Source organism: Nonomuraea sp. NPDC049486 (assembly GCF_040676925.1).
Classification (GTDB): domain Bacteria; phylum Actinomycetota; class Actinomycetes; order Streptosporangiales; family Streptosporangiaceae; genus Nonomuraea; species Nonomuraea ferruginea.
Map to the genome: position 1 here is coordinate 1 of NZ_JBFAPV010000028.1, position 54,764 is coordinate 54,764.

General features: G+C 70.9%; 59 protein-coding genes (1 of these 59 running past the window's edge). 34 read left to right on the forward strand and 25 right to left on the reverse strand.

Annotated elements, in window-relative coordinates; genetic code table 11:
* Positions 1-331: 331 nt before the first annotated feature.
* Entirely contained in the window at positions 332-613 is a 282-nt protein-coding gene (locus AB0K05_RS42495; protein WP_271275761.1) for a hypothetical protein, read from the reverse strand.
* 323 nt (positions 614-936) lie between these two features.
* On the opposite strand from AB0K05_RS42495, the gene AB0K05_RS42500 reads away from it, so the two are divergent.
* A complete protein-coding gene (locus tag AB0K05_RS42500) occupies positions 937-1,545 on the forward strand; it encodes a TetR/AcrR family transcriptional regulator (protein ID WP_271275760.1) in 609 nt (202 codons plus the stop codon).
* A gap of 11 nt (positions 1,546-1,556) precedes the next feature.
* A complete protein-coding gene (locus tag AB0K05_RS42505; RefSeq protein ID WP_271275759.1) occupies positions 1,557-2,273 on the forward strand; it encodes a phytanoyl-CoA dioxygenase family protein in 717 nt (238 codons plus the stop codon).
* A gap of 222 nt (positions 2,274-2,495) precedes the next feature.
* Here the strand turns inward: AB0K05_RS42505 and AB0K05_RS42510 are convergent, their stop codons facing one another.
* Together AB0K05_RS42510 and AB0K05_RS42515 are read right to left on the reverse strand one after the other, a co-directional pair.
* Entirely contained in the window at positions 2,496-2,642 is a 147-nt protein-coding gene (locus AB0K05_RS42510; protein ID WP_271275758.1) for a hypothetical protein, read from the reverse strand.
* 4 nt (positions 2,643-2,646) lie between these two features.
* A complete protein-coding gene (locus AB0K05_RS42515) occupies positions 2,647-3,033 on the reverse strand; it encodes a helix-turn-helix domain-containing protein (protein ID WP_148029042.1) in 387 nt (128 codons plus the stop codon).
* 102 nt (positions 3,034-3,135) lie between these two features.
* Between AB0K05_RS42515 and AB0K05_RS42520 the strand changes: the two genes are divergently transcribed.
* Complete coding sequence (locus AB0K05_RS42520; RefSeq protein WP_364237240.1) at positions 3,136-3,756, forward strand: NAD(P)H-binding protein; 621 nt, start codon at positions 3,136-3,138, stop codon at positions 3,754-3,756.
* A gap of 109 nt (positions 3,757-3,865) precedes the next feature.
* Here the strand turns inward: AB0K05_RS42520 and AB0K05_RS42525 are convergent, their stop codons facing one another.
* Positions 3,866-4,273, reverse strand: coding sequence for a MerR family transcriptional regulator (locus tag AB0K05_RS42525; protein ID WP_219552471.1), 408 nt, complete (start codon positions 4,271-4,273; stop codon positions 3,866-3,868).
* A gap of 49 nt (positions 4,274-4,322) precedes the next feature.
* Between AB0K05_RS42525 and AB0K05_RS42530 the strand changes: the two genes are divergently transcribed.
* A complete protein-coding gene (locus AB0K05_RS42530) occupies positions 4,323-5,207 on the forward strand; it encodes an NAD(P)-binding domain-containing protein (RefSeq protein ID WP_364237243.1) in 885 nt (294 codons plus the stop codon).
* A gap of 39 nt (positions 5,208-5,246) precedes the next feature.
* Here AB0K05_RS42530 and AB0K05_RS42535 read toward each other — a convergent pair whose 3' ends face one another.
* A complete protein-coding gene (locus AB0K05_RS42535; RefSeq protein WP_271275755.1) occupies positions 5,247-5,912 on the reverse strand; it encodes a response regulator transcription factor in 666 nt (221 codons plus the stop codon).
* Positions 5,909-7,084, reverse strand: coding sequence for a sensor histidine kinase (locus AB0K05_RS42540; protein ID WP_271275754.1), 1,176 nt, complete (start codon positions 7,082-7,084; stop codon positions 5,909-5,911). Before AB0K05_RS42540 ends, AB0K05_RS42535 begins: the two co-directional genes overlap by 4 nt.
* A gap of 187 nt (positions 7,085-7,271) precedes the next feature.
* Between AB0K05_RS42540 and AB0K05_RS42545 the strand changes: the two genes are divergently transcribed.
* On the forward strand, positions 7,272-8,828 hold the full coding sequence (locus AB0K05_RS42545) for an alpha/beta hydrolase (RefSeq protein WP_364237247.1): 1,557 nt from the start codon (positions 7,272-7,274) through the stop codon (positions 8,826-8,828).
* An 85-nt stretch (positions 8,829-8,913) separates the two neighbouring features.
* Here AB0K05_RS42545 and AB0K05_RS42550 read toward each other — a convergent pair whose 3' ends face one another.
* Both AB0K05_RS42550 and AB0K05_RS42555 read right to left on the reverse strand, forming a co-directional pair.
* Complete coding sequence (locus AB0K05_RS42550) at positions 8,914-9,072, reverse strand: hypothetical protein (protein ID WP_364237250.1); 159 nt, start codon at positions 9,070-9,072, stop codon at positions 8,914-8,916.
* A gap of 17 nt (positions 9,073-9,089) precedes the next feature.
* Entirely contained in the window at positions 9,090-9,662 is a 573-nt protein-coding gene (locus AB0K05_RS42555; protein ID WP_364237253.1) for a dihydrofolate reductase family protein, read from the reverse strand.
* A gap of 72 nt (positions 9,663-9,734) precedes the next feature.
* Between AB0K05_RS42555 and AB0K05_RS42560 the strand changes: the two genes are divergently transcribed.
* The 3 genes from AB0K05_RS42560 (at position 9,735) to AB0K05_RS42570 (ending at position 12,009) form a co-directional block, all read left to right on the forward strand.
* The gene (locus AB0K05_RS42560; protein ID WP_148029050.1) at positions 9,735-10,307 is read left to right on the forward strand and encodes a TetR family transcriptional regulator; all 573 of its coding nucleotides are present in this window, start codon (positions 9,735-9,737) and stop codon (positions 10,305-10,307) included.
* Positions 10,308-10,387: 80 nt separating this feature from the next.
* Positions 10,388-10,873, forward strand: a complete 486-nt coding sequence (locus AB0K05_RS42565; RefSeq protein WP_271275750.1) for a SigE family RNA polymerase sigma factor — start codon at positions 10,388-10,390, stop codon at positions 10,871-10,873.
* Positions 10,870-12,009 (forward strand): hypothetical protein, encoded by a 1,140-nt coding sequence (locus AB0K05_RS42570; RefSeq protein ID WP_364237256.1) that lies wholly within the window; start codon positions 10,870-10,872, stop codon positions 12,007-12,009. Before AB0K05_RS42565 ends, AB0K05_RS42570 begins: the two co-directional genes overlap by 4 nt.
* Positions 12,010-12,202: 193 nt before the next feature.
* Here AB0K05_RS42570 and AB0K05_RS42575 read toward each other — a convergent pair whose 3' ends face one another.
* Positions 12,203-12,853, reverse strand: coding sequence for a hypothetical protein (locus AB0K05_RS42575; RefSeq protein WP_364237259.1), 651 nt, complete (start codon positions 12,851-12,853; stop codon positions 12,203-12,205).
* A 124-nt stretch (positions 12,854-12,977) separates the two neighbouring features.
* On the opposite strand from AB0K05_RS42575, the gene AB0K05_RS42580 reads away from it, so the two are divergent.
* Together AB0K05_RS42580 and AB0K05_RS42585 are read left to right on the forward strand one after the other, a co-directional pair.
* Entirely contained in the window at positions 12,978-13,565 is a 588-nt protein-coding gene (locus AB0K05_RS42580) for an RNA polymerase sigma factor (protein WP_364237261.1), read from the forward strand.
* A gap of 14 nt (positions 13,566-13,579) precedes the next feature.
* The gene (locus tag AB0K05_RS42585) at positions 13,580-14,470 is read left to right on the forward strand and encodes a CU044_5270 family protein (RefSeq protein ID WP_364237264.1); all 891 of its coding nucleotides are present in this window, start codon (positions 13,580-13,582) and stop codon (positions 14,468-14,470) included.
* Positions 14,471-14,477: 7 nt separating this feature from the next.
* Here AB0K05_RS42585 and AB0K05_RS42590 read toward each other — a convergent pair whose 3' ends face one another.
* Both AB0K05_RS42590 and AB0K05_RS42595 read right to left on the reverse strand, forming a co-directional pair.
* Positions 14,478-15,902 (reverse strand): hypothetical protein, encoded by a 1,425-nt coding sequence (locus AB0K05_RS42590; protein WP_364237266.1) that lies wholly within the window; start codon positions 15,900-15,902, stop codon positions 14,478-14,480.
* A 77-nt stretch (positions 15,903-15,979) separates the two neighbouring features.
* Positions 15,980-16,585, reverse strand: a complete 606-nt coding sequence (locus AB0K05_RS42595; RefSeq protein WP_271275743.1) for a CGNR zinc finger domain-containing protein — start codon at positions 16,583-16,585, stop codon at positions 15,980-15,982.
* 90 nt (positions 16,586-16,675) lie between these two features.
* Between AB0K05_RS42595 and AB0K05_RS42600 the strand changes: the two genes are divergently transcribed.
* Together AB0K05_RS42600 and AB0K05_RS42605 are read left to right on the forward strand one after the other, a co-directional pair.
* Complete coding sequence (locus AB0K05_RS42600; RefSeq protein WP_271275742.1) at positions 16,676-17,425, forward strand: phosphodiesterase; 750 nt, start codon at positions 16,676-16,678, stop codon at positions 17,423-17,425.
* Positions 17,422-18,039, forward strand: coding sequence for a LysE family translocator (locus AB0K05_RS42605; RefSeq protein ID WP_271275741.1), 618 nt, complete (start codon positions 17,422-17,424; stop codon positions 18,037-18,039). Before AB0K05_RS42600 ends, AB0K05_RS42605 begins: the two co-directional genes overlap by 4 nt.
* Positions 18,040-18,064: 25 nt before the next feature.
* Here the strand turns inward: AB0K05_RS42605 and AB0K05_RS42610 are convergent, their stop codons facing one another.
* The 4 genes from AB0K05_RS42610 to AB0K05_RS42625 all read right to left on the reverse strand — a co-directional run bounded on the left by AB0K05_RS42610 (position 18,065) and on the right by AB0K05_RS42625 (position 20,437).
* Positions 18,065-18,307: a helix-turn-helix transcriptional regulator gene (locus AB0K05_RS42610; RefSeq protein ID WP_271275740.1), complete on the reverse strand. Its 243-nt coding sequence runs from the start codon at positions 18,305-18,307 to the stop codon at positions 18,065-18,067.
* A complete protein-coding gene (locus tag AB0K05_RS42615) occupies positions 18,307-19,008 on the reverse strand; it encodes a DUF2975 domain-containing protein (RefSeq protein WP_271275739.1) in 702 nt (233 codons plus the stop codon). Before AB0K05_RS42615 ends, AB0K05_RS42610 begins: the two co-directional genes overlap by 1 nt.
* 141 nt (positions 19,009-19,149) lie before the next feature.
* On the reverse strand, positions 19,150-19,587 hold the full coding sequence (locus AB0K05_RS42620; RefSeq protein ID WP_271275738.1) for a hypothetical protein: 438 nt from the start codon (positions 19,585-19,587) through the stop codon (positions 19,150-19,152).
* Positions 19,588-19,762: 175 nt separating this feature from the next.
* The gene (locus tag AB0K05_RS42625; protein WP_271275737.1) at positions 19,763-20,437 is read right to left on the reverse strand and encodes a hypothetical protein; all 675 of its coding nucleotides are present in this window, start codon (positions 20,435-20,437) and stop codon (positions 19,763-19,765) included.
* An 83-nt stretch (positions 20,438-20,520) separates the two neighbouring features.
* Here AB0K05_RS42625 and AB0K05_RS42630 point away from each other — a divergent pair, with 83 nt between their 5' ends.
* From AB0K05_RS42630 to AB0K05_RS42640, 3 genes are all read left to right on the forward strand, one after another.
* Positions 20,521-21,519, forward strand: a complete 999-nt coding sequence (locus AB0K05_RS42630) for a MerR family transcriptional regulator (protein WP_364237271.1) — start codon at positions 20,521-20,523, stop codon at positions 21,517-21,519.
* Positions 21,520-21,906: 387 nt separating this feature from the next.
* The gene (locus tag AB0K05_RS42635; RefSeq protein ID WP_364237273.1) at positions 21,907-23,037 is read left to right on the forward strand and encodes an NAD(P)/FAD-dependent oxidoreductase; all 1,131 of its coding nucleotides are present in this window, start codon (positions 21,907-21,909) and stop codon (positions 23,035-23,037) included.
* Between the two features lie 23 nt (positions 23,038-23,060).
* Positions 23,061-23,795, forward strand: a complete 735-nt coding sequence (locus AB0K05_RS42640; RefSeq protein ID WP_364237275.1) for a phosphotransferase — start codon at positions 23,061-23,063, stop codon at positions 23,793-23,795.
* A gap of 112 nt (positions 23,796-23,907) precedes the next feature.
* Here AB0K05_RS42640 and AB0K05_RS42645 read toward each other — a convergent pair whose 3' ends face one another.
* The gene (locus AB0K05_RS42645; protein WP_364237277.1) at positions 23,908-24,564 is read right to left on the reverse strand and encodes a helix-turn-helix domain-containing protein; all 657 of its coding nucleotides are present in this window, start codon (positions 24,562-24,564) and stop codon (positions 23,908-23,910) included.
* 83 nt (positions 24,565-24,647) lie between these two features.
* Here AB0K05_RS42645 and AB0K05_RS42650 point away from each other — a divergent pair, with 83 nt between their 5' ends.
* The 4 genes from AB0K05_RS42650 to AB0K05_RS42665 all read left to right on the forward strand — a co-directional run bounded on the left by AB0K05_RS42650 (position 24,648) and on the right by AB0K05_RS42665 (position 28,127).
* Positions 24,648-25,157, forward strand: a complete 510-nt coding sequence (locus AB0K05_RS42650; protein ID WP_148029065.1) for a DinB family protein — start codon at positions 24,648-24,650, stop codon at positions 25,155-25,157.
* 43 nt (positions 25,158-25,200) lie between these two features.
* Positions 25,201-26,190, forward strand: a complete 990-nt coding sequence (locus tag AB0K05_RS42655) for an NAD-dependent epimerase/dehydratase family protein (RefSeq protein WP_364237279.1) — start codon at positions 25,201-25,203, stop codon at positions 26,188-26,190.
* A gap of 101 nt (positions 26,191-26,291) precedes the next feature.
* Positions 26,292-27,671, forward strand: coding sequence for a glycoside hydrolase family 6 protein (locus AB0K05_RS42660; RefSeq protein WP_364237281.1), 1,380 nt, complete (start codon positions 26,292-26,294; stop codon positions 27,669-27,671).
* 63 nt (positions 27,672-27,734) lie between these two features.
* Positions 27,735-28,127, forward strand: coding sequence for a hypothetical protein (locus AB0K05_RS42665; RefSeq protein WP_364237283.1), 393 nt, complete (start codon positions 27,735-27,737; stop codon positions 28,125-28,127).
* Here AB0K05_RS42665 and AB0K05_RS42670 read toward each other — a convergent pair.
* Positions 28,054-28,971, reverse strand: a complete 918-nt coding sequence (locus tag AB0K05_RS42670) for a hypothetical protein (protein ID WP_271275728.1) — start codon at positions 28,969-28,971, stop codon at positions 28,054-28,056. The genes AB0K05_RS42665 and AB0K05_RS42670 overlap by 74 nt on opposite strands.
* 98 nt (positions 28,972-29,069) lie before the next feature.
* Here AB0K05_RS42670 and AB0K05_RS42675 point away from each other — a divergent pair, with 98 nt between their 5' ends.
* From AB0K05_RS42675 to AB0K05_RS42695, 5 genes are all read left to right on the forward strand, one after another.
* Positions 29,070-30,176, forward strand: a complete 1,107-nt coding sequence (locus AB0K05_RS42675; RefSeq protein WP_271275727.1) for an SMI1/KNR4 family protein — start codon at positions 29,070-29,072, stop codon at positions 30,174-30,176.
* Positions 30,177-30,257: 81 nt separating this feature from the next.
* Positions 30,258-31,706 carry an argininosuccinate synthase gene (gene argG / locus AB0K05_RS42680; RefSeq protein ID WP_271275726.1) on the forward strand — a complete coding sequence of 483 codons (1,449 nt, stop codon included), beginning with the start codon at positions 30,258-30,260 and terminating at the stop codon, positions 31,704-31,706.
* 66 nt (positions 31,707-31,772) lie between these two features.
* On the forward strand, positions 31,773-32,720 hold the full coding sequence (locus tag AB0K05_RS42685; RefSeq protein ID WP_271275725.1) for a helix-turn-helix domain-containing protein: 948 nt from the start codon (positions 31,773-31,775) through the stop codon (positions 32,718-32,720).
* A gap of 53 nt (positions 32,721-32,773) precedes the next feature.
* Positions 32,774-33,349 (forward strand): dienelactone hydrolase family protein, encoded by a 576-nt coding sequence (locus AB0K05_RS42690; protein WP_364237286.1) that lies wholly within the window; start codon positions 32,774-32,776, stop codon positions 33,347-33,349.
* Between the two features lie 267 nt (positions 33,350-33,616).
* Positions 33,617-34,453: a hypothetical protein gene (locus AB0K05_RS42695; protein ID WP_271275722.1), complete on the forward strand. Its 837-nt coding sequence runs from the start codon at positions 33,617-33,619 to the stop codon at positions 34,451-34,453.
* A 6-nt stretch (positions 34,454-34,459) separates the two neighbouring features.
* On the opposite strand, the gene AB0K05_RS42700 is transcribed toward AB0K05_RS42695, so the two are convergent.
* A complete protein-coding gene (locus AB0K05_RS42700) occupies positions 34,460-34,909 on the reverse strand; it encodes an NUDIX domain-containing protein (protein WP_364237289.1) in 450 nt (149 codons plus the stop codon).
* Between the two features lie 79 nt (positions 34,910-34,988).
* Here AB0K05_RS42700 and AB0K05_RS42705 point away from each other — a divergent pair, with 79 nt between their 5' ends.
* Together AB0K05_RS42705 and AB0K05_RS42710 are read left to right on the forward strand one after the other, a co-directional pair.
* Positions 34,989-35,468 (forward strand): hypothetical protein, encoded by a 480-nt coding sequence (locus AB0K05_RS42705; protein ID WP_148029074.1) that lies wholly within the window; start codon positions 34,989-34,991, stop codon positions 35,466-35,468.
* Between the two features lie 48 nt (positions 35,469-35,516).
* A complete protein-coding gene (locus AB0K05_RS42710) occupies positions 35,517-36,530 on the forward strand; it encodes a hypothetical protein (RefSeq protein ID WP_271275720.1) in 1,014 nt (337 codons plus the stop codon).
* Between the two features lie 157 nt (positions 36,531-36,687).
* Here AB0K05_RS42710 and AB0K05_RS42715 read toward each other — a convergent pair whose 3' ends face one another.
* Positions 36,688-37,290 (reverse strand): methyltransferase domain-containing protein, encoded by a 603-nt coding sequence (locus tag AB0K05_RS42715; protein ID WP_364237292.1) that lies wholly within the window; start codon positions 37,288-37,290, stop codon positions 36,688-36,690.
* Positions 37,291-37,336: 46 nt separating this feature from the next.
* On the opposite strand from AB0K05_RS42715, the gene AB0K05_RS42720 reads away from it, so the two are divergent.
* Entirely contained in the window at positions 37,337-37,786 is a 450-nt protein-coding gene (locus AB0K05_RS42720; protein ID WP_364237295.1) for a MerR family transcriptional regulator, read from the forward strand.
* A gap of 28 nt (positions 37,787-37,814) precedes the next feature.
* Here the strand turns inward: AB0K05_RS42720 and AB0K05_RS42725 are convergent, their stop codons facing one another.
* The 3 genes from AB0K05_RS42725 to AB0K05_RS42735 form a co-directional block, all read right to left on the reverse strand.
* Complete coding sequence (locus AB0K05_RS42725) at positions 37,815-38,621, reverse strand: NAD(P)H-binding protein (RefSeq protein WP_364237298.1); 807 nt, start codon at positions 38,619-38,621, stop codon at positions 37,815-37,817.
* Positions 38,622-38,867: 246 nt separating this feature from the next.
* Entirely contained in the window at positions 38,868-40,049 is a 1,182-nt protein-coding gene (locus AB0K05_RS42730; protein WP_187280929.1) for a hypothetical protein, read from the reverse strand.
* Positions 40,050-40,162: 113 nt separating this feature from the next.
* Complete coding sequence (locus AB0K05_RS42735; RefSeq protein WP_148029079.1) at positions 40,163-41,797, reverse strand: phospholipid carrier-dependent glycosyltransferase; 1,635 nt, start codon at positions 41,795-41,797, stop codon at positions 40,163-40,165.
* 85 nt (positions 41,798-41,882) lie between these two features.
* Between AB0K05_RS42735 and rsmI the strand changes: the two genes are divergently transcribed.
* Together rsmI and AB0K05_RS42745 are read left to right on the forward strand one after the other, a co-directional pair.
* Entirely contained in the window at positions 41,883-42,731 is an 849-nt protein-coding gene (gene rsmI / locus AB0K05_RS42740) for a 16S rRNA (cytidine(1402)-2'-O)-methyltransferase (RefSeq protein WP_148029080.1), read from the forward strand.
* Between the two features lie 52 nt (positions 42,732-42,783).
* The gene (locus AB0K05_RS42745; RefSeq protein WP_364237302.1) at positions 42,784-44,328 is read left to right on the forward strand and encodes a phospholipid carrier-dependent glycosyltransferase; all 1,545 of its coding nucleotides are present in this window, start codon (positions 42,784-42,786) and stop codon (positions 44,326-44,328) included.
* Here the strand turns inward: AB0K05_RS42745 and AB0K05_RS42750 are convergent.
* Positions 44,222-45,718 (reverse strand): hypothetical protein, encoded by a 1,497-nt coding sequence (locus AB0K05_RS42750; protein WP_364237304.1) that lies wholly within the window; start codon positions 45,716-45,718, stop codon positions 44,222-44,224. The two genes, AB0K05_RS42745 and AB0K05_RS42750, sit on opposite strands and share 107 nt — an antisense overlap.
* Positions 45,719-45,905: 187 nt before the next feature.
* Between AB0K05_RS42750 and AB0K05_RS42755 the strand changes: the two genes are divergently transcribed.
* The 4 genes from AB0K05_RS42755 to AB0K05_RS42770 all read left to right on the forward strand — a co-directional run bounded on the left by AB0K05_RS42755 (position 45,906) and on the right by AB0K05_RS42770 (position 50,817).
* Complete coding sequence (locus AB0K05_RS42755) at positions 45,906-47,141, forward strand: glycosyltransferase family 2 protein (protein WP_219549437.1); 1,236 nt, start codon at positions 45,906-45,908, stop codon at positions 47,139-47,141.
* A 44-nt stretch (positions 47,142-47,185) separates the two neighbouring features.
* Positions 47,186-48,967 (forward strand): methionine--tRNA ligase, encoded by a 1,782-nt coding sequence (gene metG, locus AB0K05_RS42760; protein WP_219549439.1) that lies wholly within the window; start codon positions 47,186-47,188, stop codon positions 48,965-48,967.
* Positions 48,968-48,971: 4 nt separating this feature from the next.
* Positions 48,972-49,826, forward strand: a complete 855-nt coding sequence (locus tag AB0K05_RS42765) for a TatD family hydrolase (RefSeq protein WP_364237308.1) — start codon at positions 48,972-48,974, stop codon at positions 49,824-49,826.
* An 82-nt stretch (positions 49,827-49,908) separates the two neighbouring features.
* Complete coding sequence (locus AB0K05_RS42770) at positions 49,909-50,817, forward strand: ubiquitin-like domain-containing protein (RefSeq protein ID WP_364237310.1); 909 nt, start codon at positions 49,909-49,911, stop codon at positions 50,815-50,817.
* On the opposite strand, the gene AB0K05_RS42775 is transcribed toward AB0K05_RS42770, so the two are convergent.
* On the reverse strand, positions 50,814-52,004 hold the full coding sequence (locus tag AB0K05_RS42775) for a hypothetical protein (RefSeq protein WP_364237312.1): 1,191 nt from the start codon (positions 52,002-52,004) through the stop codon (positions 50,814-50,816). The two genes, AB0K05_RS42770 and AB0K05_RS42775, sit on opposite strands and share 4 nt — an antisense overlap.
* A complete protein-coding gene (locus AB0K05_RS42780; protein ID WP_364237315.1) occupies positions 52,001-53,974 on the reverse strand; it encodes a serine/threonine-protein kinase in 1,974 nt (657 codons plus the stop codon). The genes AB0K05_RS42775 and AB0K05_RS42780 overlap by 4 nt, the downstream gene beginning before the upstream one ends.
* A gap of 91 nt (positions 53,975-54,065) precedes the next feature.
* Between AB0K05_RS42780 and rsmA the strand changes: the two genes are divergently transcribed.
* On the forward strand, positions 54,066-54,764 hold the 5' portion of the coding sequence (gene rsmA, locus AB0K05_RS42785; protein ID WP_271278191.1) for a 16S rRNA (adenine(1518)-N(6)/adenine(1519)-N(6))-dimethyltransferase RsmA. The gene runs 141 nt beyond the window's last position; 699 of the gene's 840 nt are visible here — the first part of the coding sequence; it begins with the start codon at positions 54,066-54,068; the stop codon falls past the right edge of the window.

The following is a 54,764-nucleotide window of genomic DNA, read 5'->3' on the forward strand; positions in this document are numbered from 1 at the left end:
GCGAGAACTGCCTGCGACGCCTCGTCACGTACCTACCTCTTCCAGACTTCTGTCAGTTTATGTAGCCAACTGTCCGGAATCTTCGGGGCACCTCAATCGATGGATCTTCACGCATGAGGACGATGCGGTACGGCTAGGCATTCTCAAGTTCCAGGACAGGACGAGGCCGGAACGACGACGGAGGGCGAGAGGCGTTCGTCCTCCTGAGCGAGACAAGCCCTCTGGTACGAGCTGAACGTGTTGGAATCCTGGCTCAAAGATCACTGACCTGGGTCGAAGATCCGATCCATTGCCTCGGCGCCCTCCAGCCGCTTGCGGTAGACGGTCTCTGTCACGCTGGTGTTGCGATGGCCGACCGGCGTGAGATGGCCTCGATCGGCATTCCCGAGTCGGAGAGCAGTGAGATGTGCCGCATCTCCCTGGGTACCCCGTTCAAGGGGTTGAGGCCAGCCTTCTTGAGGACGAGGACGGTACGGAACGAGCGGCGGACATTGTGAGAGTCCAGCTCGGTGCCGACCTTGGACGCGAACACGAGGTCGTTGTCCTGCCAGCTCTCATCTACTGCCTTCTTGGTTACCTCCCGGCGTTCGCGGTCGACCTTGAGCGCATCCACGCAGCGTCTCGGCACGGCCAGAGTGCGACGGAGGAGGCGAGCTGGCGCGGTTCATGCCTCGCGGCGTTCAAGTGCTGTGCCTTCTCAACTGGGCGCAGATGGGTTTCTGGACGCTGTCGCTCGTCCAGCTGTTTCTGGGGGTCACCGCCCTGAGTAACCAGTTGCCGCCGCTCAGCATTGTGTCTTCAACCATGGCGGTCTCTTTCAGTTTGGCTGCCGTACTGGCCTCGTCGGGCGGGGAACGGCCGTCTCGCCCGCCGCCGACGACAGGCGAGACGAAATGTCGCTTGCGGATTGAGTTGAGCTCAACCAAAATTGTAGCCATGGAACGCGTCTCCGACCGTGCCGGCGCCAGCCGCCGGCGCCTCCTGCAAGCCGCCGCGGAAGAGTTGATCGCCAGCGGTGACGTCGAGGTGGCCGCCGTGGCAAGACGCGCCGGGATGAGCACCGGACTCCCGTACCACTACTTCGGCACCCGCAGCGGCCTCATGAGCGCCCTGCTGGAGGACTTCTACGAGCGGCTCATAGCCGACACCGTGCTCGGACACTACGAGGGGGCGACCTGGCTCGAACGGTGGCGGGCGCAGGTCGCCACCTGGGTCGAGCACATGTACGCGGACCCACTCGCGCCCGTCGTCCTCGGCCGCATGGTCGGCGACGCCCGCGTGGCCGCACTGGAAGCCCAGTGCTTCAAACGGGTCATCGACCTGGGCGCCAAGCACTTCGCGGCGAGCCAGGCCGAAGGACACGTGGCCGGCGATCGCGACCCGGAGCTCCTGGCCGCCGCGGTGGTCGGCGGCATGCGCGCCATCCTCGCCATCGTCCTGAACCAGAGCCCGCGCCCCGATCAGCAGGCCGTGATGCGCGAGGTCTGGCTGTTCACCGTCTCCGCACTGGGTGTCACCGGCGATCGTGACGGCGGTGCGCCATGAATCCGGGCGCCATGTCGCGCCTGCACCGCGACGGCTACCTCGTGCTCCCCGGCCTCCTCGCGGCCGGCCGCCGCCGGCGCATCCGAGCGGAGCTCGCCCCCCTCTTGGTGCCGGCCGGTCGCGACCCCTTCAGGTCGCGTCACACTCGGCAGATCTTCGGCGTCCTGCACAACACCCGCGCCGTCGACGCCCTCCTCGACCACCAGTACGTCGTGGCGCTGCTCGATCGGCTCCTGCTGCCGAACTTCCTGCTCTCGAAACTGGACGTGATCGAAAGGGCCCCTGGCGCCGCCGCCCGCCCGCCCCGCGCGGACGACGACCACTATCCCGTTCCCCGTCCCCGGCCCGCCCTCTCGGTCGTCGCTACGTGGACCCTCGACGAAGGGGCCACTCTCACCCTGTGGCCGGGCAGCCACCGCTGGCCCTCGGCCCGCCGTCCGGACGAGCCCGGAGTCGCCCTCACGCCCCCGCCGGGTTCTTGCGTGATCATCCTCGGCACCCTCTGGCACGGCGCCGCCGAAGTCCCCCCGGCCGGCGGCCCCAATCTGACGATCACTGCGCACTACTGTGAGCCGTGGCTGCGCACAAGGGAGGCGTTCACCCTGTCACCCGGCCGGGAGGTGGCCAGGCAACTGAGCCGGCGGGTCCGCCACATGCTCGGCTACAGCGTGCATCCGCCGGACACGGGGCTGGTTGACGGCATGCACCCGCAGCGCCTGCTCACCTGACCCGCCGCGGCCTTCCGGTGCCCGCACGGAAACCCGATCCGTGGGGAGAGCGGCGCGTCGCTGCGCACAGCAGGATGACCCTGCTCTATGCGGGGCGAACGCGAGATTGTGGTCCCGTCGAAGTCGATCCAGTGCCGGATCATGCTCCTGCACCAGAGTCCGGGGGCAGAAGACAGCGCGCCCCGGTACATGTCAAGGTCCTGACGCCAGCGCTCGCATGCTTCAGGGGTCTGCGAAAGGTCGTACGGCTCGTTGTTGTCCGCTCGGCGCGATCAGGGCTTCCGCTTCGGTGAGGTGTTGTTCCAGGTGAGCCTCGGTCAGGTGGGTGATGGGGATGCCGTCGTAGCTGAAGCTGACGACCATGGCCATCGCGTCAGCCGGCGCGGTCGAGACGAGAGCTGTTGTCGTACGACTCGCGGGCGTCGAGCAGTTCGTCCCAGTGTTCCTGCGTCCAGGCGCAGGCGATCGCCATCGGCCCGAGCATGCTACGGCCGAGCGGGGTCAGCCCGTACTCGACATGCGGGGCGGCGCCGGTGTAGACGGTGCGTTCGACCAGACCGTCCCGTTCGAGGGAGCGCAGCGACTGGGTGAGGACCTTGGGGGTGACGCGGCTCAGCGGCACACGCAGCTCGGAGAACCGGCGCGGCCCGTGCTCGAGGCAACGGATGACGAGCGCCGCCCACTTGTCGCCGAACCGGATCGGATTGAGCGAGGACGGGCACAGCTCGTCGAACATGTCGGCGGGCAGGGGTTCCCTCATGGCCTCACGATAACCGGTATCCCCGTGGTAACCGCAGCCCTCGGTAGCGTCCGGGAAGCGGCCGGGCGAACGGGACCCGGCCCCGGTGAAAGGCGGTTCACGATGAACATTGTGGTCTTCGGCGCGGGCGGCAGAGCCGGTAGGCAGGCCGTCGCCGAGGCGCGCCGGCGGGGGCACCGGGTCACCGCCGTGGTGCGTGACCCCGCGAGCCACGGCGATCTGACCGACGTACGCGTGGTGGCGGGTGACGTCACGGACGGGACGGGCGTCGCACATGCGGCCGCGGGCCATGACGCGGCCATCAGCGCCGCCGCTGACCTGTCCGCGCCGCCTCACGAGTTCTTCACCGCGTCGGCCCGCGCCCTGACCACCGGTCTGGCGGAGGCGAACGTGCGCCGGCTGGCGGTGGTCGGCCTGGCATCGATCATGCCCGGGGCTTCGGGTGCTCCGCTGATGGACGAGCCCGGTTATCCCAACGAATACCGCGCCTTCTACCTCGGCCACGCGGCGGGTCTCGCCGTGCTTCAGGAGTGCGACCTCGACTGGGCGTACGTCGCTCCGGCAGGCGACTTCGACCATGCCGGAACGCGCACCGGCCGGTACCGGATCGCCGACCATGCGGACCCGGCCAGCAGGATCACGTACGCGGACTTCGCGGTGGCGCTGCTCGACGAGATCGAGGCCCCGCATCCCCGCCGTGCCGCCGTCAGCATCGAGGCGTGATGCCCTAGGTACATCCAGGTGGCTTCCGACCGCGGCGCGGACCGCCATCCGGCGCGAACGGGTCAAGACGGGGACCCAGGGTTTCCTGGCAGGAAACCCAGCAGATCGCTCAGGCGGGTACGGGCTCCTGGTCGGCATCGTGAAAGGGCGGATAGCTCTCGCCGGCCATGCGCTCGGCCGCATCGATGTAGTCGGCAAGAGCGTCGCGGGATTGAGCGAGCCGGTCCATCTGATCGTCAAGTCGCCGCAGCCGTGACCTCATCGCGGCCAGCAGCTCGGGACATCCGAGCAGTTCGGGGGCCTCTCCGACCGCACAGGGCAGCAGGTACGCGATGTCCTCAGAGGACAATCCGGCACCGAGCAGGTGCCGGATCTGCTTCACCCGCAGCACGGCGTCCTCGTCGTACTCGCGGTAACCGTTCGCGCCCCGGTCTGCCGCCAGCAGCCCCTGGGCTTCGTAGTAGCGCAGCTGATGGGCGTTCACACCCGTCCGGCGACTCAATTCCCCGATCAGCACCGAAACCTCACTTGACCTTCATACCGGTATCAACGTTGACGATGCTGCCATGGACAGCACAACCAATGCACCCGTGACAGTCATCGGACTCGGGCTGATGGGCCGGGCGCTCGCCGGCGCCTTCCTGAAAGCTGGGCATCCCACAACCGTGTGGAACCGTACAACCTCCAAGTCCGACCAGTTGGTAGCCGAGGGTGCGCGGCGGGCGCCGACGGTCGGTGACGCGCTCAGGGCAAGCTCCCTGACGATCATCTGCGTCACCGATTACCAGGCCATGCACGAGCTGCTCGGCGCGAGCGACGTCGAGCTGGACGGCACGATGGTGATCAACCTGACCTCGGGTGACTCGGCCCAGGCCCGGGCGGCCGCTCGATGGGCCGAGCAGCGCGGCGCCCGTTACCTGGACGGCGCCATCATGGCCATCCCGTCGGCGATCGGGACCGCCGAAGCGGTGATTCTGCACAGCGGGCCGCAGCCGGACTTCGATGCGTACAAGTCGACGCTCGACGCTCTCGGCACCGTCACCTACCTTGGTGCGGACCATGGGCTGGCGTCCCTGTACGACGTGGCCGGCCTCGCCATGATGTGGAGCGTCCTGAACGCCTGGCTCCAGGGCACGGCCATGCTCAGAACGGCCGGTGTCGACGCCGCGACGTACGCGCCGTTCGCGCGGCAGATCGCTGCCGGTGTGGCCGAATGGCTGCCCGGGTATGCCGAGCAGATCGACAGCGGCTCCTTCCCGGCCGAGGTGTCGGCCCTGGAGACCGACGTGCGGGCGATGGCACACCTGATCGAGGAGAGCGAGGCGGTGGGTGTCAACGCCGAGCTGCCGAAGTTGATCAAGGCTATGGCCGACCGCTCGATCGCCGCAGGACACGGCGGCGAACAGTATCCCGTGCTGATCGAAGAATTCAGCAAGCCCCGCGACTCGTGAACACCCCATCAGGTCGGAAGGTCCGGTTCCGGAATCTTTTCAGCGGTGGGCGAAGCCTGTGCGGTAGGCGAAGACCACGGCTTGGACGCGGTCGCGTAGGTCCAGTTTGGACAGGATTCGGGAAACGTAGGTTCGGACGGTCTCGACGCTGATCACCAGTTCCGCGGCTATCTCGGCGTTGGACAGGCCGCGCGCGATCAGGCGTAGTACCTCGCGTTCGCGGGGGGCCAGCGCGGCCAGCGGATCCTCGGCCGGGGTCGGGTTCGCCGGGTGGACGCGCTCGGCGAAGCGGCCTATGAGGGTGCGGGTCACGGCGGGGGACAGCAAGGACTCGCCGCGGGCGACGGTGCGGACGCCGTTCACCAGCTCCAGCAGGGGGGCGTCCTTGAGGAGGAAGCCGCTGGCTCCGGCGCGCAGGGCTTCGTAGACGTACTCGTCCACGTTGAACGTGGTCACCACCAGCACCTTCGGCGGCGCGACGACACCGGGGCCGGCGATGCGCCTCGTCACCTCGATGCCGTCCATCAGCGGCATGTGGATGTCCATGACCACCACGTCCGGTTTCAGGCTCGTGACCACCTCGAGCGCGGCTGGGCCGTCGGCGGCCACGCCGACCACTTCCATGTCCGGCTGTGCGTCGAACGCCGTCATGTAGCCGGTGCGGACGATCTCCTGGTCCTCGCAGATCGCGACGCGAATGGTCATTCGGCACCGCCTACGGGGATCGACGCGTGCAGCCGGAAGCCGCCGTCCGGTTGCTCGCCCGCGGTCAGCTCGCCGCCCAGCGCGCCCACCCGGTCGCGCAGTCCGGCCAGGCCGCGGCCGCCGGAGAGGTCGCTTCCGGCGCCTACGGAAACCGCGGCGGCGGCGTTCGTCACTTCGACCTCCACCCGGTCGTCCCGGTAGTCGACGCGCACCGTGGTCGGGCGGCCTTCGGCGTACTTGACGGCGTTCGTCAGGCCCTCCTGCACCACCCGGTACATGGCCAGCCCCACGCCGGCCGGGAGTGCGAGCCGGTCGCCGTCCCCCACCAGGTCGACCGGTTGGCCGCCGTTTCGGGTCTGTGCCACCAGATTTCGTACGGTTCCCGCGACGGGCACGGCCGACTCTCCGGTGGCCTCCAGCACCTCCAGCAGGTACCGCAGTTCGGCCAGGGCTCGGCGGCCGGCGTGGCCGATCGTGGACAGTGCGGTGACCACGCGGTCCGGCGACGTGGCCAGGAACTGCGTGGCGTCGGCCTGCACGACGATGCCGGTGACGTGGTGGGTCACCACGTCGTGCAGTTCCCGGGCGATGCGGGCCCGCTCGGCGGCGGCCGCGGCCAGGGCGGCGCGCCTCCGTTGTTCGGCCTCGTCGAGCCGTCGCCCGCGTACGAAGACGCCGAGCACCCAGCAGGCGACGAGAACCAGGTAGAACACCAGGAACTCGCTCAGCGCGTTCGGTGAGCCGAGCAGGTGTACGGCCACGCACAGCACGACGTACGCGGCGGACGCCACGACGGCGATGAGGCGCCGGAACCGCTCCTGGTGCGCGCCCACCGAGTACAGCGCGAGGTAGATGGTCACGGTGCCGAACTCGTGCGGGTAGCCGGCCGCCTCATGGACCGCGAACGACGCACCGATGATCGCCAGGCACGCGGCGGGCCACCGGGTACGCACCGCGAGGGGCAATGTCTGTGCCAGGACGAGGACGATCGCGAGCGCGTCAGCCGGGCGTCTTGGCAGGTCACCAAGCTGGGCGCTCATGACCGACAGCGCCGGGACGAACGCCAGCCCGGTGAACGCGACGGCCGGCCACAGGTCCCTCACCGCGGCGTCGTGGACGCGCCACCGGTCCCGCGACCTCCGCGACAGGTCGCCGACCCTGGTCCCCCCCATGGTGCTGAGCCTAGCGATCTCTGGCCTCCGGTTTTACCGCGTTTGTCCCTCATATGAGCTACACGGAATGTCCGCAGCGCGGTGATTCGGGACAGGGCACTCAACTCCTACCTTTCTTGTCGGCGGCCGGAACCACGGTCAACCGCGGACCAGTTCGCGGCACAACGGCACTTCGGAGGACATCACCATGGGAAGCACCAACCGCGGACGAATCGTCGTCGCCGGCATCCTGGCCGCGCTCGCGGCGACGGGGGCGACGGTCGGCGGACAGCCAAAGAGCGCCGCGGCCGAGGTGGGCGCCGGCCACGTCCAGACCTCGATCAAATGGGGCGGCTGTCCGGAACTCGCGCCGGGCGTCAAACGGGACCCCAGGCAGACCTGCGGCACGGTCAAGGTGCCCCTGGACTACCGCCATCCCCAGGGAGAGACCATCACCGTCGCGGTCTCCAGGGTCGCCACCGCCAAGCCCGGCAAGAAGCGCGGCGCCTTGCTGTTCAACCCGGGCGGCCCGGGACTCGGGGGCCTGGACATGCCCGGCAAGATGGCACCCACGCTGCCGAAGTCGGTGCTGAACTCCTACGACCTGATCGGGTTCGACCCACGCGGCGTCGGCCACAGCACCCCGATGAGTTGCGGCCTGACCGACTCCGGCTTCCTCAACGTGTTCGCCTACCCCGGCGCCGGCGGCTCGATCGAGGGCAACGTCACCAGCGCGCGCGCCGCCGCCGAGCAGTGCGCCGCGGTCGGTGACAAGCTCCGGTTCTTCACCACCGCGAACACCGCCCGCGACATGGACCGGATCCGCCAGGCACTCGGCGCGCGGAAGATCTCCTATTGGGGCCAGTCCTTCGGCACCTACCTCGGCGCGGTCTATACCTCGCTGTTCCCCCACAACACCGACCGGATGGTGCTGGAGAGCAACGTCGACCCGAGCAAGGCGTGGGCGAAGATGCTGGACACGTGGAACCAGGGCATGAACGACCGGTTCCCGGACGCCGCCCGCGTCGCCGCCGCGAACGACACCGAGCTCGGGCTGGGCGGGACCGTCGACGAGGTCACCCATACCTTCCTCACACTGGCCGACCACCTCGACCGGAAACCGGCCGCGGTGCCGGGCACGCCGGCGGCCGTCAACGGCGCGCTGCTGCGCGTCATCACCTACCAGATGTTGCTGCACAACGAAACGCTCGCCCCGCTCACCCAGTTCTGGAAGGCGGCGGCCGACCTGTCGGCCGGCAAGGCCCCGACAGACGCGGGCGTCGCCGTGCTCAAGCAGGTCTTCGCCGACGCCGCGGCCGAGCCGGGCGTGCCTGCGGACAACCAGGTCACCATGGCTCTGGCCCTGATGTGCGGGGACACCACCTGGTCGCGCGACGTGGACTCCTACGCCGGCGCCACCTCGGCCGCCCGCGCGAAGTACCCGCTGAGCGCCGGCATGCCCAACAACATCCGGTCGTGCGCGTTCTGGTCCACCAAGCCGGTCGAGCCGCTGGTCAAGGTCACCTCGCACGGTCCGCGTAACGTCCTGATCCTGCAGAACCGCCGCGACAACGCCACGCCGTGGGCCGCGGGGCGGGGAATGCGCGAGGTGCTGGGGGATCGCGCCGGCTTCGTCGGTGTCGACAACGGCGGTCACTACGTCTACGGCACCGGCTCGACCTGCGCCGACAAGGCCACCGTCGCGTTCCTGACGAAGGGAACCCTGCCGGGCAAGGACCTCGCCTGCGACGGTCCTCGGTCCTGACCGTCAAACCGCAGCCCCGCCCTTCAGCCTCCGGTCACGACCCGGGGGCTGAGCCGTGCCTCAATCTGCGTCCGAGCCGGCCCGCTCAGTAGCCGCTGCGGCGGGGGGCGGCCGTCGGGCGGCGGGAGAGGTTGGTCCGGCCCGTGGGCTTGACATCGCGCGTCGGCTGGTCGTGCCGGTGTGGCGATCGGGTCTGGTGCTCGGTCTTGACCTGGGTGATCGTGGCGGGGAGTTTGATATGCATGCTTCCTCCTTGAGGTGCTATGCCCTGGTGAGCCAGGTGACTTGGGCGCCGTTGTCGAAGGACTCGCGCCGGGTGGGGGTGAACAGGGTGGGGCTGAACTGTCCGGAGAACATGGGGATGCCCGCGCCGGCCACCACGGGGTAGCTCTTGAGGATGATCTCGTCGATCTCCGGGAGCAGGGAGGCGGCGAGTTTGCCGCCGCCGCAGAGGTAGATGTCCATGCCGGTGTCCTCGGCCTTCAACCGCCGGACCAGCTCGACCGGGTCGCCGGTCTCCACCCGCACCGTGGGGTCGTCGATCGTCAGCGTGCTGGAGACGACGTACTGGCGCAGGTGGGCGTACGGGCTGGTGGTGGGGACTTCCAGGGCCGGCTCGTAGGTGCCGCGGCCCATCACCAGGGTGTCGAAGACCTTGTTGGGCGTGCCTTCCAGGCCGACGAGCTTGCGGACATGGGTCGGGAGCGTCTCGGGGTAACGGTCGTTGATCCAGGCGTCCATCTGGTCCGACACGGGGTAGAAGTCGAACTCGGCGTTGGGGCCGGCGATGTAGCCGTCGAGCGAGACGGCGATGTAGTAGACAAGCTTTCGCATATTGAATCACTCTCGATGTAGTACTCTGTTTGGAGTGGTCAGAACGTAGTACTACAAACGGAGTGGTGTCAAGTGCGGAGGAATCCCGAGCGGCGGCTGGCGCTGATCGACGCGGCCATCGAGGTGCTGGCCAAGGAGGGCGCGCGAGGGCTGACCTTCCGGGCCGTGGATGCGGAGGCGGCGGTGCCCCCGGGCACGGCGTCCAACTACTTCGCCAACCGCGACGACCTGTTCACCCAGGTCGGCGGACGCATCTATGAGCGGCTGCTGCCCGACGAGGCCACGATGGCCCGCGGCATGGAGGGCGTCCAGGACGAGACCCGCTACACCGAGCTCATGCACGAACTCGTGGAGCGGGTCTCGGCCTTCAACTCCGGCTACCTGGCCCTGCTCGAGCTCCGGCTGGAGTCCACCCGGCGTCCTGAGCTGCGCGCCGTGCTGACCAAACGCATCCGCCAGGACATCGACGACAACATCGGCTACCACGCGGCCTCGGGGCTGCCCGGCGACTCGACCGGGGTGGTGCTCCTCTACCTCACGCTGAACTGGCTCATCGTGGAGCGGCTGACCCTGCCCGACATCTTCACCGAGCAGGAGATGCGGGAGCTGGTGGACGCCGCCGTGCGCAGGTCGATGAAGGCCTGACCTGTTCTCTGCGGCGATTCAACAGTCCGACCCGGCGGAGTGCTCTATCCCAAGACGAAACCGTGGAAAGGCGGAGCTCGTTGGATGAGCGCTTCGAGGAATTCGTGGCGCAGAGGGCGGACGCCCTGCTGCGCTACGGCTACCTGCTCAGCGGCAACCCGCATGACGCGGCCGACCTCACCCAGGAGGCGTTGATCCGGCTCCACCGCGCCTGGCCGAGCGTGCGCCAGAAACAGGCGCCGGAGGCGTACACCCGGATGATCATGACTCGGTTGCACATCAGAACGTGGCGCCTACGCAGGCGCGAGCGGCTCGACTGGGCACTTCCCGACACGGCACGGACCGATCGGCTGCCCTCGGACGACGGCCTTTGGCCGGCACTGGCCGGCCTGCCGAAGAAGCAGCGTGCCGTGCTGGTGTTGCGCTACTACGAGGACCTGTCGGACGTGGAGATCGCCGCCGTGCTGGGCGTCTCCCGCGGGACCGTGCGCAGCCACGCGTCGCTCGGCCTGGCCAAGCTCCGCACCACCCTGCCCCACCCCACGACGAACGGGAACTCCGCATGACCGACGAGTTGGAGTCGTATCTGCGCACGAAGCTCGGACGTGCCGCCGAGCGTGCCCCGAAGGCGCCGCCGCGTTTCCCGGCCGAGGTGGTCTCGCGTTCGCACAGGCGCAGGACGGCAAGGAACGCGCTGGTGGCAGGGATCTGTGTCGCGGCGATCGCCCTCCCGGCCGGCCTGATGGCCACGTACGGAACGGAGCGCGGCGACGTCGCCACCATCGTCCCCATCACCCCGACTGTGCCTCCCAAGGACTACACCGGCGACGAGTACCGGATCGGCGAGGTCCTGACGATCGACAATCCCTCCCAGAAGCGCCCCATCTCCCTCTGGTACGCGAGGACCGACAACGGGACGGTCCTGTGCGAGCGGGTGCACAACAGGACCGGTTCCCTCTCGGCCGGGTGCGGCCGGCCTCTCGGCGCCGAGGAGGCGACCGAGCAGGGCTCCACAGAGACTTTCCCCGCCCCGGCCACGGGGCTGGTGATGTACTTCGGCACCGCGGGGGACAGGGTCGCCCGCGTTACCGCTCTCACCGACGCGAGCGAGGTCCACGGGACTGTCCTACAGCCAGAGGACACCCCCCAGGGCATCTGGACGGTGACCGTCCCCTCGGACAGGACGGTGACGGCGTTCGAGTTCGCGGGCCGCGAGGGCGAGACGATCACGCGGATCGAGCGGCAGCAGCGGTTGGTCATTCCGGAAGCCGACGCCAAGCCGCTGGGCCCGACCGTGGAGATGCCGGGCAAGCTGGTCGCGGGCCTGTACGAGACACCCGGCAAGACCCTGATCTGGAAGCTGAACGGTCAGGCCGTCGGCCCCATGCACGTGATAGAGAGAGGCGGACCCGGCAAACCCTTGATCGACATGGACGGCAAGCCGACGAAGGTGGAACTGGGCGACCACGAGGAGCACTGGTTCGGCATCACGAGCACCGAGACCGTCCGCGTCGGACTGGTCTTCAAGGACGGCACGACCGTCAAGGTACGAACCAGGCCGAATCCGTGGAAGATCGATGGCTTCCGCCTGTTCGCGGGGACGCAGCGGCACAGCGAGGACATGTACCGCGACGGCTTCCGGATCATCGGCTACGACAAGGACGGCGCCGAACTCTGGCACGAGGACCACGGCGCATCGTGATCCGAAAAGGACAGTGGCGGCGTCCAGTCGTACCCGGATGGTCGGGTCGGCCATCAGAATCGGCCACCATACCGAGCAGACCCGTGGCGAGCGAGCCGACGATCAGAATCCAGCCGAGGCAGCACGGATCAGCGCGGACCATGGTCGTAGGCCGCTGTCAGGGGACCTGTGCGCGGTCCACCGAGGGGCGGGGTCAGCGGGAGCCGGTCTTCTTGCCGCACACGCCGGGAAGGCCGCATACCTTCTTCGCCATCTTTCCGGCCTGACCGGTGATCTCCTTGTTCGCTCCCCGGCCCCTGGCGTTGGCGGTGTAGAGGAACAGGGCGGCGCCTCGACGGCCGACGACAGCCAGGTCGTCTGACGGAGACAGGCGCCGGCCCTTCGCGTCGTAGTCGTAACCGGCCACCGACAGGGCCTCGTCTCCCACGCGCAACGGCCTGCCCACGTAGCCGAACCGGTCGCGCTTCACCACGGCCGGCTTCGAGCACCTGGCCAGGTCGGCGCGGAGCTTGCGGAAGGCGGCCTGGGCGGCTCTGGCATTCCTGTACAGCACGAGCTGTTCGCCGGCGCTCGATGGTGCGCTGGTGAGGTGGGTGATGGTGCGCATCGCCACCCGGCCGTCGCGGGATTTCCGCTTCGAGCGGCAGGGATTGAATGCGAGCTGCCGGGACAGGCTGTCGCTGATCTTCCACCACTCCTCGTCCTCGACGACCGATCCCTCGGCGGCCGTGCGCTCGGTCAGCAGGAAGTTCTTGGGGATCTTGGTAGCGGTGGCGTGGACAGCGCTCGTTCCCGCCAGGGTCGAGCCGATCACCAACGCCACGGCCATCGTCTTTTTGATCACGAATCATGAGATGTGCGGCCTTCACGGCAAGTTCGCATGATCACCGTACGCGGGAGATTCAGGGGAACCGGTACCCGCGCCCACGGCAATCACTGATGTCAGCTGAGATCCGAAAGGCATGGACATGCGACATCAGAGCGGGCACCCGGCAGGCGTGACGGTGACCGACGACGCCACGGTGATCGCCCGGTCCCGGGACGACCCGGAGCACTTCGCCGTCCTCTTCGAACGGCACGCGCCGGTCCTCAAGCGTTACGTCATCCTGCGACTGGGCGAGGACGTGGCCGACGACATCGTGGCGGAGACCTTCATCGCGGCGTTCCGGCAGCGTGCCACGTACGACCTGACCCGCGAGAACGCGCGGCCGTGGCTGTACGGCATCGCGACCAACTACATCGGACGGCACCGCCGCCGAGAGATCACCCTGTACAAGGCGCTGAGCCGCAAGGGGGTGGACCCGGTGGACGAGCCGTTCACCGACCAGGTCCACGAACGGGTGGCGGCCCACCGGCTGCGAGACAAGCTCTTGCGGGCCCTCGCCGGCCTGCCGGCCGGGCACCGGGACGCGCTGCTCCTGGTGACCTGGGGCGAGCTCAGCTACGAGCATGCCGCCCAATCGCTCGGCGTGCCGGTGGGGACGGTGCGTTCGCGCGTCAACCGGGCTCGCCAGAAGCTGCGCCGCAAGCTCGGCGACATCGATCCGACACTGTGACGAGGAGTTCGGCCATGGACGAGATGACCTTGCTGAACCGGCGGCGCGACGAGGTCCCGCCGCCGACCGACCTGAGCGCGGCACGGAACAGGTTGCTCACCGAGATCCGCCGTACTCCTGATGTCCGGCCCAGGCGGGCCGTCCGCCGGGGTGCACTGGTGAGCGCCGCCTGCCTGGCGGCGTCCCTGGCGGTGGGCGCCACCCAACTCGGGGGCGCCACCGAAGAGGGCGAGCCGCCGATCAGCGCCGCCGCGGTGCTGGAGAACGCCGCGCTGGTGGCCGAGAGGACGAAGGCGACCACGGTCCGGCCGGACCAGTGGTTCTACATGAAGGAGTCGCAGCCGGTCGACTCCCTCCCCGTGTACGAGCACTGGAGCCGGATGGACGGCGCCATGACGGCTCTGCGGGGGAGCGACGGCGAGCTGAAGGTGAGCGAGTCGGAGAAGGGGCCGGCGAACTCCGCGCAGACCCTCCGCGAGATAGAAGCGCTGCCCGGCGACCCGGACGCGATGCTGCGGCACTTCTACCGGCTCAAGCGCGAACGCGCGGCCCTGTCGATCTGCGAGCCCGAATGCCCGCCCGGCAGCGAACAGGACCGCCGCGCCTACGGGGCGATCCAGTGGTACCTGAAGTACGGGCCGATCATTCCGCCGGACACCGCCGCGACGATGTTCAGGGCGATGGCCAAGATCCCCGGCGTCACGGTCGAGGAGGACGTCGCCACCGCCGAAGGCCGCCCGGGTCTGGCGGTCGTCCTGGATTACGGCGAAGCGGGCAAGGGGTACACGATTCTCGATCCCCGGACCTACCGCTACCTCGGCGTCAAGAGCGTGCGCGGCGGTCACAGCATGGCCATGTCCGTCCTGGACTCCGGCATCGTCGACAAGCCGGGCGAGACGCCCTGATCGCCGCTCATTGGACGGCGCCGGCTTGGCTGAGAAGGTTCTGGTACCAGGTGGCGTACGGGTGATTGGTGGCCGGGAAGTTGGCCAGGGGATCGGTCGCCTGGGAGGCCGAGTCCAGGTTCCAGCCGCGGACGAGCCGTCCGGCCTGCCGGGCCGCGGTGATGAACGACGACTGACCGGCGGGGGCGGCGTAGTACAGCGCGCCCTGCTGGAGCTCGGCGCTGTCGCCCTGCTGGAACTCGTCGAAGGCGATCTGCTGGTAGCGGATGCGGTCACCGGTGCGCTGGGCCGTGTCGACGCGCAGGGTCTGGGCCGGGGTCGGGCCGTCGGCGCCGGTCCAGACGCGCACGCTGGACGCGCCGGCGGCCGAGGTGGTCTTGTCGTAGCGGGGGTCGGCGGTCTTGGCGTTGCCCGTCCAGGTGACCGTGCGCGCGGCCGGGTCGAGGGCGCCTGCCCAGGTCCAGTTCTGGCTGTTGCTCTGGCTGCGGTGGATCTCGCGCAGCCGGGTGCCCGTGGCGTCGAACCGGATCGTGGGCAGGACGCCGTTGTCGTACTGGCGGCTCGGTGACCAGGTGATCTCGCCGTCGGCGGCGAGCCGTCCGACGCGGTACCACAGGGTGGTCGCGTTCTGGGAGCGGTGGACCTCGACCAGGTCGCCGTCGTCGTTGAGGGCCACGGCGGGGGTCATGCCGGAGTCGTAGCGGCCGTGCCGCAGCCAGGTCACCGTGCCGTCCGACCCGTACGTGCCGCTCCAGTACCAGAGGTCGCCCGAGCCCGAGTCGTGCACCTCGACGACCTGGCCGCGCCCGTTCATCGCGACGGCGGGACTGGTGCCGGAGTCGCGTTTGTAGAGGGCGCGGGTCCTGGCGTTGCCGGAGAGCAGCGCGAGGACGCGGCCGCGCAGCGCGCCCACGGTCGGCGGGGTGGCCGGGTAGTCGGACGCGCGCAGCAGTTTGGCGCCGAAGACGGAGACGAGCTCCTGGTTGAGCGCGGCGAGGTTGCCCGCGGCGTACGAGGTGTTGTCGGTCAGGTCGTCCTTGATGTCGAGCGCGACGGTGATGGGCGCGGCGGTGGGGTGGTTCGTGGACCAGGTGTCGATCACGGTGAGCCAGTCGCGCAGGAGGTTCGAGGCCGGGTTGCCGGCGCGGTCCACGAGGTCGCCGGGGGCGTCGTGGCCGATCGCGTAGTCGCGGGCGGTGGCGTAGCCGTTGTCGTGGATGTCGAGCTCGATGAAGCGGACGCCCTGGTCGAGCTGGCGGGTGATCGAGCCCCTGGCGCCGTCCAGGTCGCCGGAGTAGCTGTTGTGGGTGGCGCGGAAGATCGCCGAGGGTAAGGGCGGGTCCGCCGCCGCGCCGGCGGGACCGGCGGTCAGCAGGGCGGACATGAGCACAGTGGCGAGCACAGCGGCGAGCGCTGCGAGGGGCTGGGGCATCGGCTGTCCTCAGGTCGGGGGGTGCCTCCAGAAAACACGATCATGGTCTTCCGGCCAACCCCCTCGCCCCGGCACGCTCAGGCCTCGGGGAGAGCGGCGTTGTGGCGCTGGTAGTGGCGGGCCGCGCGGGCTCGGTTGCCGCATGACGGCTTGCACCACTCCTGCCGCCCATGGCTCTGGACGAAGTAGCGCACGCAGCGAGGCGCGTCGCAGGCCCGCAGGCGCTCGCGCTGCGGACCGCTCAGGAAGTCGATGGCGGCCCGTGCCAGGGCCGCGATCAGCCGGACGTCGGCGTCGGGCTCGGCCGACAGCACCCCTGTGCTGGGCTCGGCGTCCGAGGGCCAGTGCAGTTGAGGGACGATCGCCTCGCGGGCGGCCGCCGCGTTGAGGAGAGCCAGCGCCTGCTCGGCGGGCATCAGCCGGTGGGCGTCGGCCCGGCTCGGCGGCGCCGGGCTGACCGCTCGCGCGAACAGCGCCCGCACGGCCCGGCGCAGCTCGACCATCTCGCTTCTCAGCTTCTCGTCCCCGGTGAGCTGCGCGACGTCGACGTGGCCGGCCAGCAGCTCCGCCTGCCGGCCGATCCAGCGGGTCATGCTCTGCGGCGTGGCCAGGTCGTCGGTGACACCACCGTTACCGTCATGGCGGATCGTGCTCGCCAGTTCCAAGGCCGGCCAGCGTTCCACTCCAACCCCTTCCGGTTGCCCGCTCCTCTTCCGTACCCTACGGTCTCTAACGTTAAATTCCATTTAACCATTAGACGAAAGGGTCACACGATGACGCTGTTGCTGGCTCAGATCAGCGACCTGCACCTCGACGGCACCGACCGGGCGACGCGGCGCGCCACCCGCGTCATGGACCACCTGCGGGCGCTCCCTCGCCCGGTCGACGCCGTGCTGGTCACCGGTGACATCGCCGATCACGGTGAGGAGGCCGAGTACGAGCAGGCCGCCCGGATCCTGGCCGCCCCCTTCCCGGTGCTCACCTGTCCCGGCAACCACGACGCCCGCCCGGCCTACCGCAAGGCGCTGCTGCGGCAGCCGCCCGGCCCCGGCCCCGTCAACCAGGTGCACCACATCGCCGGCACCGCCATCCTGATGTGCGACTCCACCATCCCTGGCCACGACGAGGGCCGGCTCGACCCCGAGACCCTGGCCTGGATGCACGCCACCCTCGACGGGCTCGCCCCGGGCACGCCCGCGCTGATCGCCTTCCACCAGCCGCCCGTCGAGCTCCACCACCCGTTGCCCGACTCCTCCCGGCTGGAGAAGCCCGGCGACCTGGCCGCGCTGCTCGACGCCCACCCGCGGGTCGCCGCCGTGCTCACCGGGCACGCTCACACCGCGGCCGCGTCCACCTTCGCGGGCCGCCCGCTGATCGTCGCGCCGGCCGTCACCTGGACCCTGCGCCTGCCGTGGGAGGGTGACCGGCCCGCCGACCGCGAGCAACCGCCCGGCCTCGCCTTCCACGTCCTGGACGACGACGGCCGCCTGACCACCCATTTCCGCGTCGTGCTCCAGGCATGATCCACCCGTACGCGATCGCCGCGTTCCTCCTGGCGATCCTGCCTGTCATCGCCACCCCGGGAGCCAGCCTGACCCTGCTGATCCAGCGCGTCACCGCCGGCGGGCGCCGTCAGGCTCTCCCCGTCATCCTCGGTACGGTCACCGGCCTGTACGGGCACGCCACCCTGGCCGCCGCCGGGCTGTCGGCGCTGGTCATGCACTCCAGCCAGGCCTTCACCGCCGTCAAGCTCCTCGGCGCGGTCTATCTCGTGTGCCTGGGCCTGTGGACGTGGCGTTCGACATCCCTGCCCTCGCCTCCCGCGCTGACGGACCAGCCGGAACGGTCCGGCTCCGGCTATACGCAAGCCCTGCTCGCGAACGTGCTCAACCCCAAGGCGGCCTCGATCTATCTGACCCTGGTCCCGCAGTTCGTCCTGCCCGGCCGTCATCTCGGCGGGCAGATCCTCACGCTGGCCACCGCGCACGCCCTGCTGATGGCGGTGTGGTTGCTGACCTGGACGGTGCTCCTCCACCGAGGGGCGCATCTCGTGCGCGGGGCCGGATTCAGGCGTGCGGTGGGCAGGATGTCGGCGGTCGTCCTCGTCGTCCTCGGCCTCCGGGCCGCCGCGGCGTAGGCGCCAGGGCGGCCGCCTCGCGCGGTCACTCCGTGGTGGAGCGGGGGGTGAAGGACAGGAGGTCGCCGGGCTGGCAGTCGAGGACCTCGCAGAGCTTGCTCAGGGTGGAGAAGCGGATCGCCTTGGCGCGGTTGTTCTTGAGGATGGAGAGGTTCACGTTGGTGATGCCCACCCTGTCGGCCAGCTCGACCACCGTCATGCCGCGCTCCTCGAGCAACCTGTCCAGGTGCACCTCGATGGTGTGCTCGGAGTTCTCGGCGGGCGACATCAGACTGTTCCTTCGAGTTCCTCGCGCATGTGCGCGCCGACGCGTACGACCTTCGACATCACCACGAGCCCGAGCCCGGCGAGCAGGAACGCCCACGGGACGTTCCAGCCGAACAGGGCCATCTCCCACACGTCCCTGATGGAGCCGGCCACCATCGACACGGCCAGGCCGGTCTCGACGAGAGTCGTGTAGAGCGACGCCGCGACTGTGCCGGCCATGAGGAACACGCCGAGGAACCACAGCCTGCGGACGACCACCTTATCGAAACCGTTCTCCCGCCGTACGCCTCTGATCAGCCGGTCGAGAAGGACGATGGAGACGAGCAGGACGAGCTCGGTGGCGAACCGCGACGTCTGGTACAGCAGCTGCGTGCCGAGGCTGGAGTCGTCCTTGCAGATCCGGGGCAGCTCGTAGAAGAACTCGACTCCCTTCTCCACGGGGTAGGGGTCGGCGTCGAGGGCGCCGCTCGCCCGCACGGCCTTCCGGCGTTGGGGGTCCTCGGCGACGTTGCCCTCCACGTCGCCGATGTGCGGTGATGACACGCACACCAGGCTCCGGGTGCCGCGGGAGCCCCACGCGTTCTCTCCGCCGGTCAAGGCCGCGAGCCCGACCTCGTAGGCCATCGTCGCGGCGAACAGCACCAAGAAGACGCGGACGACGATCGCCGTCCACTTCAGAGGGTTGGATCTGTTGAGGGGCACGGTACGGCTCCACATCGTTGCTCGATATTATCGAGATTCGATAGTATTGAAAAACGATACGGAGTCAAGTCTGTCGCCGGAGGCGGAACCGGCGGGCGTACTCCTTGACGGCCAGGGCGGCGGCGGTCCACTGGACCACGGTCACGATGACGGGAAGCGCGCGGGCGGCCAGTGCCCGCACTCGTGCAGGGCCGTCGAGACCAGGGCGAAGGGCGCGAGGAGGAGCGCGCTCAGGCCGATGTCGCCGAGCGGGAACGCGTCCCGTGCCGGCTGGGGGAACAGCGAGGGCGAGAGGACGAAGACGCCGGCGGAGAACAGGGCGCAGGCGGCGTAGACGGTCCAGGCCACCGGGCCGAAGAACGGGCGGGCCGGCCTCTGGCTCACGCCGCCCATCCAGCGGCGGAACTGGATGGGCGCGGTGCGTACGGCTTCGCGCTCCTCGCCGGTGCGGTCGTCGACGAAGCCGAGCTCGGTGAGGACCTCGACGAACGCCGGCACGTCGACCGGCTCACCGGCGAACGCCTCGGCCTCGGCGGCGGCCTCGCCCGTCGTCGCGCCGCGCCGCAGCGCGGAGATCACCACCCCGCACCGCGGGCACGGTCACGAACGTGCCGGTCTCGGGGTCGCCGACCACGACCTCGTCGCCCTCGGGCACCAGGGTCAGCGCGGATGAGCCCAGGGCAGCGGCGGGCCCTGGAGCTCCTGGTCGAGTACGGACGACGGGAGCCGGAGAAATGGGGCCGGTGACCGTCTTTCAGACCTTCTGTGGAAGGTAGGGGCTGAAGTGGTCGGCGACGAGCTCGGCGATCGCGGCGGCGTCGCGGGAGCCGTCGACCTCGATCACACGGATGCCGATCCGCTGGGCGGTGCGGACGGCGTCCTCCGCGACGAGGCGATCACGGGTGAGGCGGTTGGCCTGCGCCCGGGCCGGGTCGCTGACGCGGTGCCCGAGCGAGGCGGCCCGGGGGAGCTCCTGGACCTGGCGCAGGCGGAACTCCGGGGTGGGCACGATGACGACCATCCGGCGCGGTGAGTCGATGACGGGCGCGACGAGTTCGGGGCGGAGCCCCCAGCCTTCGGCGATGATCGGGTGACCCGAGACGAGCGCGCGGAGATCGTCCAGGGCCCACTCGAACCGGTCGGGGAAGCCGGCCAGCGTCTCGGCGGCCATCTTCTCCGGAGTGGTGTGGACCCACATCCGGTCCGGGTCGGGACCGGTGACCGGCTCGCCGCGGCCGACGCGGCGGGCGATCCGGCGGTCGTTGTGGCCGCGGGCGTCGTGGTAGTCGTAGTGGTAGACGGTGACGCCGTACTGGACGGCCAGGAGCCGTGCGACGGTCGACTTGCCGGCCCATTGGCCGCCGCCGATCCACAGTGCGCGGCGCAGCGTGCCGAAGGGGTCCCAGGTCTGGGCGTCGTGGCTGGTCACCAAGTTTCCTCCTGTGGTGGGGGCGCGACGGTGCGGGAGCGGGGCTTGAGTCTCAGGCCGCTTGAGACTCCATAGTGACGGGCATGGACGACAACGAGACGTACCCCATCGGGGACGTGGCGCGCCGGACCGGTCTGAGCGTCAGCGCCATCCGCTACTACTCCGACGCCGGGGTCATCGCGCCCACCCACGTGACCGAGGCGGGTTACCGACTGTACGATGTCCGGGCCATCGCCCGGCTGGAGCTCATCCGTACCCTTCGGGACCTGGACGCGGGGCTGGACGACATCCGCCGGCTGCTCGGCGGCGAGACGTCGCTGCACGGTCTCCTCGCGACGCACCTGGAGCTCGTCGAGCGTCAGGAACGTGACCTCCGGGCCAGGCGGGCCGTGCTCAGGACCCTGGTCAAGCAAGGCGGCACGGCCGCCAAGGTCGCCCTGATGCACAAGCTCGTCTCGATGCCCGACGAGGAACGCGAGCGGCTGGTCGACGACTTCTGGAACGAGGTCGGCGAGAACCTGGACGTGCCTCCCGGCTTCGTCGAGCGGTTGCGCACGATGCGGCCGCGCCTGCCGGAGGACCCCACGGCCGCCCAGCTCGAAGCCTGGATCGAGCTGGCCGACCTGGTGCGGGGCGAGGAGTTCCGCGGGGCGGTCCGCTCCTGGCTCCAGGACACCTACGGCACGTTCCCGGGACGGCGGCTGGCCGACGCGCCGGTGTGGGACTTCATCCACCAGGAGGGGATGGAGATCGGCAAGGAGGTCTTGGAGGCGTATCGTTCGGGGCTGCCGGCCGACTCCCCGCGGTCGCGGGAACTGGTCGTCGGCATGGCGGACGCGACCGCCGGGGCCCTCGCCGGCGGGCGCTCCACGGCCGAGTCACGTGAGCGGCTGGCCACGGCCTTCCTCATGGTCGAGCAGATCCAGCGCTCGGATGCGGAAGAGAACGCCCGGTACGACGCCACCCACGGCAGATACCTGTCCCTGGTGGCCGTGATCAACGGGACCCCGCCCGACACCGGCGACGACGGCCCCGCGCTCTTCGCCTGGATCGCGGCGGCCCTCCGTGCCTCGGCCCGGTGAACCTGGCGCAAGCTGATCTGGAGCTGTCACCCTCTTCGCCGTTCCCTGCGATGTGCCGCACTCGGCCGAGTTCGCCACCACGTACGTCCTCCCGGAAGGGCCGTATCCGGGGGCGGAGATGACGCGGCTCATGGAAGACGGATGCCTTCCGAGAATGCGCATCGAAGACTCGAAAAGGGATGAAATGGGCCTATGGGGGCTTTGGCCCGCTCAGGAGGACTGGCCCCGCACCAGGACCGTGTACTGCCTGGCCGCCCCCTTGGACGGGCAGAAGATCACGGGACGCGTGGTCAAGTGACCCGTCCATGTGGCGGCGTTGTGGAGGTATCGGGCGGATAGCGTGCAAACGGCCGGATGGGCGGGGTGTCGCGCCTAACGTCGCAGGATATGCAGACAGTGGACGTACTCGTCGTGGGCGCGGGCCTGGCCGGCCTGCACACGGCTCGCCTGCTCGCGCGGCGGGGCCTGGACGTGATGGTGGCCGACCGCCGCAGGTCGCTGTCGGCCGGGATCCGCACGACGGGGATCTTCGTACGGCGCACCCTCGACGACTTCGACCTGCCGGACCGGCTGCTCGGGCCCGGCATCAGGGACGTGCTGCTGTATCCGCCGTCGCGGCGGTCGCCGGTCCGGCTCACCAGTGACCGGGACGAGTACCGGGTGGCCGACATGGCGGCCGTCTACGAGCACGCGCGGCGCGCGGCGGAGTCGGCGGGGGCCCGGGTGCTGCTGGGCGTACGGTATGACGGCATGTCGGCGGGGCTGGTGCGGTTCGTCGGCGCGGAGCCGCTGACGGCCCGGTTCGTCGTCGGCGCCGACGGGGCCCGGTCGCGGGTGGCCCGTGATCTGGGGCTCGACGTGAACCGCCGCCTGCTCGTCGGCGCCGAGATCGTCTATCCGATCGCGCCGGGCGCGACCGCCCCGGCCTTCCACTGCGTGCTGGATCCGCGGGTCGCCCCCGGATATCTGGGCTGGGTGATCGACGACGGATGGCATGCGCATGTCGGGGTCGCGGGGTATCCGGGCGCGATGCGTACCGGGATCCGGCACCTGCTGGACGCCTTCGCCGAGGACGCGCCCGGCCGCTCGGCGCCGACCGGGCCGGTCGAGCGCCGGGGCGGGCCGATCCCGGTGGGCGGCGTGCTGCGGCGGCTGGCGTGCCCGGCGGGGCTGCTCGTCGGGGACGCCGCGGGCGCGGTGTCGCCGCTGACGGCCGGTGGGCTGGACCCCTGTTTGCGCATGTCCGAGCTGGCCGCGGCGGTCGCCGCCGACTACCTGCGTACGGGGGACGCCCGCGTGCTGAGCCGGTACGACGGAGGCGCGTTGCGTGCCCGGTTCCGGGGCCGGTTGCTGCTGCGCCGGGTGTTCGCCGGCATCCGGTCCCCGGCCGCGGCCGAGGCGGCGGTGACCGCGCTGCGCGGCCGTGCCGGGCGTACGCTGGCGGCGCGGATCTTGTTCGGCGACGGCTCGTTCCCCGATGTCGGTCCACGCCTCGCGGGCCCGGTCCGAAGCGCCTGAAGTCATATACGTCAGGGGGACATGTGCGGGAAGAGCGGTTGCCGGGAGGGTTCGTCAACGAGGTCGTCCGGGTCGGTGACACCGTGCGCCGGGCCCTGACGCCCCGGAGCGACTTCGTGCATGAGCTGCTTGAGCTGTTCGAGCGGCGGGGGTGGGCGGGGGCGCCCCGGTTCCTGGGGACGGACGGGCAGGGCCGGGAGATGCTGGGCTACCTGCCCGGACTCGTCGCCTGGCAGCCGGATCAGCGCCTGCGGGTGGCCTCGGAGGCCGGCCTGGTCTCCGTCGTGGAGCTCGTACGGGAGTTCCACGACCTGACGGCGGGAACCCCGCTCGCCGAGGGCGGGGAAGTGGTCTGTCACAACGACCTGTCGCCGAAGAACACCGTGTACCGGGAGCGCGACGGCGGCCCGCGGGCGGTGGCCTTCATCGACTGGGACATCGCCGCGCCGGGCGCGCGCATCCATGACGTCGCGCACGTGTGCTGGCAGTACGTGAACCTGGGGCCGGAGATCGCGGACGTGGGCGAGGCGGGACGGTCGCTGCGGCTGGTCTGCGACGTCTACGGTCTGGACGGCCGGGAGCGGCTCGTCGAGACGATCCTGTGGTGGCAGGACCGCTGCCGGCGCGGGATCGCCGCCGGTGCGGCCGCCGGCGATCCGGCGATGACGCGCCTGCGGGCCGAGGGCGTCGTCCGTACGGTGCGCGACGCCTGGCGATGGGTCACGGAACACCGCCACGCCCTGGAACGGCACCTCTGACAGGCGTCGTTCACGACCGGGGACCAGCGCCTCGGCGAACCTCACCGGCGTTGGACGCGGCCCTTGTGGCGGAGCCGGGCGGCGTCGAGGTCTTCGAACTCGCCTCTGATCGTCACTCTGGACAGCTTGGCTCCTCTCGTACGGCATAGCGCAGGATCCGGTCGCCGAGCAGGCTCTCGATGACGTCCAGCAGTTCCAGCACGGCGCCGGCGATCACGTCGGGACGCTCGCCCGCCGACGTCCGCCTGCCGATCTCGGTCATGACCAGGGCGTGCAGGGAGCCGATGTGCCAGGCGACCGTGCGGGGGAGTGGGTCGTCCTGGCGGGTCCCGGTCTCCTTGGCCAGCACGATCGCCAGGGCGTCCGTCATCTGGCGGCCGAGGTCTTCCAGGCGGGCGGTCAGCGTGGGCGCGGCGCGCATCATCTCCAGCACGCGGCCGAACCCGGCGGTGAGGCCGACCCGGCGTTCCCGGTCGCGCACCTCCTCCCGGAGGCGGGCCAGCACCGCGCCGGCCGCCGACTCGCCCGGCCGGCGCTGCCGGACGATCTCGGCCAGCCGTCGCGGGGAGGCCTCGTCAGGCGGCAGGACGAGGTCCTCCTTGGTGTCGAAGTAGTTGTAGACCGTGTTGACCGACACCTCGGCCGCCGCCGCGACCTCGGAGATCGTCACCTGCTCGAAACCGCGCTCCACGAAGAGCTCGAGGGCCGTGTCGGAGATGCGCTGCCGGGTCTGCCGCTTCTTGCGCTCCCGCAGTCCTTCCGTACCCATGCGTGGAGTCTACGAGGAAATTGGAGTGCGCTCCAAGTTTGGGGAGCGTTATGGTCTTCGCCGACACATGAGGGGAAACGACGATGCGACGTGATCTGCTGCGCTGGCAGTTCGACCTGGTCTGGTCCTTGTTCGACTACCACCTGGAGCGGCTCAAGCCCGAGGACTTCCTGTGGGAGCCCACGTCCAACTGCTGGACGGTGCGCCGGACCGCCGACGGGACATGGGCGCCGGACTGGGAGGACGCCGAGCCCGAGCCGGTGCCCGTTCCCACGATCGCCTGGGTGAGCTGGCACATCGGCTGGTGGTGGAGCGTGACCCTGGATCACGTCCAGGGGCGGGAGCCTCGCGAGCGGGCGGAGATCGCCTGGCCGGGAGACGGCGATGCGGCCGTCGCCTGGCTGCGCGACCTCCGTCAGGAGTGGCTGACCGCCCTGGACCGGCTCACCGACGCCGACCTGGACGCCACCGCTCCCTTCCCGTGGCCCGATGACACCGGCCACACGGTCGCGCACATGATCGGCTGGGTGAACGCCGAGCTGATGAAGAACGTCGCGGAGATCGGGCAACTCCGGCTGCTCCGCTGTGAGTGAATCAGGCTGGATCTCCGGCCGGTCGGGCTGCTTGGGTGTCGGGATGGATGTCTTGGTGCTGGGTGGCACGGCGTGGGTGGGCAGGGAGCTGTCGCGGCTGGCGATGGAGCGCGGTCATCGGGTGACGTGCCTGGCGCGCGGCGAGAGCGGGGAGGTCGCGGCGGGCGCGACGCTGGTGGCCGCCGACCGGCGCGATCCCGCCGCGTACGACGCGTTGCCGGACCGTACGTGGGACGCGGTCTTCGAGGTGTCCTGGCAGCCGGGGTTCGTGTGTGAGGCGCTCGGCGCGCTGGGCGGCCGGGCCCGCCACTGGACCTACGTCTCCTCCGGCAACGTCTACGCCTCCCATGCGACGCCGGGCGCCGACGAGTCCGCGCCGCTCCTGCCGCCGACCGACCGGCGCGAGGTCGGCCGGGAGCTGTACGGGGAGGCGAAGGCGGCCTGCGAGCAGGCGTCCGCGGACGCGGTGGGCGACCGGCTCCTCGTCGCGCGCGCCGGGCTCATCGGCGGGCCGGGTGACCACAGCGGGCGCTCCGGCTACTGGGTGGCCCGGGCCGCCCGTGACCCGCGAGGGCCGGTGCTGGTTCCCGACACGCCGGACATACCCACGCAGGTGGTGGACGTACGGGACCTCGTGGCCTGGTTGCTGGACGCGGCGGAGAAGGGAACCGCCGGCACCTTCAACGCGGTCGGCCCGGTCGTGCCGTTCGGGGAGTGGATCGAGCTCGCCCGCGCCGCCGCCGGGCACACCGGGCCGGTGGTCACCGCCGCCCCGGCATGGCTGCTGGAGAACGGCGTGACCGAGTACATGGGCGACGAGTCGCTGCCGATGTGGCTCGTCGAGCCGGGCTGGGAAGGGTGGTCGGCCCGCGACGGGTCCGCGGCTGTCGCCGCCGGGCTGCGTCATCGGCCCCGGGCCGAACTGCTGGCCGACACCCTGCTGTGGGAGCGCGAGCAGGGGCTGGAGCGGGTCAGGCGGGCCGGCCTGAGCGCCGGGCGCGAGCGCGAGCTGCTCGACGCGCTCGGGCGCTGATCGCCGCACGTAGGTACTTTTCACAAGTTGTCACGAAATTTGCTGATCTCTGTGATTCTGGATCATCGTGTGATCGTGGAATCCCAGAAGGGAAGTACTACGTGCGACTGTTAACCCGTTCGATGGCGGTCGCGGCCTCGGCCGTCATCGCGTTATCAGCGGCGCCCGCCACCGCGGCGCCCCAGCTCGTGGTCAACGGCACGTTCGCCGCCGGCACCGCACCCTGGTGGAACTCGGCGAACACCTCGATGACCGTGGAGTCCGGCCGGCTGCGCGTCAACGTGACCGGCGGCACCGCCAACCCGTGGGACGCGATGGTGGCCCAGAACGCCATCCCCCTGACCCAGGGCAAGTCGTACACTCTCTCGTTCGACGCCTCGGCCTCGGCCCCGGTCAGCGCGGTCACCACCGTGCAGCTCGCGGACGCCCCGTACACCAACACGCTGACCAAGGCGATCTCGCTCACCACCACGAGCAAGCGCTTCAGCTTCCCCTTCACCTCGGGCCTCGGCACGCCGGCCGGGCAGGTGTCGTTCCAGCTCGGCGGCGGCGCCGGTTTCAGCTTCTTCCTGGACAACGTGTCGCTGACCGAGCAGGGCGCCTCGGGCCCGGTCGGCATGACGAACGGCTTCTACGTCGACCCGAACTCCAACCCGGCGACCTGGGTGCGGAACAACCCGGGCGACTCCCGGGCGGCGCGCATCCAGTCGTCCATCGCGTCCAAGCCGATGGCCCGCTGGGTCGGCGGCTGGAGCGGTGACGTCGGCGCCTCCGTCTCGGCGTACGTGTCCGCCGCGGACTCGGCCGACAAGCTCCCCGTCCTGGTCGCGTACAACATCCCGGGCCGCGACGCGTGCGGCGGGCACTCCGGCGGCGGGGCCGGCAGCGAGGCCGAGTACCGGGCGTGGATCTCCGCGTTCGCGTCCGGCATCGGCGACCGGCCGGCGGTCGTCGTCATCGAGCCCGACTCCCTCGGCGACTTCGCCTGCATGGACGCCGCCGCGATCCAGGCGCGCAACCGCATGCTGACGTACGCGACCGAGCAGTTCCGCGACCGGGCCCCCAACACCTGGGCCTACCTCGACGCCGGCAACGCCGGTTGGGTGCCGGCCGCGACGATGGCGGCGCGGCTGGGCGATGCGGGCGTCGGCAACATCCGAGGCTTCGCCGTGAACGTCTCCAACTACTACCCGACCGGCCAGTCGGCCACCTACGCGTCCGCGGTCAACACCGCTCTCGGTGGCGGCGCGAAGTGGGTGATCGACACCAGCCGCAACGGCAAGGGCTCCAACGGCGAGTGGTGCAACCCCGCCGGCCGCCAGATCGGCACCCCCGCCCAGCTCGGCGGTGACGGCGGGACGGAGATGCTGCTGTGGGTGAAGATCCCCGGCGACTCCGACGGCAACTGCGGCATCGCCCCGGGCACCCCGGCCGGGCAGTTCAGCCCGGACATCGCGATCCGCCTGATCGACGGCACCTGACCCCCGCGAGGCCCGTCCGGCTGCCCGGACGGGCCTCTGTCCGGGTGCAGTAGATTCGCCCGCATGGGTGTGCTCGTCGACTACTTCACCGCGGCTTCCGACCAGTCCGCCCGGCTGGCCCTCGACGGCGGGCCGGCGGGCGCGAAGCTGCCGTACGTCGACTGCAAGGGATGGCTCGACGAGCTCGACACGCTCGCCGCCGAGCTGAGCGGACGCGACCTCAGCGAGTTCGGCGACAGCGAGGTCCTGGCGGACGACGGCGAGTCGGCCGGCCTGGAGCGGATGACGGCCGAGACCGTCGCCGCCCTCGCCGCGGTGGACGACGCACGGCTTCGCGAGTACGCCGAGGAGGAGCTCCTCGACGAGTACGAGCGCGAGCGCGTCACGGCCCTGCGGGACCTGGCCCGCGAGGCGGCCCGGCTCGACCAGGGGATGTATCGCTGGACGTGCGCCTGAGCGCCTCGAACAACTCCTCGCGGAGCGCGGGCGGCAGTCTCCTGCCCATGTCGAGAGCGCTCACCAGCGCCTGGTCGTCGTTGCGCTCCAGGGCATGGTCGGCGAGGAACTCCAGGCTGAAGTCGGCCTCCTCGCGGTGGCGCTCCTCCGGCAGGCGCTCCACCAGGGGCAGCACCGCCTCCACCCGCTCGCTGACCCGGTCGAGGAGGGCGTAGCGGGGCGGCCCAGGCAGGCGCTGGGCCCGGAGGTCGATGTGGTGGAAGGCGACGCCGTCGAGCTCGGCCCCGGTGAAGTCGTTGCCGGTGAAGTCGTTGCGGTCACGGCCCAGCGCGGCCTGGTCGTCGTCGTGCGGGCGGCCCCAGAAGTTGACCTCCCGTACGCGGCCGAGGAAGACGCAGTCGACGAACTCGGCCTCGAACGTGGATGTCTGGTCTCGCAGCCGGGACCGGTCGAACAGGCACTTCTCGAACCGGACGTTGCCGAAGAAGGTGTGCGGCGCGAAGCGGGTGCGGCGGAACACGCAGCCGCGGAAGACCGACCGCGGCCATCGGGCGCCGTCCCACGGTCCCCGCAGGCACGTGTCGCCCAGGGACAGCTGGTCGAAGGCCGCGCCGGTGAAGTCGCAGCCTTCGAATGCGCCCCCGTGGACGCGGAACTCCGAGAACCGCATGCCGGAGAAGTCGATGTTCGTCAGCCGCGCCCGGTCGAAGGTCACGGCGGTGACCCCGGCGGGCGGCTCGAACCGCTGGTCGCGGAGCTCGCCGCGGGCGATCCAGGAGGTCTGCCACGGCTCCGGGCCCGGCTGGAGGCTGAACGGGGTGTCCGCGCAGGGAGGTTCGCGCATGCGCGGAGTATGGCAGTCAGCCCCGACAGAACGCCGGTACGCGTTGAGGTGAAGGCTTTCGATCACGATCAGGACTGTTTCCGGATACCCTGCCGGACGTGCGGCGATTGATCACATCTCGTGGGGTATGGCTTGCGCTGTCCGCTGCCGTCGCGGCGGTGGTGATCGTGGCGGTCGTCCGTTCCCGCCGCCCGAAGGCAGTCGTCCCGGACCCGCCCCCGGCTCCGCCGCCCGTGGCGCAGTGGCCGCCCGTGCCGATCCTCGGCACGCCCACCGCCGAGGATCTCCGGCGTTACGTCCACAGGCCCTCCTTCTTCGACCGCCCCGCGGTCGCCAAGTTCCTGGAGCCGCGCGAGCCCGCACCGCCGCTCGACGCGCCCACCCGGCGGAACCTGACCCGGTGGGGCGTCGCCGGGCTCGCGCTCGCCGTGCTGGCCGCCGGCACTTACCTGATGGAGTCCGCGGTCTTCTCCAAGGAGGACGCGGGCGTGGTCGCGGAGACCGTCGTGATGTCCCCGTACGCCCAGGTGCCGGAAGACGCCGCGCGGTACACGGAGGTCCGCGAGGCGTACGTGGAGGACCCGGCCGACGCGGACTGCCGACCCGGGAGCGCCACCCCGCGCGTGCGGAAGCCCGACCCGAAGGTGACCCGGGCCGTGAACCGGCAGTGGCGGCGGATCGAGACCTGGCTGAAGGCCAACGCCCCCAGGAGCTACCGCACGCTGGGCAAGCCCGCGAAGGCCGGGACCATCGCGGTGGCGGAGGCGCAGATGGGCCTGCGGTTCCCCGACGACCTGAAGGCCTCGCTGCTGCGCCACAACGGGGTCGTGCCCGTCCGGGACACCTGGGGGTTCGGCTTCCTGGGCAACGGGAACATGGGCGTCCGTGAGATCCGCGACACCTGGCGGATGCTCTGCGGGATCGACAGCGTGGACCGGGCCGGGCCGCGCGACGACTGGTGGGACGGGCGGATGATCCCCGTCGGCGCCAACGGCTCGGGCGACCACCTGGTGGTCGACTCGGCGCGGCGTGACATCGGCTACACCGACCACGAGGGCACCATGAGCTTCGAGCCGGGCGGGACCCGGATCCGCTCGTACCACGCCCTGCTGAGAACCACCGCCGACGCCCTGGAGAGCGGCGGTTCCATCGGCTGGTGGAAGCCCGAGGTGGTCGACGGCGAACTCGAATGGAAGGTCCTGTAAGCCGCTGCCCGAGGCGGATGAAGGGGCTCTTCAGGAGGGGGGCTTTGCATAACCATACGCCACAATGCATACTCTTCTCTTATGTCCAAGGTTCTCACCTCTCTGCCCATCGGCGAGCGTGTCGGCATCGCCTTCTCGGGTGGTCTCGACACCTCCGTCGCCGTCGCGTGGATGCGCGACAAGGGCGCTGTCCCCTGCGCCTACACGGCCGACATCGGCCAGTACGACGAGCCCGACATCGCCTCGGTGCCCGGCCGTGCGGTGGCGTACGGCGCCGAGGTCGCCCGGCTGGTCGACTGCCGCGCGGTGCTGGTGGAAGAGGGGCTGGCCGCGCTCGCCTGCGGCGCGTTCCACATCCGCTCCGGCGGGCGGGCCTACTTCAACACCACGCCGCTCGGCCGCGCCGTCACGGGGACCCTCCTGGTGCGGGCGATGCTCGAGGACGACGTGCAGATCTGGGGCGACGGATCGACGTTCAAGGGCAACGACATCGAGCGGTTCTACCGCTACGGTCTCCTCGCCAACCCGCACCTGCGGGTCTACAAGCCCTGGCTCGACGCCGACTTCGTGACCGAGCTCGGCGGCCGCAAGGAGATGTCGGAGTGGCTGCTCGCCCACGACCTGCCCTACCGTGACAGCACCGAGAAGGCGTACTCCACGGACGCCAACATCTGGGGCGCCACCCACGAGGCCAAGACGCTGGAGCACCTCGACGCCGGCATCGAGACCGTCGAGCCGATCATGGGCGTGCGGTTCTGGGACCACGGGGTGGAGATCCCGGCCGAGGACGTGACCATCGCCTTCGAGCAGGGCCGCCCGGTGTCGATCAACGGCAAGGAGTTCGCCACCCCGGTCGACCTGGTGATGGAGGCCAACGCCATCGGCGGCCGGCACGGCCTGGGCATGTCCGACCAGATCGAGAACCGGATCATCGAGGCCAAGAGCCGTGGCATCTACGAAGCGCCCGGCATGGCGTTGCTGCACGCCGCGTACGAGCGGCTGGTCAACGCGATTCACAACGAGGACACGCTGGCGTACTACCACAACGAGGGACGGCGGCTCGGCCGGCTGATGTACGAGGGCCGCTGGCTCGACCCGCAGGCGCTGATGCTCCGCGAGTCGCTGCAGCGCTGGGTCGGCACGGCGATCACCGGCGAGGTCACGCTGCGGCTGCGGCGCGGCGAGGACTACTCGATCCTCGACACCTCGGGCCCGGCCTTCAGCTACCACCCGGACAAGCTGTCGATGGAGCGTACGGAGGACTCGGCGTTCGGCCCGGTCGACCGGATCGGCCAGCTCACCATGCGCAACCTGGACATCGCCGACTCGCGCACCAAGCTGGAGCAGTACGCCAGCATGGGCATGGTCGGCACCAGCCACTCCGCGCTCATCGAGGCCCCGCCGGCGGCCCCGACCGAGCTCATCGGCGACATGCCGGAGGGCGGCGCCGAGGCCATCGCCTCACGCGGCGACGTCGCGGACGACGACGAACTGCTCGACCGCGCCGCGATGGAGTTCGGCACCGACTGACCGCGAACCGGGCCGTGCCTCGCGGGCCGGCCCGGCCGTAATGGCGGTATGCGTACAATTCCGGACATGCACTCCGTGGCGCTCGCCCTGTACGACGGCGCCATGCTGTTCGAGGCCGCCGCGGCCGTCGAGGTGTTCGGGATCGACCGGTCCGACCTGGCCGACCCGTGGTACGACTTCCGCGTGTGCGGCCCGAGCCGGGGCCGGGTGGGCGACTGGCTGCGGGTCGACACCCCGCACAGCCTGGACGCGGTGGTGGACGCCGACACGGTGGTGGTGTCCTCCTGCGACGTGGAGATCGGGCCGCCGCCGGGTGACGCGGTGGACGCCGTGCGGGCCGCCCACGAGCGCGGGGCCCGGATCGTGTCACTGTGCACCGGGGCGTTCGTGCTCGCCGAGGCCGGGATCCTGGACGGGCGGCGGGCGACCACCCATTGGATGCACGCCGCGCTGCTCGCCACCCGTTATCCCCGCGTACGGGTCGATCCCGACGTCCTCTACATCGACGAAGGGACCGTCCTGACCTCGGCGGGCAAGGGGGCGGGGCTCGACCTGTGCCTGCACGTCGTCAGGAAGGACCACGGCGCGGCGGTGGCGAACGCGCTGGCCCGCCGCCTGGTCGTGCCGCCGCACCGGGCCGGCGGGCAGGCGCAGTACGTGACCGCGCCGGTGCCGGACCAGGCCGGCCAGTACGGGCTCGCCGACGTCCTCCAGTGGGCGCAGGCCCACCTGCACGAACCGCTGACCGTACGCGATCTGGCCCGCCGCGCCGGGATGAGCACCCGCAACCTCGCCCGCCACTTCCACCGCGCCCTCGGCGTCACCCCGCTGCACTGGCTGCACGCCCAGCGGGTGCACCGGGCACAGGAGCTGCTGGAGACCACCGACGCCGGCGTGGAGCAGATCGCGGCCCGCACCGGGATGGGCACGGCGGCGACCCTGCGCAGGCACTTCACCCGCGCCGTCGGCGTCTCGCCCGACACCTACCGGCGGACCTTCCGCGCGCCCGGCTGACTCCGGAAACTGTCGGCGGCGTGGGGCATGCTGAGCGCGGCGAAGGGAGAGACATGGCCGAGGTGCTGTTGTTCCATCACGCCCAGGGGCTGACGTCCGGGGTGCGGGAGTTCGCGGAGGAGCTCAGGCGGGCGGGCCACACGGTGCACGTGCCCGACCTGTACGAGGGGCGCGTCTTCGAGTCGCTCGACGAGGGCGGCGGTTACGCGCAGGAGACCGGGTTTCAGACGATCATCGAGCGCGGGCGGTCCTTCGCCGCATGGCTGCCGGGCGAGCTGGTCTACGCCGGGTTCTCCCTCGGGGTGCTGCCGGCGCAGCAGCTTGCCCAGACGCGGGCGGGGGCGAGGGGCGCGCTGCTGTTCCACTCGTGCGTGCCGGTCACGGAGTTCGGCGAGTCCTGGCCGCAGGGCGTGCCGGTGCAGGTCCACGGCATGGAGGGCGACCCGTTCTTCGCCGGCGAGGGCGATGTGGAGGCGGCTCGCGCCCTCGTGGAGTCGACTCCGGGCGCGGAGCTGTTCCTCTACGAAGGCAAGGACCACCTGTTCGCCGACGGCAGCCTGCCTTCCTACGACGAGCCGGCGGCCAGGCTGATGATGGAGCGGGTGCTGGCCTTCCTCAACCGGATCTAGTCGTAGCAACCGCCGCCGTTGTTCACCGACGGCGGGCGGGCGTCGAGGATGGGGTGCCGGGCCAGGCCCTCGCCACCATGTCCTCTTCGCTGCCGCAGCCGTACGAGAATGGGCACGATCAGCGGGGCCGGTCGAAAACGTCTGGCGATCGGCGGAGGGCAGGCGTAGGTTCCTGAGCTGTGGCCTCTTGAGATCGCCTGCGACGAGTCCGGCTCGGAAGGGGAGAAGCTCGTCGGCGGCAACACCGCCGTCTTCGCGCACGCCGCCGTGCTTCTGGGCGCCGAGGCCGCCGCGGAGTGCGTCCGCGAGACCCGCGCCCGCATCCGTTCCCCCGCCACCGAGTACAAGGCCAACCACCTGCTCCGAGGCAAGCACCGGGCGGTGCTGGTCTGGCTGCTCGCCCCCTCGGGGCCCATCTATGGGCGGGCGCGGGTGTTCCTGGCCGACAAGGCCTACTTCGCGGTACGGAAGATCGCCGACCTCATCGCCGGGGACGTGGCGTACACAGGCGCCGGCGGGGACGGGGCGCTCGCCGCGGACCTCTACCGTGAGGGGCCGGTCAGCCTCGGCCCGGAGCGGTTCACCGCGTTCCTGGAGTCGTTCAACGACGTGATGCGCCGGCGGGCCCCCGCCGAGCGGTTCTTCCTCACCGTCGAGGAGCTCGCCGGGGCCGGCGGGCGGGTGGGAGAGATCATGCGCTTGCTCGACCGGTCCAGGAAGCCGCTGGAGGACTTCCTGGAACGGCCGGGCGAGATGCCGGCGCTGGACCCGCTCATCCCGGCCATCATGCGGGCGGTCGTGCACTGGGGACGCGACCGGCGGCCGGTGTCGATCCTGCACGACGAGCACAACGGCCTGACCGAGGAGCGCGTCGCGCACCTGAAGCGGGTGGTGGACCTGGCCGGGCTGCGGCTGGCCGACTCCTTCCACGAGCCCCGGGTGCAGGTCGCCGACTTCCTGGCCGGGGTGGCCAGGCGGATCGCGGAGGACGAGCTGGGCGGGCGCGGCGACCCCGAGCTTGTCGCGCTGCTGCGCCCGTACGTGGATCCGGCGTCGGTCTGGGGCGACGAGCGGAGCTGGGCGCTGCTCAGCCCGGCCGGCTGAGGGGCGTCAGGCCGTCGCGGCGTCGCGCAGGCTGCTCAGCACCCAGGGCGGGCAGGCGGGGTCGGCCTCCGCCTCCGCCGTCGTCAGCCAGACGAACCCGGCCACCTCGGCGGGCGCGGCCGCGACCGGTTCGGCCTGCGGCGGCATCGGGGCCGCGAACACCACGTTGACCACCGGGTCGCCGTCGTCGGTGACGAAGAACCCGCTGGAGGCGTAGGTGAGGGGAACGCCGGTCAGGTCGACGCCGATCTCCTCGGCGACCTCGCGGCGGGCGGTCTCCTCCAGCACCCGCTGACCGGCGCCGTCCGGCTCGGCCTTGCCGCCCACGTCGGCGAGCGTGCCGGGGGCGTGCGCCTCGCCGTCGCCGCGCCTGATGAGCAGCCAGCGGCCGTCGCGGCGCAGGAAGACCTCGACGTTGACGACGAAGGCGGGGCGGCCGTTGGCGGTCGTGGTCATGGGACGGCATCTTGACGGCTCGTACTGGATAGTGTCACTATCTAACAACTGGATAGTGCTGCTATCGAAAGGATTCGAGATGTCACTCGTTCTGGTGATCGCCACCCTGGTGTTCCGGCTGCTGGGCGCGTTCGGGGTGCGGCGGTTCGCGACCTGGCGGGTCAGCGCGGCGCACGGGCTCGCGCTGTTCCTCGTCATCACGGGCAGCGCCCACTTCGCCCCCGAGGGCAGCGGCTTCACCACGACCCACGCCGACCTCGTGGCGATGGTGCCGCCGTTCGTGCCGTTCCCCGCCTTCATGGTGTACGCGACCGGCGTGCTGGAGATCCTCGGCGCGGCCGGACTGGTGCTGAGCCGCACCCGGCGGGCCGCCGGGCTATGGCTGGCGGTGATGTTCGTGCTGCTCCTGCCCGCCAACGTGTACGCGGCGCTGGCCGGGCAGGACGTCACGCCGCTGTGGCTGCGGGTGCCCGAGCAGGCCCTGTACATCGCGGTCGCGCTGTGGGCCGCTCTCGGGACGCGTACGGTGGAGCGTGCCGGAGATCATGTGCGCGTGTGAGCCCCGCGAGGCGGGCGTTCACCGATTCGAGCCGGAGGCGTTGGGACTGTGACCGCGGGAGCACGGACGACGGGCGCGAACACCGCGCTGGCCTGGGGCGTCGTCGCCAGCGCCGCGCTCACCGGGCTCGTCTGGCTGGCCGGGCAGCGGCTGGCCGGCATCGCGTTACTCCCCGACCAGGGGGCGTCCTGGTACTACTGGAAGCTGCCCGAGCCCACTGTCTGGACACGGCTGTCGGCCTGGCTCGGCTACGCCGCCCACCAGGTCGCGTTCTGGGGCCTGATCTACTACGCGCAGACCCGGGTCCGCCGCTACACCGGCGGCCTGCACCGGGTGAACGTCGTGGCCCTGGCGGTCAACTTCGGGTTCATCCTGCTGCACCAGGCGCAGACCCAGGTGTTCTACGACGGGCTGGCGCAGGACGTGTCCATCTTCAGCTCGCAGGCCTCGGTGGTGCTCCTGCTGATCGTGGTGCTGCTCATGGAGAACCGCCGCCGCGGCCTGTTCGCCGGCCGCCCGGCGCCCATCTCGGCGGAGGTCACGTCCTTCGCCCGCCGGTACCACGGCTATCTGTTCAGCTGGGCCGCCGTCTACACGTTCTGGTATCACCCGATGGAGACGACGAGCGGCCACCTTATCGGGTTCTTCTACATGTTCCTTATCCTCTTGCAGGGCAGCCTCTTCCTCACCCGCGCGCACACCAACCGCTGGTGGACCCTCACCCTGGAGCTCCTGGTCGCCGCGCACGGCACGCTGGTGGCCTTCATGAACACCGGCCCCGACGGGGCGTGGCCGATGTTCCTCTTCGGCTTCCTGGGTGTGTTCGTCCTCACCCAGATGCACGGCCTCGGCCTCGGCGCCGCGACCCGCTGGATCCTGGCCGCCTGCTACGCCGGGGCGGTGGTGGCGGTGTACGCGGTGCGCGGCATCGGCCAGGTGACCGAGGTGGTCCGCATCCCCGCCATCGAGTACCTGCTGGTGGGCGTTCTGGCGGTGCTGCTGTGGGCGGTCCTGCGCCTGGCGCGGCTGAGAAGCCCGGCGGGGACGGTCCCGCGCCGGTAGGTTCTGGGGGCATGCCGAGAAGATCGCGATTATGGGTGGGTCCCGCTGTTCTGGCTCGGTGGGCTGGCAGCCTCGGCATCGCCCGCTGACCAGGCCGGTCCTGGTCGCCCACGACCCGCGTCACGGCCTTCTGCCGGCGCGGCCCGCCGCTGGAGGCTTACGCGGGAGCCCGCCTGGCGACGAACGCCGTCAGGCTGGGCAGTTCGTGCCGCGTGACGTCGTCGAAGCGCTCGCGCAGGGCCGACTCCAGCGTGGCCAGCACCTTGTCCGGCAGGCGCAACCCCCGGGCGAGCCGCGACGGGGTGTCGCCGCCGTGCCAGGCGATCACCAGGCGGCCGCCCGGCTTCGTCACCCGGTGCAGCTCGCGCAGTCCCGGCTCCAGCTGCGGCCAGATGGCCACGTTGTTGACCGAGACGACGCAGTCGAACGCGGCGTCCTGCTGGTGGGTGCGGTCGGCGGTGCCCAGCCCCGGCTCGGTCCCGGGCGCCTTGCGGACGGCGAGCGCGCGCATCTCGGGTGACGGGTCGACGCCCGCCACCCGTCCTGCTCCCGTACGGCTCAGCAGCCGCAGCAGGGCGCCGGGGCCGTAGCCGACCTCCAGCACGTGCTCGCCCGGCCGGATGTCGAGCAGCGGCAGCAGGTCCCGCTGGCGGTTGGTCCAGAGCATGACGCGGCCGGCCAGGCGGCCCATGAGGCCGGAGGGGGCGGCGAAGGACGAGTCGTGTTCGCGGCCGGTGACCCAGGATGTCGTGGTTCCCATGCACCACAGCAAAGCGGTTCAAGCTGACTTGAAGTCAAATGGGAACATGGACGAATTCATCCCGATCGGTGAGGCGGCCCGGATGCTCGGCATGAACGCCTCCGCGCTGCGCTACTACGAGGAACGCGGGCTGGTGCCGCCGGCGGGACGCCGGCAGGGGCGGCGCGTGTACGGCAGGGACGAGCTGCGCCGGCTGGTGTTCCTGCAGAGCGCGCAGCGGCTGGGCATCTCGCTGGACACCGCCGGCGCGGTGCTGGAGGCGCCGGGGGAGCAATGGCGGGCCACCGTCGGCGAGCGGATCGAGGCGCTGGAGGAGCTGATCGAGCGGGCCAGGACGGCGCAGGAGTTCCTGCGCCACGCGATCGACTGCCCCGCCGAGCATCCGGTACGGGAGTGTGCCTTCCTGCGGGGGATCCTGGACCGGATGCTGGAAGGGCTCACGCTGGAGCAGGTCGCCGCGGAGCACGCCCTCACGGACGCGCGGCCCACCGCTTAGGCGGGGGGACGGCGCTGTGATGCTCGGGTCACCAGGTGGATTGGACGTACTCGGTGAAGTCGCGTGGCTCGCGGTCCAGGACCTGCCGCACGCCGTCGGAGAGGTGGGCGTTGGTGCCCGCGTCGATCGACGCGAACAGCCGGTTCACCAGCGCGATGTGGTCGGCGTCGTAGCCGCGGGCGGCGAGCCGGGCCGCGTGCTCCTCCGGTGAGACCGGCGCGTACGTGATCGACCGCCCGGTCGCGGCGGCGATCTCGCCGATCGCGTCGCCGAAGGACAGCAGCCGGGGCCCTGACAGCTCGTAGGTCCGCCCGGCGTGGCCGTCGCGCAGCAGCACCTCGGCCGCCACGTCGGCGATGTCGTCGGCGTGCACGAACGGCTCCAGCCCGTGGCCGGCGGACAGCTCGACCAGCCCGGCGTCGACCGGGTCGCGCAGCATCGGGTCCTCGCTGAAGTTCTGCGCGAACCAGGTCGGCCGCAGGATCGTCCACGCGCCGCCGGACGCCTTGACCGCCCGCTCGGAGGCCAGCAGGCGGTCGTCGCCGAGCTTGGGCCAGTCACGGGACGACAGCAGCACCAGCCGCCGCGCCCCCCGCGCGACCGCCGCCCCGGTGAACGCGGCCAGCAGTCCCGCCGCGTCAGGCCCCTGCGAGTCGACCAGGTAGGCGGCCGAGACGCCTGACAGGGCCGGTTCCCACGTGTCGTGGTCGTACCAGTCGAAGCGGGTCTCACCGCGACGCGAGGCCGCACGGACCTCCGCACCGCGCGCCCGGAGCCGAGCGGCGACGCGCCGGCCGGTCTTGCCGGTGCCGCCCAGCACCAGGATCGTCGACATGCCCCCAGTCAACACGCCCACCCGCCGCCACGCGACCGCCGAAGACAGGGGACACCCTTCCGAAGTCCGCGAAACGCGCCGTCGGTACACATGCCGCGGAGCGGGCCTCCAGGCAGGCGCGGACGGTGGGTTTCGGCGGCGCGACTCGCGGAGCGGGCCTCCAAGCAGGTGCCGTCGGTGGGTTTCGGCGGCGCGACTTGTGGAGCGCGCCGCCGGCGGGTGCCGGCGGCGTGGGGGAAGCTGGAGTCAGGTGGCGTTGACGTACTTTCTGGGGCGTAGCGCGTGGGCGCGTAGCGCTGCCAGGGCGGCGAACTGGCCGCCGCGGGTGAGCCGCACCGCCAGGGGGTCGGCGAAGGCGAGGTCGAGCGCCGCCAGTTGGTCGACGAGGCGGGCCAGTGCGGCCGCCACGTCGTCCGGTCCCGACGCGGGGTGCCAGCCCTCGCCGCCGACCACCTCCGCCACCTGCTCGCGGAGCTGGGCGGGGGACAGGAGCTCGCCGTCGGCCAGCAGCATGAGCGCGGCCTCCCTGGCCGACAGCTCGAACTCGTCGCCCCCGGCCAGCAGCAGCTTGGTCACCGCGTCCCACATCAGCTCCGGCGCGGAGAGCAGCTGCCGTCCGAAGCCGGTCACGGTCAGGCGGGTGCCTTCGCGGCTCAGCGCGCCCAGCTCGTGCTCGGCCAGCTCGCGCAGCCTCAGCGCCTCGGGTGACGGGGCCAGCCGGAGCGGGAGGGTGCCCTCGGACGCGGCCAGCGACAGCAGCCGGTGCAGCGCCGGGAGCGGCTGCGGGGTCACCGGCGCGTGCAGCCGCACCTCGAAGGGCTGGGCCAGCTTCCGCCTGGCCGGGCCGCGGCCCAGCACCCAGCGGTTGAGCCGCTCGCCCTGCACCCGGTGGAGCCAGCTGTCGCCGCCCAGGTCGGCGCGCGGCTCGGTGAGCCAGCGGCGGGTCAGCGCCACCCGGTCGACACTATCGCCGGCCAGGATGGAGAGCTCCAGGGCCGCCGAGCAGGCCACGTGGGCGCCCAGCTCCTCCGGCCCCATGATCATGCTCCACTGCAGCTCCGGCACGTCCGGCGGGAGCACGCCCGTCTCCTCCAGCGCCTCGTGGTAGGCGCGGGTGCCGGCGTCCTCGCCGTCGCGGGCGTACGCGCGCAGGATCCGCGTCGTGGTCTGCGAGGTGCACAGCGCCGCGTACCGTTCGAGGCCGCCGAGCTGCAGCAGCCGCCCGAGCGAACGCGCCAGCCGCTCGTGGTCACCCCCCACCTTGAGGGGCAGGGTGTACCAGAGGAACTCGCAGACATCGAGCTGCGTCACCGTCTCCAGCGGCTCGCCGCCGGTCAGCCACTCGACCGCGGTCCTGGCCTCGTCGGCGAGGTCCGGGTGGGACCGCTCCAACTCCGCCAGCAGCGCGGCGACGTCCGGTGCACTCATGCCTCGAAGTTTGCCGTATGGACCCCAGCCCTGACGATGACCGAATCCCGTGCGTATTGGGTCTAGCACAGCGACAACCCTATGAAATCACTATGTAATGGACGGTGACTGAACTAGATCCATCGTTTGTCGAAGAGCATCCTGACCTTCCACTCCGCGTAGGGGATCAGCTCGGCCGACAGTACAGGATGCAACCACCAGAAGTTGATCAATGCGAGCAAGGCGAACCCGCCGACCGCCGCCGCCCCGTACGTCCGCCTGGCCGGGATGCTGCCGTCGGCCAGTCTCGTGGCCGGGCCTATCAGCCATCCGGCACAGAGCGTGATCGCCAGGATCATGAACGGCACCATGGGGATCGCGTAGAACAGGAACATCGTCCGGTTGCTCGAGAACGCGAAGTAGAACCATGGCAGCCAGCCCATCGCGTAGGCGAGCAGCACCGCCCCGGCCCGCCAGTCGCGGGTGGCGACGTACCACGCGATCAGCGCCACCAGCGCGGCCAGCGCGCCGAACCAGATCACCGGCGTGCCGACCCCCAGCACCGCCTCCGAGCAGGAGGACGCCCCGCAGCCCGTCTTCTCGCCCTCGTAGTGGAAAGCCACCGGGCGCAGCAGCAGCGGCCACGTCCACGGCTCGGACATGTAGGGGTGGGACGTCTCCAGGCCCTCGTGGAAGGTGAAGACCTGCCACTGGTACTGGACCCAGGAGCGGGCCGAGTCGAGGATGAAGAAGAACGGGTTGCCCGACGAGGTGGCCTGGTCCCAGTTGCGCCCGTAGCCGGTCGCGGTCGAGAACCAGCCGGCCCAGGTCACCATGTAGGACACGAACGGCACGGCGGCGAAGCCCACCAGCGCGTTGGGCACGTCCTTGGACAGCGCGCCGCCGTACGGGTTGCGGAGCCCGACGGCGCGGCGCGCGCCGAAGTCCCACATCACCGACATGGCGGCGAAGGCGACCGCGAAGAACAGCCCGGACCACTTGACCGACATCGCCAGGCCCAGGCACACGCCGGCCGCCATCCGCCACGGCCGCGCCCCCAGCCAGGGGCCCTGCGGCGACAGCGGCGAGGTCTCGTACCAGTCGACCAGCCGCTCGCGTGTCCTGTCGCGGTCGACGACCAGGCAGGCGAAGGCGGCCAGGACCCAGAACATGAGGAAGATGTCGAGCAGCGCCGTGCGCGACAGCACGAAGTGCAGGCCGTCGAGCGCCAGCAGCAGGCCGGCGAAGCAGCCGAGCAGCGTCGAGCGGGTCATCCGCCGGGCCACCCGGGCGAGGACGAGGATCGACAGCGTGCCGATCACGGCGGCGGCGAAGCGCCAGCCGAACGGGTTCATCCCGAACAGCCACTCGCCCGCGCCGATCATCCACTTGCCGAGCGGCGGGTGGACGACGTAGGAGGCGCACGGGTCGAGGCTGCCGTCGGCGCACTTCTGGAAGATGTCGGTGTCGCCCGCCAGGATCGCCTTGTCGGCGTCCTTGACCGTGGTGCGCTCGACGCCCCAGTTGATCAGCGAGAAGCCGTCCTTGGCGTAGTAGGTCTCGTCGAAGACCACCTCGTGCGGATGCCCCAGGCCGATGAAGCGGAGGATGCCCCCGAAGATCATGACGAGCAGCGGGCCGATCCAGCCCCACAGCACGCTGCCGCGCATCGCCGGAATCACCCGGTCACGCACGGAAAGCGCGCGGGGACTGCTCTCGTCAGACTCCGGGCCGCCGGAGGTCTGGTACGGGAAATCGGTCACCGCCATTCGGACATCGTACGGGTCTCAAGCCGGTGCTTCCCAAGAAACACGGCTCAATTCGGGCCGCCCCCGAGGCTGCCACAATGGCCGGATGACTGGTGAGGGCAGGCTCGTGCTGGCGGGGGCGCCGATAGGGCAGGCGGGCGACGTGTCGCCGCGGCTGCGCGAGGCGCTGGCGGGCGCCGACGTGGTGGCGGCCGAGGACACCAGGAGGCTGCGCAGGCTGACCGTCGAGCTGGGCGTGGAGATCGCCGGCCGGGTGGTGTCCTATTACGACGCCAACGAGGCCGCCCGCGCCGAAGAGCTGCTGGAGGCGCTCCTGGAGGGCCGCACGGTCGTGGTCATCACCGACGCGGGCATGCCGGGCGTCTCCGACCCCGGCTACCGGCTGACCCGCCTGGCCGTCGAGGCGGGCGTCACGGTCACCGCGCTGCCGGGCCCGAGCGCCGTCACCACCGCGCTGGCCGTCTCGGGGCTGCCCAGCGACCGGTTCTGCTTCGAGGGCTTCCCGCCGCGCAAGCCCGGCGACCGGGCCCGCCGCCTGGAGGCGCTGGCGCGCGAGGAGCGCACGATGGTGTTCTTCGAGGCGCCGCACCGGCTGGCCGCCTCGCTGGAGGCGATGGCCGGCGCGTTCGGCGCCGACCGCCCCGCGGCCGTCTGCCGGGAGCTGACCAAGACGTACGAGGAGGTGCGCCGCGGCGGGCTGGGCGAGCTGGCCGCGTGGGCGGAGGCGGGCGTCAAGGGCGAGATCACCGTCGTGGTCGCCGGCCACACCGCCGCGGACGAGGAGGCCGACCTGCCCGCGCTGGTGGCCGAGGTAGACCGGCGGGTGGCGGCGGGGGAGCAGCGCAAGACGGCCGTCGCCGACGTGGCCAAGGCGGCGGGCGTGCCCAAGCGCGAGCTCTACGACGCGGTTCACAGGCGTTCCGCCACCCCATAGTGTGCCCATGGTGAGGAACTGGGGGGTTTCGCGGCACCGCCTTGTCCCGCCGATGAGGGGAAGCGCGCTCTGGGGGTGGCTGGGGCCCGCCCTCGTCGCGATCTTCGGCGGCGTCCTGCGCTTCACCGGGCTCGGCCGGCCGCACGCGGTGGTGTTCGACGAGACGTACTACGCCAAGGACGCGTACGCCCTGCTCCGGTACGGCGCGGAGCGGGCCATGCTCGGCGACTCCGACAACCCCATCGCGGACAAGCGCCTCATCGCCGGCGATCTCGACATCTTCCGCCGGTGCGCCGACTACGACCAGTGCGCCTCGTACGTGGCGCACCCGCCGCTCGGCAAGTGGATGATCGGCGTGGGCGAGTGGCTGTTCGGGATGAACCCGTTCGGCTGGCGGTTCGCCGCCGCCCTGGTCGGCACGCTGTCGATCCTCATGCTCGCCCGGGTGGCGCGGCGGATGACCCGCTCGACGCTGCTGGGCTGCTTCGCGGGGTTACTGCTGGCGCTGGACGGGCTGCACTTCGTGCTGTCGCGGACGGCGCTGCTCGACATCTTCCTCATGTTCTGGGTCCTGGCCGGCTTCGCCTGCCTGGTGGTCGACCGGGACAAGGCCCGCGAGCGGCTGGTCGACTGGTGGGAGAGCGCCGCGGTCTCCACCACGGGGCCGCGGCTCGGGCTCCGGCCGTGGCGGATCGCCGCCGGCCTCTGCCTGGGCGCGGCGTGCGCGGTCAAGTGGTCGGGGGTCTTCTTCCTGATCGCGTTCGCGGTCCTCGCCTTCGTGTGGGACATGGGGGGCAGGCGTGCCATCGGACTGCGCGAACCGTACCGGGGGGCGTTCTCGCTCGACCTGCCGCCGGCGGCGGCCGCGTTCGCCGCCGTGCCCGCGTTCGCGTACGCGCTGTCGTGGACCGGCTGGTTCGTCACCGACGCCGGCTGGGGGCGCGGCTGGGACCAGGCCACCTCGTCCGGGCCGCTCTTCTTCGTCGTCGACTCGGCCCGGTCGTGGCTGAAGTATCACTTCCAGGTGCTCGGCTACCACAGCGGGCTGGACCTCCACCATCCCTACATGTCGGAGCCGTGGACCTGGCCGGTGCTCTTCAGGCCCGTGTCGTTCCACTACCCGACCGGCCTGCCGCCCTCCGCGTGCGGGGGCGACGCCTGCTCGCAGGCCGTGATCGGGGTCGGCACCCCCGCCCTCTGGTACGGGGCCGTGCTCGCCCTGCTGGGCTGCGTCGCCTGGTATGTCACCGGGCGTGACTGGCGGGCCGGGGCGGTGCTGCTGACCTACGCGGCGGGCTGGCTGCCCTGGTTCTACTACGCGATCGCGCAGAACCGGACCATGTACCTGTTCTACATGATCCCCCTGGTGCCGTTCATGGTGCTGGCCGTCACGCTCATGGCCGGGCTCCTGCTCGGCAGGGCCGACGCGCCGCCGCCGAGGAGGGCCGCCGGGGCGGCGGTCGTGGGGGCCTTCGCGCTGATCGTGCTGATCAACTTCTGGTGGCTTCACCCGGTGTTGTCGGCTGAGACCCTGACCCGGGCGGAGTGGTGGGACCGGATGCTGATGACCTCCTGGGTGACCCCCGCACCCAAGTGACGCCATGGCGCAGCGTGATGGCCGCCGCGATGCACGCCAGCGGCACGGCGGGCAGCACGTACCGGTAGTCGAACTCGGCCGTCGCGGCCGGCGCGAGCAGCAGCCCGAACGCGCCCAGCCAGGGCAGGACCACCGGCCCGCCCAGCTTGCGCCAGCGCACCGCGATGCCGTAGAGGCCGATCAGCATGATGCCGCCCAGCACGATGCCCCGCAGGTAGAACACCTTCTGGTAGCCGCTCATGATCTCCGCCCAGGGCGAGACGATCCGCGTCTCCGGCGGCCCCTGCTCGTAGGCGAACGCGTCGGTGTCGGTGCGGCCCTGGTAGGACGGCCAGTTGGGCAGGCGCTTCGGGTTTCCGGTGCTGTCGAGCTCGTAGTACGGCTTGAACTCGTACATGTTGTAGGTCGCCGCGTCGGGGAAGCGCGGCCGGGCCCAGTGGAAGCTGCGCAGGAAGTCGCGGAGCACCACCTGCAGGTAGTCGCCCGGCTGGGAGGTGATCGCGCGCATCGCGAACGCGCTGGCCGCCTCGTTGGTGATGTCGGTGAACTTCACGCTGCCCCAGCGGTGGAGCACCTCGCCGGTGCCCTCGCCGTCGCCGCTGCCCTGGCCCCACAGGTACCACTGCGCGTAGTCCTTGCGCTCGCTGACGGGGTCGTTGATGCACAGCAGGACCAGCTCGACCTCCTTGTAGGGGTCGATGCTCATCTTCTCGCAGTCGGCGAAGATCGCCGTGCGCATGTAGAGGATGAGCCCGTCGCTGTTGGTCATCGCGAACTTGCCGTACGCGGACGCGAACCAGCCCATGTAGGCCGCCACCGGGATGGCGCAGGTGGTCAGGACCGCCACGATCGGCTTCCACCCGGTGCGCTTGAGGAGCAGGTAGGCCAGCACGAGCACGAGGATCGGCAGGCCGATCGAGCGGGTCAGCCAGGTCAGCGCCAGCAGCAGGCCGACCACGGCGCCCATCCGCCACGACATCCGCCGGTGCCACAGCACCAGCGTGATCACCGCCACCACCAGCAGCGTGAACTGCGTGTCCGACATGATCAGCTGCTCGAGCTGGATCTGGTAGGCGTCGAACAGCACCGGCGCGGCGGCCAGCGTCGCCCCCCACTTGGGCAGCGCGAACTTCCGGCGCAGCAGCGCGTAGATCAGCACCGCCGTGGCCAGCCCCATCAGGTGCTGGGTAAAGGTCACCAGGGCGAAGCTGTGAAAAGGCTTGAGCAGGATCAGCCAGAACCCGTAGCCGTCGGGCCGGATCGGGTGCGGCCTCGGGTGCAGAGCTACCGACACATACTCGTACGAATCGTTGAACCACATGGCGGGCCCGTAGCCGAGCATGGTGAAGACCCGCAGCAGCGCACCCGCGGCGAAAGCTGCTGCGAACACCCGATGACGGCGCGGAAACGAGAGCACGCGCGCCATCCGGCCAGGGGCGGAGTGGTCCACAGAAGTGCCCTCCGCGACGCTCACCATGCTGTAAAGAATGCCAGTCGTTTGGATGACATGCCGCGACCATTGCCGGGCACACGGCATGATGGTGGGCTGTGAAGAGCCGTAACTGAAGGGTTGAGACGTGGAACTGACGGTGGTCATGCCCTGCCTCAACGAGGCCGAGACCGTGGAAGTCTGCGTGCGCAAGGCTCTTGCGTGCATGGAAGAGCACGGCATCGAGGGCGAGGTGCTGATCGCCGACAACGGCAGCACCGACGGCTCGCAGCAGCTCGCTCGCGACGCCGGCGCGCGTGTGGTCCACGTTGACGCGAAGGGCTACGGCAACGCGCTCATGGGCGGCATCCGGGCCGCGCGCGGCAAGTACGTGATCATGGGCGACGCCGACGACTCCTACGACTTCGGCTCCCTGATGCCGTTCGTGGAGCAGTTGCGCGACGGCGCCGACCTGGTGATGGGCAACCGGTTCAAGGGCGGCATCGCGCCGGGCGCCATGCCCCCGCTCCACCGTTACCTCGGCAACCCGGTGCTGTCGTTCGTCGGGCGGCTGTTCTTCCCGTCGAAGATCGCCGACTTCCACTGCGGGCTGCGCGGCTTCCGCCGCGACTCCATCCTCAACCTGGGTCTTCAGACCGGTGGCATGGAGTTCGCCAGCGAGATGGTCGTGCGCTCCACCCTGGCCGGCTACGACGTGCGCGAGGTGCCCACCACGCTCTCGCCCGACGGCCGCTCCCGCCCGCCCCACCTGCGCTCCTGGCGCGACGGCTGGCGCCACCTGCGCTTCCTGCTCCTCTACAGCCCCAAGTGGCTGTTCTTCTATCCCGGCATCGCGCTGATGATGATCGGCCTGGTGGCCGGCACCGCGCTGACGTTCGGGCCGGTCAAGATCGGTCAGCTGGCGTTCGACGTCGACACGCTCGTCGGCGCGTCGGCCGCGATGGTGATCGGCTTCCAGTCGGCGCTGTTCGCGCTGTTCACCAAGGTGTACGCGGCCGAGGAGGGGTTCCTGCCCGAGTCGCGGCGGGTGCGCAAGCTGATCAGCATGGTGACGCTGGAGCGCGGCCTGGTCGTGGGCGGCCTGCTCGCGCTGGCGGGCCTCGTCGGCCTGGTCATGTCGCTGGTCCACTGGCAGGTGCGCAGCTGGGGCGCGCTCGACCCGCGCGAGTCGCTGCGCATCGTGGTCCCGGCGGCCACCGCCCTCATCATGAGCTTCCAGACGATCTTCGCGTCGCTGTTCGTCAGCATCCTCGGCATCCGCCGCACCCGCGAGTCCTCCGTCGACGTGGCGGCCCGCGCCGCCGAGGAGGCGGCCGAGGCCCTCTCGCGCGAGGAGAGCGCCGCGGCCACGCCCCAGGTGTAGCGGTTCGGTTCGAGACGCGCGGCGGTGGCCCGTAGGCTTGGACCATGTCCCAGCACATTCTGACCGCCGTCGCGTGGCCGTACGCTAACGGCCCCCGCCACATCGGGCACGTCTCCGGGTTCGGCGTGCCTTCCGACATCTTCAGCCGCTACCAGCGGATGGCGGGCAACAAGGTGCTGATGGTCTCCGGCACCGACGAGCACGGCACTCCTATCCAGGTGCAGGCCGACAAGGAAGGCGTCACGGCCAGGGAGCTGGCCGACCGTTACAACCGGGTGATCGCCGAGGACCTCACCGGGCTGGGGCTGTCCTACGACCTGTTCACGCGCACGACCACGCGCAACCACTACGCCGTCACGCAGGAGATCTTCAAGGGTCTCCACGCCAACGGCTACATCTTCCCCAAGACCACGATGGGCGCCATCTCCCCGTCGACCGGGCGCACGCTCCCCGACCGCTACATCGAGGGCACCTGCCCCCTCTGCGGCTACGACGGCGCGCGCGGCGACCAGTGCGACAACTGCGGCAACCAGCTCGACCCGATCCAGCTGATCAACCCGGTGAGCCGCATCAACGGCGAGACGCCGGTCTTCACCGAGACCGAGCACTTCATGCTCGACCTGCCCGCCTTCGCCGAGGTGCTCGGCACCTACCTGCGCTCCAAGCAGGGCGAGTGGCGGCCCAACGTGCTCAAGTTCGCCCTCAACCTGCTCGGCGACCTGCAGCCCCGGGCGATCAGCCGCGACCTCGACTGGGGCGTGCCGATCCCGCTCGACGGCTGGCGCGACCAGCCCAACAAGCGGCTGTACGTGTGGTTCGACGCGGTGATCGGCTACCTGTCGGCGTCCATCGAGTGGGCCAGGCGCTCCGGCGACCCCGAGGCCTGGCGCCAGTGGTGGCAGAATCCCGACGCCCGGGGCTACTACTTCATGGGCAAGGACAACATCGTCTTCCACGCCGAGATCTGGCCGGCGATGCTGTTCGGCTACAGCGGGCAGGGCGACAAGGGCGGCACGCCGGGCTCGCTCGGCGCGCTCGACGTGCCCTCCGAGGTGGTCTCCAGCGAGTTCCTGACCATGGAGGGCAAGAAGTTCTCCTCCTCCCGGCAGGTCGTCATCTACGTGCGCGACTTCCTGGCCCGCTACGACGCCGACGCGCTGCGCTACTACATCGCCGTCGCCGGCCCTGAAAACCAGGACACCGACTTCACCTGGCAGGAGTTCGTCAACCGCAACAACGGCGAGCTGGTCGCCGCCTGGGGCAACCTCGTCAACCGGTCGATCTCCATGGCGGCCAAGAACTTCGGCGTGATCCCGGAGGCCGGCGACCTGACCGACGCCGACCGGGCGCTGCTGGAGCGCTCGCGCAACACCTTCGGCCCGGTCGGCGCAGAGCTGGCCCGCTCCCGGTTCAAGAACGCCATCACCGAGGCGCTCGACGTGGTCCGCGACGCCAACCGCTATCTCGCCGAGCAGGAGCCGTGGAAGCTCAAGGGCGACCCGGAGCGGCAGAAGTCCATCCTGCACGTCGCGCTCCAGGTGGTCGACGACGCCAAGACGATGCTGACGCCGTTCCTGCCCGGCTCGTCCAACAAGGTCCACGCGATGCTCGGCGGCGAGGGCGTCTGGTCCGGCATGCCGGAGATCCGCGAGGTCGACGAAGACGGCGGCGCCGCCTACCCCGTGATCACGGGCGAGTACGACGGCGCGGCCCGCTGGGAGCACCGGCCGATCAAGCCGGGCATCCCGCTGGCGCCGCCCGTGCCGCTGTTCAAGAAGCTCGACCCGAAGGTCGTCGACGAAGAGCTGGCCAGGCTGGAAGGCTGATCCCGTGACCAAGCCGCCCGCCCCGCCGGAACCGCTGTCCGCGCCGGTGTTCGACAGCCACTGCCATCTCGACATCATGGTGGGCGACCGGCAGGCGTCCTCGGGTGACCCGGTGGCCCAGGCCGCGCAGGCGGCCTCGGCCACCGTGCGCGGCATCCTCGACGACGCCCGCGCGGTGGGTGTCACCGGGCTGGTGACGATCGGCTACGATCTGCCGTCCTCGCGGTGGAACGCCGAGGTGGCGGCCGCCCACGCCGACGTCCACGCCGGCGTGGCGGTCCATCCCAACGAGTCGCACGCGGCCACCCCCGAAGTCCTGGCCGAGATCGAGGAGCTGGCGGGGCGGCCGGAGGTGCGCGCCGTCGGCGAGACCGGGCTCGACTACTTCCGCGACTGGGCGTCCAGGGACGACCAGCACGCCAGCTTCCGCGCGCACATCGAGATCGCCAAGCGTACGGGGAAGGCGCTGGTCATCCATGACCGGGAGGCGCACGACGACGTGCTGAAGGTGCTGGCGGCCGAGGGGGCGCCGCCGGTGGTGGTGTTCCACAGCTTCTCCGGCGACGCCGATATGGCCAAGAAATGCACCGACGCCGGATATTTCATGTCATTTTCCGGGCCTGTCACGTACAAGAAGAACGACGCGCTGCGGGAGGCCGCCCGGGTGGCGCCCGCCGAGCTGATGCTGGTCGAGACCGACGCGCCCTACCTGCCGCCGGTGCCGCACCGCGGCAAGCCCAACGCCCCCTACCTCGTCCCGATCACGCTGCGCTGCCTCGCCGAGGTCAAGGGCGTCCATCCTGACCGGTTGTGCGAGGCCATCAGCGACAACGGAGTCACCGTTTTCGGCGAGTGGTGACCATGTTCCGGTGAAGCGGTGATGGCGGCGTGGCGGCCGCCACTACTATCGGGCGCCTCAGGAGACGTACCGGAGGTCCCCCGTGCGAGGAAAGAGACGTGCCCCGCGCCCCCGGATCCCGTGGCGCTCGCCGTGGACGCCCCTGGCGTGCCTGGCGGGCCTGCTCGCCACCGGCGCCATCGCGGTCCTCGGCGGCATGGCCAAGGACGTGGTGCTGATCGTCGACGGCGAGCGCCAGGAGGTGCGCAGCTTCGCCGACTCCGTCCACGAGCTGCTCGCCGACCATGACGTGCCCTTCGGCGACGGCGACCTGGTACGGCCCGGCGCGCGGGCGCCGCTGGCCGACGGGGTGCGCGTCGAGGTCCGCCACGCCAGGCCCATCACGCTGACCGTCGACGGCCGCACCAGCCGCCGCCTGGTCACCGCCACCACCGTGCGCGACGCGCTCGCCGAGATGGACATGGCCGCGCTGCGGGGGAGGCTGTCTGCGCCCAGGTACGAGCCGGTGCCGCTGTCGGGCATGGCGCTGATCATCTACACCCGGCGGACCGTGCACATCGTCGCCAACGGCACCCGCCGCGACGTGACCACCACCGGCAGGACCGTCAGGCAGGTGCTCAAACGCGCCGGGATCTCGTACGAGCCCGGGTCGCTGATCCGGCCGCCGCTGCGCGCCTTCCCCGGCGAAGGCTCGGTCATCACCGTGCTGCCGCCCCGCACCGAGCCCGTCGGGGACGAGGTCATGCGGCTCGACTGGGACGCGCTGGCCATGTGCGAGTCCGGCGGCGACCCCACCGCCTACAACCCCAGCGGCCCCTACTACGGGCTCTACCAGTTCAGTCTGCCGATGTGGCAGCTCGTCGGCGGCACCGGCATGCCGCACGCCTGGCCGCCCGAGGAGCAGACGTACCGGGCGCAGCTCCTCTACCAGCGGGTCGCCGGCCGGTGGCAGGAGCAATGGCCGAACTGCGGAGCCCACCTGTTCGGCTAGCCGAGCGAGACCCCGAAGTCGGCGCCCTTCGGCGGCTGCACGGCCCGCAGGTCGTCGGAGTTGCGGGCCGCGACGGTGACCTTCCCGTACGGGGCCGCGTCCGGCTGCCCGACGAACAGCTTGTTGCCGCTGAACGCCAGCGACCAGCCGAACAGCCCGTCCGCGGGCGGCAGCCGCCTGTCGTCCTTGCCGTCCGCGGCCGTGACCACCCGGACGCCGCCGCCGTACGGGGCGCCGATGGCCAGCCTGCCGTCGGCCGAGGCGGCCAGCGAGAACCCGAACGCCTCCTCGCCCTCCTGCCGCACCCGGGCCTTCGGGGCCAGCTTCTCGTCGTAGAGCTGCACGTACCCGGCACCCGGGGCGCCCACGGCCGGCCCCGCCCCGTCGACCCAGGCCACCGCGTACCCGTACTTGTCGCCCGCCTTGTCCGTGGGCGAGTCCAGCTTGGTGCTGACGATCTTCTCCGCCAGCACGTCCTGGATGACCACCACGGAACCCGAGTCCACCTTGCCGGAATCCACCTGCTGGCCCTGACCGTCGTCGTTCTCGTACGGCACGCCGACCACCACGCCGTTGCCGGGCCCCATGGCCAGCGAGTAGCCGAACTGGTCCCCCACCTCGCTGTTGCCCCGCACCTCGACCGTCGCCTGCGTGACCCGCCGCAACGCGCCGCCGCCCTTGAGCGCGTAGATCGCCCCGGCGTCCGCCAGATCGCCGTCGTCCTCGTACGGCGCCCCGATCACCACGAGGTCGCCACGCGCCGCCAGTGACCAGCCCAGCCGGGCGCCGCGCTGCGGCTCCGCCGCCACCAGCCGCCGCGGCTCGAGCGCGCCGCCGCCGTAGATCACGTACGCGGTGCCCGCGTCGGCGTTGCCGTCCACATCCGTGTACGGGGCGCCCACGACCAGGTCGGCGCACTCGTCGGCGTTCACCTTCGCCAGCCGCACCGACCAGCCGAACGCGTCACCCTCCGCCAGCCCCTGCACGGTCACCGGGATGGAGGTGTCGCCGGAGAGCACGTGCACCGCGCCCTTCTGGCCCTCGGCGAAGGGGTCGCCCACGGCGACGTCGTCCACCCCGTCGCCGTCGAAGTCGCTCACCCCGGCGCAGGCCGTGCCCGCCGCGTACGTGACGCCCTGCCCTGACACGCCCAGCAGCACCGCCAGCAGAATCGCGCGGATCTTCACAGTTTGACCTCGATCTGCTCGCCGTCCTTCAGCATCGTCGCCGACAGCTCCACCGGCTTGCGGTACGGCGGCAGGTCGAACACGAGCACCCCGTCGATCCGGTCGCCCGGCGCGATGGCCGCCGGCGCCGCACCGTCGTCGATCGGGTCGTGGCGGCCGCCCCGGTCGTCGCGCAGGGTCACCACGGGATCGCCGATCTCCCACAGCCGGCCGCCCGGGTTCAGCATCACCCAGCGCACCACGCACAGCTGGCCCTGGGTCTGCGTCTTACCCTCGTACTCCCGCAGCCCGCACCGCGGCGCCTCGGGCACGATCACCATCGGGTCGTCGAACGTCGGGCCGAGCGGGAACCGCCGCCCGACGTCGTTCGGTCGCGCGGTGGCGGCGGCTGCGGGGGAGCCGGTCGCGGTGGTGCCGGCCGGGGTGTCGCGGCCCGACGTGACGATGAGCACGGCCCCGGTGACGGTGATCGCCAGCAGCGCGGCGGCGGCGGCGATCAGCCATCGGGTGCTGCGCGGACGCTGGTAGCCGGGGTCGGTCGGTCCGCCGCCGGGCGGCGGGATCGTCGTCGAGCCCTGCTGGGGGAGTGCGGCGGGCTGCCAGCGGGCCAGCTCCTCCCGCGCGGCCAGCTCCTCCCGCCTGCCCAGCTCGGTCACGGAAACCGGCTCGCCCTCATGGTCCTGCTGTTGGGGAGGGGTGTCCGCCGTGGTCGCGTACGGATCGCCTGGGGTGCCTGCCCCTTGAGACGGCGCGGGGCTGCGCTGCGTGGTCTGCTCGCGGGCGGGCGCATGCGCCTCGTCGCGTGGGGGAGCGTGGTGCTCTGCCGGCGTCGGAGGGCGCTCGCCCGCACCGGTGGGTAACAGCCCTCCACCCGGAACGGCGGCCCCGCCGGGTAAGGAGCCGCTCTGGAGGGCCACCGGCGGTGAGGAGTCCTGTGAAGGGGGACCCTCCTGGCCGCGGGACGGGATGAGTCCCGCGGGCCGCTTCCCCGAAGGGTCCCGATCCACCATGGTGTCACTGGGCGGGGGCGTCGTGAAGGTCGCGGTGATGTCCGGTTCGTCGACCACGTTCCTGGGCGGCTCCCACTCCGCCATCAGGTCGGTCGCCACCAGGGTCGGCGGGTTCGCCGTCGCCGCCGGTGCGGGCGCGCTCCCGCCGACCAGCGCGATGAGCAGCTCCTGAGCCGTGGGCCGCTGTTCCGGCTCCATCGCCGTGGCCCGCCGCACCAGCTCGTTGAGCGGCGCGGGCAGCGCACCCAGGTCAGGCTGGCTGTGCAGCACGCGGGTGGCGAGCGTGATGGGGTCGCCCCGGCCGAACGGGTGCCGCCCGTTGCCCGCGTAGGCCACCAGGCAGCCCCACGCGAAGATGTCGGCCGCCGGAGTGACGATGTGTCCCCGTACCTGCTCGGGAGCCCACCACCCGGGGCTGCCCAGCAGCTCCCCGGACATGGTGAACCCCGTCTCCCTGTCGAGCGCCCTGGCGATGCCGAAGTCGATCACCCGCGGCCCCGACAGCGAGAGGATCACGTTGGCCGGCTTGAGGTCGCGGTGGACCAGCCCGGCCACGTGGATCGCCGCCAGCGCCGCCGCCACCCCCAGCGCCACGCCGTGCAGCGGCCCGGGATCCAGGGCCCCGTAGGTGGAGATCTGGTCGGACATGGGCGTGCCGGCGATGTACTCGGTGACCATGTAGGGCCGGCCGTCGCCGGTGTTGCCGTTGTCGAGCACCTGCGCCGTGCAGAACGACGCCACCCGCCGGGCGTTCTCCACCTCGGCGTGGAAGCGGGCCGCGAACCCCTCCTGGTTGGCGAACTCGGCCTTCACCACCTTGACCGCGACGAACCGCCCCGTCGGCGCGCGGGCGAGGAAGACAGTCCCCATGCCGCCTTCGCCCAGCCGCCCGAGCAGGCGGTACGGCCCGATCTCCCGTAAGTCCGTCGGGCGAAGCGGGGCGGCGCCCGTTGGCTCCATAAGGGATGTCCCTTCCTGTTCCACCCATCCTCCCCTCACCCGGCCCCCGTGCGCCATCGCAGGTTCTTCGATGCGCGACACTTATTGGATGATGAGGCTCCTGGGCCCAGCAGAAATACGTATTTTGGCGAACAAGCTAGATCTGCGACCCACAAAAAAGCTAGGCCAGAACTTCGTGATCGACGCCGGCACCGTCCGGCGCATCGTCCGCGTGGCGGGGGTGACCTCGGACGATGTGGTCATCGAGGTGGGCCCCGGCCTCGGTTCCCTCACGCTGGCGTTGCTGCCGGAGACCCGTCACGTGGTGGCCGTCGAGATCGACCCGGTGCTGGCGGCGCAGTTGCCGAAGACGGTCGCCGAGCGGGGCCTCGCCGACAAGCTCACGGTGATCCAGGCCGACGCCATGAAGGTCACGCCTGACGACCTGTCCGGCCACACCCCCACGGCGCTGGTGGCCAACCTGCCCTACAACGTGGCGGTGCCGGTGGTGCTCCACCTGCTGGAGGTGCTGCCCTCGCTGCAGAGGGGCCTCGTCATGGTCCAGGCAGAGGTCGCCGACCGGCTCGCCGCCGCGCCCGGCTCCAAGGTGTACGGGATCCCGTCGGTCAAGGCCGCCTGGTACGCCGACGTGCGCAGAGCCGGCCCCGTCGGCCGTACGGTCTTCTGGCCGGTGCCGAACGTCGACTCCGGCCTCGTCTCGCTGGTGCGCCGCGACCCGCCGCCGACGACGGCCACGCGCGAGGAGGTGTTCGCGGTGATCGACGCCGCCTTCGCCCAGCGCCGCAAGACC

Coding starts and splice junctions, on each gene's coding strand:
- AB0K05_RS42500 (WP_271275760.1), top strand. CDS start 937: ATGGAACGCGTCTCCGACCGTGCCGGCGCCAGCCGCCGGCGCCTCCTG.
- AB0K05_RS42505 (WP_271275759.1), top strand. CDS start 1,557: ATGTCGCGCCTGCACCGCGACGGCTACCTCGTGCTCCCCGGCCTCCTC.
- AB0K05_RS42510 (WP_271275758.1), bottom strand. CDS start 2,642: ATGGCCATGGTCGTCAGCTTCAGCTACGACGGCATCCCCATCACCCAC.
- AB0K05_RS42515 (WP_148029042.1), bottom strand. CDS start 3,033: ATGAGGGAACCCCTGCCCGCCGACATGTTCGACGAGCTGTGCCCGTCC.
- AB0K05_RS42520 (WP_364237240.1), top strand. CDS start 3,136: ATGAACATTGTGGTCTTCGGCGCGGGCGGCAGAGCCGGTAGGCAGGCC.
- AB0K05_RS42530 (WP_364237243.1), top strand. CDS start 4,323: ATGGACAGCACAACCAATGCACCCGTGACAGTCATCGGACTCGGGCTG.
- AB0K05_RS42535 (WP_271275755.1), bottom strand. CDS start 5,912: ATGACCATTCGCGTCGCGATCTGCGAGGACCAGGAGATCGTCCGCACC.
- AB0K05_RS42540 (WP_271275754.1), bottom strand. CDS start 7,084: ATGGGGGGGACCAGGGTCGGCGACCTGTCGCGGAGGTCGCGGGACCGG.
- AB0K05_RS42545 (WP_364237247.1), top strand. CDS start 7,272: ATGGGAAGCACCAACCGCGGACGAATCGTCGTCGCCGGCATCCTGGCC.
- AB0K05_RS42550 (WP_364237250.1), bottom strand. CDS start 9,072: ATGCATATCAAACTCCCCGCCACGATCACCCAGGTCAAGACCGAGCAC.
- AB0K05_RS42555 (WP_364237253.1), bottom strand. CDS start 9,662: ATGCGAAAGCTTGTCTACTACATCGCCGTCTCGCTCGACGGCTACATC.
- AB0K05_RS42570 (WP_364237256.1), top strand. CDS start 10,870: ATGACCGACGAGTTGGAGTCGTATCTGCGCACGAAGCTCGGACGTGCC.
- AB0K05_RS42580 (WP_364237261.1), top strand. CDS start 12,978: ATGCGACATCAGAGCGGGCACCCGGCAGGCGTGACGGTGACCGACGAC.
- AB0K05_RS42585 (WP_364237264.1), top strand. CDS start 13,580: ATGGACGAGATGACCTTGCTGAACCGGCGGCGCGACGAGGTCCCGCCG.
- AB0K05_RS42590 (WP_364237266.1), bottom strand. CDS start 15,902: ATGCCCCAGCCCCTCGCAGCGCTCGCCGCTGTGCTCGCCACTGTGCTC.
- AB0K05_RS42600 (WP_271275742.1), top strand. CDS start 16,676: ATGACGCTGTTGCTGGCTCAGATCAGCGACCTGCACCTCGACGGCACC.
- AB0K05_RS42605 (WP_271275741.1), top strand. CDS start 17,422: ATGATCCACCCGTACGCGATCGCCGCGTTCCTCCTGGCGATCCTGCCT.
- AB0K05_RS42610 (WP_271275740.1), bottom strand. CDS start 18,307: ATGTCGCCCGCCGAGAACTCCGAGCACACCATCGAGGTGCACCTGGAC.
- AB0K05_RS42630 (WP_364237271.1), top strand. CDS start 20,521: ATGGACGACAACGAGACGTACCCCATCGGGGACGTGGCGCGCCGGACC.
- AB0K05_RS42635 (WP_364237273.1), top strand. CDS start 21,907: ATGCAGACAGTGGACGTACTCGTCGTGGGCGCGGGCCTGGCCGGCCTG.
- AB0K05_RS42645 (WP_364237277.1), bottom strand. CDS start 24,564: ATGGGTACGGAAGGACTGCGGGAGCGCAAGAAGCGGCAGACCCGGCAG.
- AB0K05_RS42650 (WP_148029065.1), top strand. CDS start 24,648: ATGCGACGTGATCTGCTGCGCTGGCAGTTCGACCTGGTCTGGTCCTTG.
- AB0K05_RS42655 (WP_364237279.1), top strand. CDS start 25,201: ATGGATGTCTTGGTGCTGGGTGGCACGGCGTGGGTGGGCAGGGAGCTG.
- AB0K05_RS42665 (WP_364237283.1), top strand. CDS start 27,735: ATGGGTGTGCTCGTCGACTACTTCACCGCGGCTTCCGACCAGTCCGCC.
- AB0K05_RS42670 (WP_271275728.1), bottom strand. CDS start 28,971: ATGCGCGAACCTCCCTGCGCGGACACCCCGTTCAGCCTCCAGCCGGGC.
- argG (WP_271275726.1), top strand. CDS start 30,258: ATGTCCAAGGTTCTCACCTCTCTGCCCATCGGCGAGCGTGTCGGCATC.
- AB0K05_RS42685 (WP_271275725.1), top strand. CDS start 31,773: ATGCACTCCGTGGCGCTCGCCCTGTACGACGGCGCCATGCTGTTCGAG.
- AB0K05_RS42690 (WP_364237286.1), top strand. CDS start 32,774: ATGGCCGAGGTGCTGTTGTTCCATCACGCCCAGGGGCTGACGTCCGGG.
- AB0K05_RS42700 (WP_364237289.1), bottom strand. CDS start 34,909: ATGACCACGACCGCCAACGGCCGCCCCGCCTTCGTCGTCAACGTCGAG.
- AB0K05_RS42705 (WP_148029074.1), top strand. CDS start 34,989: ATGTCACTCGTTCTGGTGATCGCCACCCTGGTGTTCCGGCTGCTGGGC.
- AB0K05_RS42715 (WP_364237292.1), bottom strand. CDS start 37,290: ATGGGAACCACGACATCCTGGGTCACCGGCCGCGAACACGACTCGTCC.
- AB0K05_RS42720 (WP_364237295.1), top strand. CDS start 37,337: ATGGACGAATTCATCCCGATCGGTGAGGCGGCCCGGATGCTCGGCATG.
- AB0K05_RS42725 (WP_364237298.1), bottom strand. CDS start 38,621: ATGTCGACGATCCTGGTGCTGGGCGGCACCGGCAAGACCGGCCGGCGC.
- AB0K05_RS42730 (WP_187280929.1), bottom strand. CDS start 40,049: ATGAGTGCACCGGACGTCGCCGCGCTGCTGGCGGAGTTGGAGCGGTCC.
- AB0K05_RS42735 (WP_148029079.1), bottom strand. CDS start 41,797: ATGGCGGTGACCGATTTCCCGTACCAGACCTCCGGCGGCCCGGAGTCT.
- rsmI (WP_148029080.1), top strand. CDS start 41,883: ATGACTGGTGAGGGCAGGCTCGTGCTGGCGGGGGCGCCGATAGGGCAG.
- AB0K05_RS42745 (WP_364237302.1), top strand. CDS start 42,784: ATGAGGGGAAGCGCGCTCTGGGGGTGGCTGGGGCCCGCCCTCGTCGCG.
- metG (WP_219549439.1), top strand. CDS start 47,186: ATGTCCCAGCACATTCTGACCGCCGTCGCGTGGCCGTACGCTAACGGC.
- AB0K05_RS42780 (WP_364237315.1), bottom strand. CDS start 53,974: ATGGAGCCAACGGGCGCCGCCCCGCTTCGCCCGACGGACTTACGGGAG.